Raw genomic sequence first — 43,934 nt, 5'->3', positions numbered from 1 at the left:
GCGATCACACGCGCGCAGTTGCGCGATCAATTGATCTCGGTCTACAAGGCCTTATAGCCCGCCGCTCGCTGCGCCGCAGCACCGCAGCCTGCCATCCGATCCTTTCAGCCGCTGCTATACTCTTGCATTGTCTGCAAGATTTCCACCACCCCAATTATCACGTCAAACCCCCGCCAATTATCGCGTCGCGCTCCACGATGCGCTCGGCCGCCAGTCCGGCGAATTCCTCATAGGGGAAGAAGTCCCCGACATAGCGGCCGGACTCTTCGGCCGAACCCTGTGCCGACGACGACGCGCTGGCCGCAGCAGCCAGGAACCCGGCCAGCGCTCCAAGGAGCCATTCGCGCTTCATGCCCAGGTGCGGTCCGGGTGCGTGGATCGTTACAGCAATCCCAGGGATTGCAGGTCCGAGCGCAGTTGCGCCGGCCCGAGGAAATGCAGGGCGTGCAGACCCGCCCGTCTGCCGCCGGCCACGTTCTCGGCGCTGTCGTCGATGAATACCGTGCGCGGAGGATTGAGACGGCAGCGCTCGATCGCCAGCCGATAGATGCGCGGGTCCGGCTTGACCACCCCGACCTCGCCCGATACGACGATGTCCTCGAACCAGCGCAAGAAGTCGAAGCGGCGAAACGCGATGGGAAAGTTTTCCGCCGACCAGTTGGTCAGCGCGAACAGCCGAGCACCGCGCGCGCGCAGCTCGCCCAGGATATCGACCGTCTCGTCGAGTGCGCCGCGCAGCATGGTCTCCCAGTGGGTTGCCCACAGCGCGATCAGGCCGGCATAGGCGGGATAGCGACGGCTGCGCTCCGCGATCGCCTGTTGCACCGGTTTGCCCGCGTCCATGGACCGGATCCACTCCGGCGAGCACACCTCCGACAGAAACCGCTCCATCGCGGCAACATCGCCGCCGAAATACTCGCGGTAGAGGTACCGCGGATTCCAGTCGACCAGCACCGCTCCCAGGTCGAAGAGCAGCGTGTCGTGCGCGGTTCGCGTCATCGCTTTCGGTCTTCTCGGGCAGCGCGAATTCTATACCCGCTGCGGGATCGGCTCGAACCTCGTGCAATAATGTGGGCCGCCTCGAGTCCGGGCGATCCGCCGGTCATCCGCCTCGCCCGTTGCGAATGGACGGGGTTGTCTCTTGAAATCGACCAAACCGTTTACCCGCGCCGAATTCACGCAGCGACGCGAAGAAGTCCTGAACCGGGGCCGCTGGGCCAACGCCATCCTGTATCTGTTTCGCAAGGACGGCGAAGTCTGGGTCGTCAAGGATTTCCGGCCGCGCCACTTCCTGGTCCGCGAGACGATCGGCCGCCTGCTGACCGCTCGAGAGTTGCGCGGCCTGCGTCGTGTGGCTGGCGTGCGCGGAGTCCCGCAAGGCGCTTTCCGGCTCGACCGGCATGCGCTCGCCTACCGTTATGTCCGGGGAACATCGATCGCACGGCCGGGAGGCGGCGGACTGCCCGCGGAGTTCTACGCCGCGCTCGAACGCCTGTTGCAGGAGGTGCATACCCGCGGGATCGTGCACCTCGACGTGCGCAACGCGCGCAACATCCTGGTCGACCACGAGGGGCGCCCGCTGCTGATCGACTTCCAGTCGCACGTGGGCACCGCCTGGCTGCCGCGCCGCCTGCGCCGGCTCATCGAGCTGTTCGATCTCTCCGGAGTGTACAAGCACTGGGCCGGCAGCCAGCCTGAGTCCCTGGGTGAGGCGCGCGCCGCAGTGCTGGCCCGGATGAACCGCTGGCGCCGTTTCTGGATCCTGCGCGGCTATCTGGGATTGCCGCGCCTGAAGTAAGCTCCGCGCTTGCCGCGGCTGCTCCAACCGTACACCCGCCATGCTCGAAGCCATTCACTCGTTGTTCAATCACCCCGGCCTGCGCAAGCTGCTGGTCAGAGTGCGCGTGCCGATCTTCGTCGCGGTCGGTCTCGCGATCATCCCGCTGATGAAACCGGCGTTCATGCCGGCGGGATTCGCCGTATCGATGCTCGGCGAGATGATCCAGTTGTGGTGTTTCGCCACGCTGGACAAGAACCAGCGCTTGTGCTGCCGGGGTCCCTATGCCGTGGTGCGCAACCCGATGTACCTCGGGCGCTTGCTCATCGTGCTCGGCCCGCTGCTCGCGCTGGGGGCCTGGTGGCTGCTCGCCGCGTTCGCCGTCGTCTATTACCTGTACATGGTGAACAGGGTGAAGCGCGAAGAAGCGCTGCTGCGCGGCGTGCTGGGCGCGGAGTACGAGGCTTACTGCGCCGCGGTCGGCCGCTTTGTGCCCGGCGCGCGCTTCCGCAGCGAGCCGCTGTGGACCTGGGACTGGAATCTGTTCCGCCGCAACCATGGTCCGAAGAACCTGGCGGCGCTGGTCGTCTTCTGGGTGATCGCCTTCGGCTGGCAGGCCTGGGCGCGCCGCTAAAGACCGGCGCCGGAGGGGTGCTGGCCCGGTTTCACGCCATTGAGCAGCAGTTGTATCGCCTGCTCCGCGGGCAGCGGCGCGCTGAAGTAGTAGCCCTGCGCGGTCTCGCAACCGATCGACAGCAGGAAGTCCACCTGTTCTTTCGACTCGACGCCTTCCGCGACCACCTCCAAGCCGAGCGACTTGCCCATCGCCATCACCGCCTGGGTCACCGCGACCGCGTCGGCGTGTTCGGGAATGCCGCTGACGAAAGAACGATCGATCTTCAGCGTGGAGATCGGGAACTTCATGATGTTGGCAAGCGAGGAGTAGCCGGTGCCGAAGTCGTCCATGGCGATGCTCACACCCAGCTCCACCAGCTCGCGCATGACGCTGCGCGAGCGGCTCTCGTTCTCCATGGTGACGTTCTCCGTGACTTCCAGTTGCAGCAGCCGTGGCTCGATGCGCGCTTCGGTGAGGATCTCGCGCACGCGCCGCACCAAGTTGGGGTCGAGAAATTCCCTGGGCGAGAAGTTGATCGCCACCGGCCGGACTTCGACACCCTCGTCCAGCCAGGTGCGCAGCTGGTGGACCGCCTCGCGCAGCGCCCAGTAACCCATCTCGACGATCAGCCCGGTCTCCTCCGCCAGCGCGATGAACTGGGCCGGCGACACCAGTCCGAAACCGGGCCGTTCCCAGCGCAGCAGCGCCTCGAAACCGCTGACGCGCCCGTCGCGCATGCGCACCTTGGGTTGATAGTGCAGACGCAATTCCTGGCGCATGAGCCCGCGGCGCAACTCGCCTTCGAGCCGGACGCGCTCCGTGGTGCGCACCGAGATGCTGGGATCGTAGAACTGATAGTTGTTGCGCCCGGCCTGCTTGGCCAGGTACATCGCCTCGTCGGCCGCACGGATCAGCGCATCCGCATCGCGGCCGTGATGCGGAAAGATCGCGATGCCGATGCTCGCGCGCAGGAAGGTCTCCCGGCCGTCGACCACCAATGTTCCCGCCAGCGCCTGCATGATGCGTCGCGCCACCCGCTCGGCGTCCTCGCGATCGCTCATCTCCTCGACCAGCACGACGAACTCGTCGCCGCCATGGCGCGCCACGGTGTCGGGCGTGCGCACGCACGCACGCAGCAGCTCGCCGACCACCTCCAGCACGCGATCGCCGGTGTAGTGACCCAGCGTGTCGTTGATGTTCTTGAAGCGGTCCAGATCCAGGAACAGGACGCCGACCTGGGTCTTGTAGCGTTCCGCGCGCTCCAGGGCGCGCCGGAAACGCTCGTTGAGCAGCGTCCGATTGGCCAGGCCGGTCAGCGCGTCGTGCGTGGCGAGGTAGCGCAGCTGGCTCTCCTTTTCCTCCAGCGCGCGGCGCGCCATGACCTTGTCGGTGATGTCCACGATGCTGCCGCGGATCAGCCGACGGTCGAACGGAGGCATGCGCACCAGGCGGATCTCGCAATAGATCTCGCGGCCGGACGCATGCAGATGGGTCCACTCGAAGACCGGTTTCGCGCCTTTCAGCGCCTCGCCGAGGTAATCGAACGCGCGCTCGGCCGACAGCGAGCCGTCGGGCTGCCGCTGCGGGCTGAGCTTCACGGGGTCGGTGCGCAGCAACTCCTCGCGCGACATCCCGAACAGTCTCTCGGCATTCGCGTTGGCGTCGACGAAGCGTTTGCGCTCGAGGTCGAACACCACGATCGCATCGGAAGCGACGTCGAACAGCGCGCGATAGCGTTCCTCGCTTTCGCGCAAGCGCCGCTCGGCGAGGTGGCGTTCGGTGGCTTCGCGCGCGACGACCAGGATCATCCGGCGCCCGCCCTGCTGGATCGCGGCGCCGCCGACTTCGGCGACGCGCAGTTCGCCGTTCATCGCCACGATACGCCGCATCGGATAGCCCGGGATTGCGCCGCCGCGCAGGGCGTGGCTGACGCGGCTGCGCACCGTTTCGCGATCCGCTTCGTGGATGAACTCGTAGAAATCGCGCCCGATCAAGTCGGTCGGGTTCGGCGCCGCGAACAACATCGCGGCGGCGCGGTTCGCGTACTCGATCCTGCCGTTGTCGTGCACCAGGATCGCATCGGGCGCCAGTTCGACGACACTGTGAAACCGGGCTTCGGCCTCGGCGAGTGCACGCTCGGCCCTCTTCTTCGCCGAGATGTCGCGCGCGATCACCACCTGGCCGCGGCGCACGCCCTCGCGATCGAGAAAGGGATAAGCCCAGACCTCGACGTCGAGTTCCTCGCCGGTCTTCCTGACAAAGGTGCGCTCGGAGCTGCGCGACGCAGCGGTGCGGATGCGATGCAGGATTTCGGGGAACTCCGGCCGGTCCCGCTCCGGGCTCAGAACCTCGAGCGCGTTCCTGCCGATCATCTCGTCCACCGAGTATCCGAGCAGTTGCTCGGCGCCGCGACTCCAGCTCAGGATCTTTCCCTCCAGATCGTGGGAGAAGATCGCGGCGCCCGCCTGGGCCAGGGCGATCTCGGCTTCCCGCGCCTGCTCCTCGGAAAGCTTCCGGCTGGTAATCTCGCGTGCGATGCCGCGGTAACCGAGAAACCGGCCTTTGGCCGAGAACACCGGTTCCCCGCTCACCGAGATCCAGCGCCAGCGGCCGTATCCGTCGTCAGCTTCGAACTCGAACTCCCGGAACGGCTCGTGACGCTCGAGGATCGCCTCGTGCGCGCGCCACACCTGCTCCGGCGTACGGGCGCCGCCGATCTCGCGGCGCGTCTTGCCCAGCGCGGTGTTCACGACGTGCTGCAGGCCGGACTCGCCGGTGGCCGCGAGAAAGGTGAATCGGTAGTTCCGGTCCTGCTCCCAGTACCAGTCGGAAGTCAGCGCCAGCATGCGCGCGAGCACATCGGTGTCGGCAAAACGGGGGCCGCGACTGGCAGGGCCTCGGCGAGGCGGGCGAGTCGGCGATGGGGCGAGCTTGCTTGCCCTGGATTTTTTCATCGAGAGCGGACGGTCCGGGCGCCTCGCGAGCGACAGCTTACTCCTTCTCGACGCCAAGGGCTTGCCATTCTGTTGCAGGGAACGGCCGCGCGCACCCGCCAAGTCCATTGGCGTACGATTGGCCAAATGGGATCCGGCACGCTGTTTCCACCGCTGAAGAGTTTCGAGTCGCGCCGTGCGGCGGTGTGGGTTGCCAACCGGCCGTGGATCGCGGCCTCGGTGCTGGTGGCCTGTGCCGCGGTGTTGATCTTGAGGTCCGCCGGAGCGGGCGACGAGTTGACTTGGGCGCTTCTGGTCGCGGCCGCCGTGCTGTGCACGTTCACCGCGGTGCGGATCGTGCGCGCACTGAACGGCCTGTACCGATGCCCGGAATGCGGGACCTTGCCCTACCAGACCGTCACCGACTACAAGTGCGGCGGGTTGGGACCCACGCGGGCCGACTTCATGAGCCCGACGGTCTGCCCGAAATGCGGGGCAAGATTGAGGTGACGTGCCAGCACCGGCGACCTGCCGGCGCAGGCAGTGGCGGTCCCGATGCGCCGGCACGCTAAGATTACAAGCGACCAAGTGCCGGCGAGCGCCACGCGTGGCGGGCGTTTTTCCAACCAGGAGACAAGACCGGACGATCCAATGGACAGGGCTGCGCAACAAAACGTTTCGATCTCGGGCCGCAGCGCGTTCCTTCAACTGCTGGCCTCCGAGGGGATCGAGTATCTGTTCGGCAATCCGGGGACGACCGAGCTCGCCATCATGGAGGCGCTCGGCGCGCAGTCCGACATCCGCTACGTGCTGGGACTGCAGGAGGCCGTCGTCGTGGCGATGGCCGACGGCTACGGCCGCGCGTCGGGTCGCCTGGCCGCCGCCAACGTGCATGTCGCCCCGGGGCTGGGCAATGCGATGGGCGCGCTCTACAACGCCCGGTTCTTCGGATCGCCGGTGCTGCTGACCGCGGGGCAGCAGGAGCAGGGCCACGGGTTGATGGAGCCCATGCTGTACGATCCACTGGTTCCGATCGCGCAGCCCTTGGTGAAGTGGGCCGTGGAGTGCACGCGCGTGGAAGATCTGCCGCGCATCGTGCGCCGCGCCGCGAAAGTGGCGCTGACCCCGCCGACTGGCCCGGTGTTTCTGAGCCTGCCGGGCGACGTGCTCGACGCGCAGCGCGCGCTCGATCTCGGCCGCCCGACCCGGGTGGCGGCGGACGTTCGACCCGGCGACGCGACCCTGGAAAAGCTGGCCGGGCGAGTGCTCGCCGCGCGCAATCCGGTCATCATCGCCGGACACGAACTGTCCCGGCGCGACGCGTTCGAGGAGGCGGCACAGCTTGCCGAAATGCTGGGCGCTCCAGTGTGGCAGGAGACGGTGCCCTACGGCGCTTCGTTCCCCTCCGCGCACCGTGCGTTCGCAGGCTGGCTCACGCGCAGCCAGCCGCAAGTGCGCAGCTTGCTGCAACCGCACGACCTGCTGATCTGCCTCGGTGCCGACCTGCTGCGCATGTCGGTGCACAACCCGGTCGACGCGCTGCCCGAAGGGCTGCCGGTCATTCACGTCTCCGAGCGCGACTGGGAACTGGGCAAGAATCACCCGGCGGAGATGGCGATCCGTGCCGACGTGCGCGAAACGTTGCGCGCGCTGCTGCCCGTGCTCGAACGCAGGGCATCCCCGGTGCAGAAGGAACGGGCGGCGCGGCGGCTCGCCGAAGCCGAAAAGACCAATTGGAGCGCAAAGCGCGCGAAAGCCTGCGAAGACGTGCACAGCCTCGCGGGCACCACCCCGATCGATCCACGCTGGCTGATGATGACCGTGTCGGACACGCTGCCCGAGGAAACGGTGCTGGTGGAAGAGGGCCTGTCCTCCGCTTTCTCGCTGCCGACGTATCTGCGCATTGGCGACCCGAAGTGCTACTTCGGCCTCGCATCGGGCGGCATCGGGTTCGCGCTGGCCGGCGCCGTCGGGGTCAGTCTGGCCCTTCCCGAACGTCCGGTCGTCGCCCTGGTCGGCGACGGCAGCGCGATGTACAGCATCCAGGCGCTGTGGACCGCCGCCCACCTCGAGCGCCCGATCACTTATCTCATCCTCAACAACAGCAGTTACCGGATACTCAAGGAGCGGCTGGTCTCGTTTCGCAAGACCGACCGCTTCATCGGCATGGACCTGCGCGATCCCGCGATCGACTTCGTCGCGCTCGCGCAGTCCATGGGCGTTCCCGCCCGAAGACTCGTCGAGCCCGCCGAAGTGGTGCCTGCGCTGCGCTCGGCCATCGCGTCGCGGAAACCGTCGCTGCTCGACGTGCGCGTGGCGGACGGGTTTGGCGCCTGAGCCTCAATGAGCACAGAAGCGCAACCAGGCCGCGCAGGCTCGCGCGACCCGGTGGTCGCCTTCTATGACGCGCACCCGATCAACGAGGAGCAGATCCTCAACACGCTGCGCGGCCGCGGCCTGTCGCTCGAAGGCCTGACGGAAGAGGTGCTGAAGGATCACGATCAGGATCATTTCGGCGGCATCGAAGCCAACGACGTCCTCGCCGCAAGGGCGGGGATCGGGCCGCACCACCTGGTACTGGATGTGTGCAGCGGACTGGGCGGACCGGCGCGCTACCTCGCGCACCGCATCGGCTGCAGAGTCGTGGGGCTGGACTTCACCGAGAGCCGCCATCTCGCGGCGCAGCGCTTGACGAGGATGGTGGGCCTGGACGGTCTCGTGTCGTTCCGGCACGGCGATGCGCAGCACATGCCCTTCGCGGACGAGACCTTCGATGTTGTCGTCGGCCAGGAAGCGTGGTGCCACGTGCCCGACAAGGCGAGGCTCGTCGCCGAGTGCGCGCGGGTGCTGAAACCCGGCGGAGTGGTCGCCTTCACCGACATCCTGCGACGCGACCGGCTCACCGCCACCGAAATGGAACGCCTGAAGCGGGAAATGACCTTCCCGGTCCTCGAGACCCTGGACGGTTACGCCGCGCTGCTGGAAGGCCGCGGCTGCCGGCTCGAACACCGCGAGGACCTGAGCGAACTCTGGACCGAGGTCCTCAAGCAGCGCCTGGCGATGTATCGGGGTCTGCAATCCGAGACCGTGCGCAGGTATGGAGTGGAGCACTACCGCAAATGGGACCGCACCTATGCGTTCTTCGTCGGCCTGTTCTCCGAAGGAAAGCTGGGCGGCGGTCGGTTTGTGGCGAGGAAGGCGCAACGCGCATGAAGCCGATCACCGCGCCAAGCGCCTTCCCGAGACGGCTCGCAGGGACGCGTCCGCCGCCGGGTTCGCTGCGATGCTGAAGAGGGCTGGCTGACAGCCGCGGCGCAGTCAGATGCCGAGCGCCTTGGCCGCCTTGTTGACGTCGGCCGGCTTGACCCAGAACATCGCGCCATAGCGGCCTGCCCCGGCGCTCACCGCGTCGAGCGCGGTGATCCCGATCTTCTTCTCGGCCAGCCTGGCGACCACGTCATGGATCGCGCCCAGCCGGTCGTCGCCCTGCACGAGAAACACCGTCTTGCGCGCCGAGAGGCGCCACTTGTTCTTCTTCGCCGCGGCCTTGAGCGCCGCCGCATCCTCGGGGATGAAATCGATCTGCGCTTTCCTTCCCGCGGGGAACCCGGTGAAGGCGAGCAGGTTCACGCCCGCCTCCTTCAGGGCCTTCAGGCAGCGCGCGCCCTCGCCCGGCTTGTTCGGAACCTCCATCGAGAAGTAATCGGCTTTGCGCACCGTGTCCATGGCATCCTCCGTCGTCTGGGGCTGGTAGTCCTTATTTCTATAGCACGGCCATCACGCCCTTCAAGGACTTCCTTGGCTGCGGCCGCCTTATGCGGCGGAGGCAGGGAAGCATAGAATCCGCAAATTGCGCTTGCCGGGCGGTCCCGGAGGTGCGTCGGGGAGCAAGGGGGGGTGAAATGCCGGCCAGGACGCGGAGCGGGGCAGGCAAGGGCGCGGCTGACGCGCTACGCCGGCAAGGCGCGTGGGCGCCCGCCCCGGACCGGCACGCAACGGCGGCTGCCGGCGGTGCTTTCCCGCCCCACGCGTCACTGACCCGCCCAGGCTGTTCGCGACGCGACCGTAACGCCCTGCACGGACCCACCTCGACGGCGATTTGAACAGCAGCATGAAAGACCTCGCACGCTACGTTGCCTGCACCCTGCTCCTGGTGGCGCCGTGCGCCTTGGGCGCCGAGGAATGGTTCCGCGGCGGTTTCACCGGCAAGGAACTGCTGGCGGCCTGCAAGGCCGCGACCGATGAATCGGTGCACGACTTCGAGCGCGGAATCTGCAGGGGATTCATCGAGGGCTTCGTCGCCGGTCGGCATGTGGGCGACACGTGGCACGCCTTTCACCACCGCGAGGAGAAGCTCGACGAGGTCTATGGCCGCCTCTGCATCCCCAGGGAGATCAAGAAAGTCGCGCTTGCCATCGTCTTCGTCCAATACCTGGAGAAGAACACCGAGAAACTGAACTGGAACGCCGGGACCCTGCTGGAAGCGGCGCTCAAGCAGGCGTTCCCATGTCCCGCCAAGCGGCCATGATCCAACCCGCGAGGCAACAGCGCTGACTTGCGCCGGCTCCCGGAACGATTCCTCCGGAGCACCTGGCAGTGGCGGCACGACGCCCGACCTTCTTTGCCGAAGTGCGCGTTCCGGACTGCGAGCAAGCGGCGTAGGATAGAGCGCGTCCGGAAGTTCAGAGTCGGTGCCGCCATGACCGAGCAGCAGTTCGCCGCGATGCGCCAGCAGATGGTGGTGGAGATCGCGACCCACGTGGTATTGGTGGGAGAGCGCATCGGCAAGTACAACCTCGACCCCAGGGTCATGGAGGCCATGGGGAAGGTGCCGCGGCACCAATTCGTGCCCGTCGAGCTGCAGCCGTACGCCTATCTCAACCGACCGCTGCCGATCGGATTCGAGAAGACGATTTCGCAGCCCTTCATCGTGGCGCTGATGACCGACCTGCTGGCACCGCGCAAGGAAGACCGGGTGCTGGAGATCGGAACCGGTCTGGGCTATCAGGCCGCGATCCTCGCCCAACTGGTCAGCCGGATCTACAGCATCGAGATCATCGAGCCGCTCGCGGAGCAGGCCGCTCGCCGGCTCAGGCGTGCCGGTTACCGCAATATCGAGCTGAAGATCGGCAACGGTTATCACGGCTGGCCCGAGCAGGCGCCGTTCGACAAGATCATCGTCACCGCGGCACCGGACCTGATTCCTCCGATGTTGATTCATCAGCTCAGGCCGGGCGGCCGCATGGTCCTCCCCGCCGGGCTGCCCGAAAGTCAGCAGCTCATGCTGGTGGAAAAGAGCGCCGAGGGAAAGCTCGCCACCCGAGAGATCCTGCCCGTGCGTTTCTCCCAGTTGGAGGGCGAAGGGGCGGAATCGGTCTGAATCACCGCATCAGTCGCCGAGCAACTCGCTCAGGAAATTGCGTTCGGCGAGGATGACCGAGGACCGGCCTGGTCGGGCATGGCGTTCCAGCCGCAGCAGTTGGTTGCGCTGGCGCCAGACCAGCACCGTATTCGACCCGTTCGCAGACTCCGCCAGCGCCGGGCCATACCGGCTTTCGAGCGCGTGCAGAACTGCGTCGAAGTACCCGGTCTCGAAACTGCCCGAAGCCCCGGCTAGACGCTCGCCCGTGAAGTACAGCATGAAATCTTCGAGCGGGATATCCGCGAGCGCACGGGGCCGGTCGCCCCGGTAGACGCAGGCGGCGTAAAGGAAGCAGGCGGAGGCGCTGTCGCAGTCGAAAGCGGGATCGTCGAGCACGCGCTCGAAGCGTTCTCCGAGCAGATGGCCGCCGAGCGCGAACGGTTCGGCGGCATGGGCAACCGCGCTCGCCAGCAGCAGCCCCACCGCCAAGAACAGCCGTCGGCCCGGGCGGGGCGCGCATTCAATCGTCGTAATCCGGTTCATGGTGGTTCTTGGGCTTGTCCAGCTGCGAACGCCGCTGCCTTGCGCTTCCCCCCGCCAAGGCGGCCAGGAATTCTTTCCAGGGTTTCCAGCGCAGCACGCAGCCATCGCGCACATCGTAGCACCGGCTCTGCGATGAGCATCCGTTGCGCAGAGCGCCCATGGCACAATGCGGCCGAAGCGATTGCGCGCCGATGAGGCGGTGGGCGCACCCCGACTCTGCACGGATGCAACCAACTGGAGTAACGCGATGAAGGCAACGGTCCTGGGTTTCGTGGCGCTCGCCGCGCTCGCCAGCGCAACGCTCTGCGGCCGCAGCCTCGCTGCCGAATGGGAGCCGGTCACCGAGACGGAATCGGCGGTCTATCTCATCGACCGCACGAGCCTCGGTCCGGCGCAGGCTGTCCAGTCTGCTTGGGTATTGGTGACCGGCGGGCATGGTCGGGGGCTGGAGCACTATGGGTCACGCACGCAGCTCATGGTCTTCGACTGCGACCGACGGGCTGTTGCCCTCAAGCAGTACGCCTTGCATTCGCTGCCCGGCGGGCAGGGCGTGGTGCTTCGCGCCGAGACCTACGACGACGACAAGCTGGAATTCTCCCAGCAGGGGCCCGGTTCAGTCGGCGATCAGCTTCTGGGCGCGGTATGCGATCGCTGAGCAAGGCGCTCGAATGCGCCGGTGCTGGGCATGGCACGGCGCGGATTTCATTCGACGCACTGTGGGCCGGACTGCCGCTGGTGCGCGGCACGGCGCGGATCTTGCTCAACTTGTCTGCACGAGCCAATGCGATTTGCCGCGCGGGGAAAGCAAACTGACATGAAGCATAAAGCTTTGTTCTTCAGCATATCGGCCGCGCTGGCCGGCCTGCTCTGGCTCGCGCCCGTGGCGGGCGCCAACGACGGCGCGGACGACCTCAAGGTTCGCTTCCTCGAGGCGGTGGATCGGGATCTGGCGCAGCTCGCCGGCACGCTTCCGCAGTTGCGTTACTGGCACACCCGGCGCGAAGGCGGCTGGAACGCGCCGGGCAAGAGCAGGAGCGACTGGCGTCTGGAGTACAGCACTGGCTTGGACACCGGAGGCGGCGCGCGCCACGAGGACCGCCTGGTCGGCGATCACGCCTGCCAGATCTACATCCGGGTCTATGGAATCAAGGAGTTCGACCGGCTCCCGGACGATGGCCCCAACAGCATGATCTACGGAATGGACTTGGGGGCACACAAGGTCGTCGCCACCATCCTCACGGCGCGCCCCGACTCCGAGGAGGTCGTGCTGCGCATCGCGCAAATCATCCGCGACAGAATCGACCAACTCAACAACGAGTAGCAGCGCGCTTCCGCGACGCAGCAAGCGCCGCCCGTTGCCACGAGCCTTCTCAGGCTGGTCAAGCGCGAACCAAAGTGATACTTTGGCTCCACTCGTAAAGGGGTGGAGGCCGCACAGAACGCATCCCGCAATCCGGCATGAAGTACGGGCTGCCAGGCCCGTGCCCTGGAGGAGGACACCCGCCGGAATCTCTCTCGCAGTTGGCAGCGCGAGTTCGGCCCATCTTCTTCGCTTCGCCTTCGTGCCGGTTGCCCGGGTGTTGTCCAAGTCCGCGCGCAGAGCCAATGCGTTGCCGCAGACTGCGCGAGCATCTTGGCGCGCGAAGCTGCAGTCGCTATCTCTCTGACGAAGTGGTATTCGAGGCACGCTGCCGCCGCGATCGCGGCGGCCGGCGTCGTGGCTACATTTGCAGCCCGATGCCGCGCGCCTCTGGGAGGACCGCGGAGCGCATTCGGGTCGCGAAGGTTGCGCACACTTCGTGGGCGGATTCGCGACAGTTCTGTCTTCGCAACGCAAGTAGCCCAATCACAAGAACAAGTGGGCAATGGCATGTGCTCCGCCCGCAGCACGCGGAGTGCGTTTCATCAATAACTCGGGAGAAGCACGATGGCAATCTCGTTGAAGATCAACGGCAGGTCCCACAGCGTGGACGTGCCCCCGGAGATGCCCCTGCTCTGGGTACTCCGGGACACCCTCGGTCTGACCGGCACCAAGTTCGGCTGCGGCATCGCGGCATGCGGCGCCTGTACCGTCCACGTCGGCGGGCAGGCAGTTCGGTCGTGCGTGGTGCCGGTCAGCGCGGTCAAGGAACCGGTGACGACGATCGAGGGGCTGAGCAAGAACGGCGACCACCCGGTGCAGAAGGCCTGGCTCAAGCACAACGTCGCGCAGTGCGGTTACTGCCAGGCCGGGCAGATCATGCAGGCCGCCGCGTTCCTGAAGTCGAATCCGAAGCCGACCGATGCGGAAATCGATGCCGCGATGCAGGGCAACATCTGCCGCTGCGGCACGTACAACCGCATTCGCGCGGCGATCAAAGACGCAGCGGGGGTGTGACCATGAGACACTGGATCGAGAACTACAGCCATAGCGTCACCCGCCGCGACTTCCTGAAGGGAGCGGCCGCCGGCGGTTTCGTGGTCGGACTGCACTTGTCGCCATTGGGCAAGTCGCATCCGTTCTCCGGCATTGGCGCCGCGCAGGCGGCCGAGGGCGTGGAGCTGCCGCAGGGCGCGTTCATGCCCAACGTGTTCGTCGCCATCGACAAGAAAGGCATCGTCACGGTCGTCTGCCACCGCTCGGAAATGGGCCAGGGCATTCGCACCGGCATTCCGCAGATCGTGGCCGACGAGCTGGAAGCCGATTGGAGCCGCGTGCGTGTCGTGCAGGCCGAAGGCGACTCCAAGAAATACGGCAACCAGTACACCGACGGTTCGCGGTCGATCCGTCACAACCTGCAGCGCATGCGCGAGTTCGGCGCGGTCACACGCACCATGCTCGAGCAGGCCGCGGCGATCAAGATGGGCGTGAAGGCGGCCGAGTGCAAGGCGGTGAACCACCGCGTGGTGCACGTGCCCAGCGGCCGGGCCATGGATTACGGCCAGCTGGTCGACACCGCCGCCACCCTGAAGATTCCGAGCGTCAAGGACGTTCAGCTCAAGGATCCGGCGAACTTCCGCTACATCGGCAAGCCCGTCGATACCATCGACGGTCCGGACATCGTGACCGGTCGCGCGATCTTCGGCATCGACAAGCGCCTGCCCGGCATGCTCTACGCTGTGGTCGAACACTGTCCGGTCACGTACGGCAAGGTCAAGTCCTTCGACGCCTCCGAGGCGCTCAAGGTACCGGGCGTGGTCAGGGTGGTCGAGCTGCCGCAGACCCAGCCGCCGATCGTGTTCAACACGCTGGGCGGCATCGCGATCGTGGCCAAGAACACCTGGGCCGCGGAACAGGGCCGCAAGAAGCTCAAGATCGAGTGGGACTACGGCCCGAACGTGGTCTACAACTCGGACAAGTTCAAGGAGGAGATGGCCCAGACCGCGCGCAGCGATGCCAAGGTGGTGCGCCAGGAAGGCGATGCCGTGGCTGCCATGGGCCGCGCGTCGAAGGTCATCGAAGCCGACTTCTATGTGCCGCACTACGCTCATGCGACGATGGAGCCGCCGGCGGCCATCGCCCACTACAAGGACGGCAAGTGCGAAGTCTGGTCGGCCTGCCAGGATGGTCAGGCGGCACGCTCGACCGTGGCCGGTGCGCTGGGCATCGACGAGAAGAACGTCACTTCGTATGTCACCCTGCTGGGCGGCGCGTTCGGGCGCAAGTCCAAGCCGGATTTCGCGGCCGAAGCGGCGTTGCTGTCCAAGCAGATGGGCGCCCCGGTGCGGGTGACTTGGACGCGCGAGGACGATCTGCAGCATGCCTACTACCACACGGTGTGCGCGCAGCACGTCAAGGCCGGTCTGGACGAAAACGGCAGGTGCATCGCCTGGCATCACCGCAACGTGTTCCCGACCATCTGGTCGACGTTCGAGAAGAGCGATCCGGAATACGGGCACAAGATCGAGTTCAGCCTTGGCTACATCGACATGCCCTACGCGATCCCCAACCTGCGCCTGGAGAACGGCAAGGCCAAGGCGCACGTACGCATCGGCTGGCTGCGTTCGGTGAACAACATCCCCAACGCCTTCGTGCAGAACACGGTGGCCAACATGCTGGCCTACGAGGCGGGGCGCGATCCATACGACTACCTGCTCGAGCTCATCGGGCCGGACCGCGTGCTCGACCTCTCGTCGACGGATTACTGGAACTACGACCAGACCTACGACGAGTACCCCATCATGACGTGGCGCCTGAAGAACGTGCTGCGCATGGCCGCGGCGCAGGCCGGCTATGGCCGCAAGCTGCCGGAACGCGAGGCGATCGGGCTGGCGGTGCACCGCAGCTTCACCACTTACGTGGCCACCGCGGTTCACGTCAGGGTGTCCAAGGACGGCAAGGTCAGCATCCCGCGCGTGGACGTGGCCTACGACGCCGGCCTTGTGGTCAACCCGGATCGGGCGAAGGCGCAGATGGAAGGTGCGTGCATCTACGGAATGTCCGCGGCCTGGGCCTGCCAGATCACGGCCAAAAACGGTGTGATCGAGCAGAAGAACTTCCCGGACTACCCGGTAGTTCGCATCATGGATGCGCCGCGCGAGATCCACGTGCACCAGGTGCTGGCCGGCGATTACCCGCCGGGAGGCATCGGGGAGCCGGGTGTGCCGCCGTTCATCCCGGCGCTGACCAACGCCATCTTCGCGGCCACCGGCAAGCGCATCACCGAGCTGCCGATCTCGAAGTACGACCTGTCCGCATAGGCTCTTGACAAACAGGCGTGCCGCGGCGTGGGCCGCCGCATGCTGCCTCGACCTCACGGGCGCGCGGTTTTCGACCGGCGCCCGTTTTTTTTTCGACTGCTCCGGCGCCGGGCGGCAATCGGGTACGATGGTCACCGCCAGCAAGGCACCACTTGCCGAAAGAAACTTGCACGGGAGGCAACATGATCGGTTCGCCGCCGTTTTGCTACTTCGTCTCGCCGAAGGACGTGCCGCCCTATCATCCGGCCAACCATTCGGGGACCACCAATCGGCGCCTGATCGGCGCGCACAACGTCGGCGCGCGCAATTTGGAAGTCGTGCTCGGTGTGATCGAGAAAGGACGCGGCGCAGCGCTGCATGCACATCCCGGAATCGAGCAGGTGTGCTATCTGCTGGAAGGCCGCGCCCGCGCGCAAGTCGCGGGCGAGATCCGCGAGCTGGAACCGGGCGAATGCTGCTTTTTCCCGCCCGGCGTGCCGCACGTGTTCACCGCGGTGAGCGAGGAACCGGTCAAGGTGCTGGTCATCTATTCGCCACCCTACGAAGAAAACCCCGCACGGGTCAGTCGCTGAGCGGCCCATGACGTGGCGTGTCTTCCGACGCCTGTGCGCGCAGGCTGCGCGCGTGCTGCTCTGCGCCTGCATGGTCGCGTCTTGCGGCGGTACCCACGGCGCGCAGCCCTACCCTGCGAAGCCCGTGAAACTGGTGGTTCCCTTCGCTCCGGGCAGCGCCACCGACTCGGCCGGCCGACTGCTCGCATCCGAACTCGGCCAGCGACTGGGGCAAAGCGTCGTTGTGGAGAACAGGGCGGGCGCCAACGGCCAGATTGCCGCCGCGCTGGTCGCCAAGAGCGCGCCCGATGGCTACACCCTGTTCATGACCACCAACACCACGCACTCGGCCAACCCGCACCTGTACCGCACGCTGCCCTATCGTCCGCTCGAGGACTTCGCGCCGATTGCGCGCGTCGGCACATTGCCTTTCATGCTGGTGGTCACGCCCGGCCTGCCCGTCGACAACACTGCCGAGTTCATCGCCTACGCCAGGGCCAACAAGGGCAAGCTCTCCTACGGGACGGCGAGCAGCGCCTCCCTGGTCGGCGCCGAGACGCTGAACGCCATGGCGGACCTGGACCTGATCCGCGTGGGCTACAAGGCAAGCCCGCAGGCGATTCTCGATCTCGCGGCCGGACGCCTGCAGGTGATGGTGGCCGACTTCACCACCGCGATGCCGCAGGTGCGCGCCGGCAAGCTGAAAGTTCTCGGCGTCACGACCGCGCAGCGCTCCGCGCTGCTGCCCGATGTGCCGGCGATCGGCGAAACGCTCAAAGGCTACGACCTCACGTCCTGGAACGGCGTGTTCGCGCCCGCCGGCACGCCGGGGGACATCGTTGCCCGAATCGAGCGCGAGATGCTCTCGATCCTGGCGCAGCCGCAGATCAGACGGCGTTTCGCCGACATCGGCTTCGAGGTCGACGCGCTGGACGCGGCGAGCTTCGCCCGCTTTCTCCACAGCGAGATCGAGCACTGGGGGCGCCTGGTGCGCGCCGCGAAGATCGAGGCGGAGTAGCCCGCGCGCCGGATCAGCGATGGATTTCTCGTTCACCGCTGAGCAGCTCGCGATCAGGGACGCGGTCGCCAGACTGTGCGACCGCTTCGGCGAGCGCTACTGGCTCGAGCATGATCGCAGCGGGGAGTTTCCCGCGGATTTTCACCGCGCGATCGCGCAGGCCGGCTGGCTCGGCATCGCCATGCCGGAGGCCTACGGCGGTGCCGGGCTGGGCATCACGGAAGCCGCGCTGATGATGCAGACCGTCAGCGAGTCGGGCGCGGGTTTCTCGGGTGCATCCGCTGTGCACATGAACATCTTCGGCCTGAACCCGGTGGTGGTGTTCGGCCGCGACGAGCAAAAGCGCCGCTGGCTTCCGCCGCTGATCCGCGGCGAGGAAAAGGCGTGCTTCGCGGTGACAGAACCCAGCGCCGGGCTCGATACGGCCGCCATCGAGACGACGGCGCGGCGCGAAGGCGATCGGTACGTGCTGCGCGGGCGCAAGATCTGGACTTCCACCGCGCAGGTAGCGGATCGCATGCTGATCCTGGCCCGCACCGCGCCGGCCGCGGCCAAGCCCACCGACGGTCTTTCGCTGTTCTACACGGGGCTCGACCGCGGCCGGGTCGAAGTGCGCGAAATCGAGAAGATGGGGCGCAAGGCGGTGGACTCGAACATGCTTTTTATCGAGGAACTGCCGGTGCCCGTGGAAGACCGCATCGGGGAAGAAGGCCGCGGCTTCGAGTACCTGCTGCACGGGCTCAATCCCGAGCGCATCCTGATCGCCGCCGAGGCGGTGGGCCTCGGGCGCGCGGCGCTCAAGCGCGCCGTGTCTTACGCAAACGAGCGAGTCGTTTTCGACCGCCCGATCGGGCAGAATCAGGCGATCCAGCACCCGCTCGCCCGCGGCTGGATGGAACTGGAAGCCGCGAACCTGATGACCTTCAAGGCCGCCGCGCTCTACGATCGCGGAGCACCGTGCGGGGCCGAGGCCAATGCCGCGAAGTACCTTGCGGCGGAGGCATGCTTTCGCACCTGCGAACAGGCCGTGCTCACGCTCGGGGGCATGGGTTACGCGAAGGAGTACCACGTCGAGCGTTACCTGCGCGAAGCGATGATTCCGCGGCTGGCGCCGGTCAGCCCGCACCTCATCCTGTGCTACATCGCGGAGAAGGCGCTCGGCCTGCCGAAGTCGTATTGAAGGGGGAGAAGGAAGACTTCAGACCAGAACGTGCCTCACGCCAGCAGTTTCCAGCCGAAACCCTCGCAGCCCTCGCAGCGCTGGGTGCCGACCTTCCCGCTCGCCCGGCAGGTCTCGCATTCGGCCCAGACGTGGGTGAGCTCGCTCTTGTACTGGCCATAGCAGCGCCGACCGTAGACCACCTTGTTGCAACGTTGATTGACGAATTCGACCTGGTCGGTCAGCGCGCCGCAGACGTTGCACACGCCCAGCGGCTTGGGTTTCTTGACCTGCTTCACGTCGCACCTCCCGCTCTGCGCAGGCCGGGGTCAGCCGCCCTCGATCGGCAGCATTCCGGCTTGCGGGTCCGTCGCCCGCATCGTGCCGACCCGACGGCATTGCAGCGAGCGTACGGCGTGCCGCGACCAACACGGCAGCGGTCCGTAGAATAGCGGCCTTTCCCACGGGAAGGACAGGAAATGCAGATCGTCAATGCGGCAAAGGCGCGGCTGGCCAAGGGAGAGATCGCCATCGGCATGGGCATTCGCGGCGTGCGCGGCGTGGAAGTGGCCAGGCTGATGAAGACCGCGGGATACGACTGGCTGTTCATCGATCTGGAACACGGCGCGACTTCCACCGAAACCGCCTCTGCCATCAGTGTGGCCGCGCTCGACGCGGGCATCGCGCCCTTCGTGCGCGTGCCGCATGGCGAACTGGCGATGGGCACCCGCTGCCTCGACGCCGGGGCGCTGGGGATCGTCGTTCCCCACGTCGATACCGCCGACGTGGCTCGTGCGATGGTCGACGCCTTCAAGTTCCGTCCGCTCGGCCACCGCTCGATCGGTGGCGCCTATCCGCAGTTCGGCTTCGCTTCCCGGCCGGTGAACGAAGTGGTGACCGAGCTGAACGAGGCGACGATGATCGTGGCCATGATCGAGACGCCGCAGGCGGTCGAAAATGCCGAGAAGATCGCGGCGGTGCACGGTATCGACGCACTGTTGATGGGCACCAACGATCTGTGTCTGGAGATGGGCATCCCGGGAAAGATCGACGACGCCCGCATCGTCGCGGCGATGGATACGCTCATCGCCGCCTGCCGCAAACACGGCAAGTATCCGGCGCTGGGCGGGGTATATACGCGCGACTTGATGAAACGATACCTCGCGCGCGGAATGCGCATGGTTCTCGCCGGCAACGACATCGGCCTGCTGCTCAATGCCGCGCAGGACCAGGCGAGCTTCGTTCGCGCCTGCCAGTGAAAGGACAAGAGAAACGCTGCGTTCGGGTTGTCTCGGACGCTCACCATGCACCAACCCGGCGCGGCCTCGAGTTGCGCTTTGGCAGGGCGGTGTAGGGCCATCGAAAGCGCGCGGGATCCGAGACGGCAGGCTCTCAACGTCCTGCCGCGCCGAATATGCTGCTCAGAAGCAGATCGGTGGGCAGGTAAATGGCCAGTGGAATGGCCACCATCAGCAGCGCGACAAACAGCGGCGCGGGCACTCGGCTCTGCGGCTTGCCGCCGAACCCGTACACCCAGTTGACGTTCTCGCGCGGATTGCTCAGGAAATAGGACAGCGGCAGGACCACCGCGGCGACCACGGTCTGCCACACCAGCGCGCGACCATCATAGCCCAGCCGGTCGAGCAGCCAGACCAGCAGCGCTGGCAGGACGACGTGAAACAACGAAAGGCCGCGGATGAATCGGGGAATGCGCTGATCGAACATGTAGTCGGCAAGCCCGATCAGCGATCGACCGGTCGCGAGCCGGAAGAAGTAATCGGCGTTCCACGCGAGTTCCGGAAGCAGCACCGCGAGCGCCATCATGCTGACCAGCAGCGGGCTCTCCAGCCATAACGCCGGCACCAGCATCAGCAGCGCGATATCCGAGAACCAGAGGAAGTTCGACAAGCCGTACTGACGCCAGTAGATCGGCACGAGGAAGCACACGAAGAGCGTGTAGCCGATTTTCAGCCACAGCGGAATCACGGCCGCAGTTCCTCCGGCGCGGATCCGTCCGGTCGGACGATCACGCAATCGGCGGACCGGACGGCCGGTCCGCGATACACGGCCTGCACGTTGTCGCCGTCCGGGCCCAGTACATACGCCGCATGGTAGCCGGCGACGTGCCGATGTACATGGTCGAACGATGCGCTCCGGTGAAACTCCACTTTTCTCGTCCTCCCGCATCCGCCGGATCGGACGAAGAATACCGGAGCTCCTCGGCCGATAAAGTCGCAGCACGCATCCGTGACGCGCCCGCGGCAACAGGGGAAGAGCCCCTGCGGCAGGTCCCGGGCGACTTCTCCCTCCAGCGGGATGCGCATGCCGTCCCGGACGGCGTAGCCCCAGAACCGGCCTCGCCATGAAGGCTGGTTCGAACCTGCTAACCTCCACGCCAAAGGACCCACACGAGGAGATCCCATGCAGCCTGTCGATCTGTTCGAACACCTGCGGCGATTCGACACGCCCACCATCGCCAATGCCCTCGAGATCGCGCGCGGCGGGCGGTTCACCACCGGCTTCACACGCAGCCCGCTGATCGCTGCGAATCCGAAGCTTCCATCCGTCATCGGCTTCGCCCGGACCGCCGCGATCCGCTGCTCGGTACCCTTCGACGCCCCGGTGCGCAGGGAAAAGCTGCTGGCCTACTACGAGTACCTCGCGCGCCCGGCGCAGCCGACGATCGCCGTCGTGCAGGACATCGACAGCCAGCGCGGATTGGGTGCTTTCTGGGGAGAAGTCAACACGCACGTGCACTGGGGCCTGGGGTGCATGGGCGCAATCACCGACGGTTCGATGCGCGACCTGGACGCGATGCATCCGCAATTCCAGTGCCTTGCCGCCAAGCTCTCGCCGAGCCACGGGTGGGTTCAAGTTGTCGAGTTCGGAAGGCCGGTGGACGTGTTGGGGCTGGCCGTGTCCGATGGCGACGTCGTGCACGCCGACCGGCACGGCGCGCTCGTCATCCCGGCGGATGTTCTGGAGAAGCTGCCGGCTGCAATCGACCTGATGGCGCGGCGGGAGAAGGTGGTGCTCGACGCCGCCAGGCAGCCAGGGTTCAACATCCAGAAGCTCAGGCAGGCTTACGCGGACATGGAAAAAGTGCGGTGACGGGTGAAGAGTGGCCGGAAGTCCGGTTCAAGTTCTCCGATCTGCTTCACGAAGCACTGCATCCGGGGTTGGAGAAACAAAAACGGCGCCCGTGCCGCGATTGGCGGCCGACGGGCGCCGGTTTGCACCGCCCCCGATGGGGCGGTTGGAAAGTCAGTGCTGGTAACCGCGCAGGAGGAAGTAGATCTGGTCCTTCAGTCTGAGCCGCCGTTTCTTCATGTTCTCGAACTCAAAGTCCTGAAACGGCTTGTCGTTCTCTTCAATGTCCACGATTTCGGCGTTCACACGCTCGTACTCGTCGATCAGCTCGGCGAGGCGTTGATCACGGTCTCTCATTTCATGGATCAGGTTCTTGAACTCGGGAAACTCGTGCTCAACGTCGTGCGGCATTATTTGCATGGCACGTCACCTCCGTCGTCAGGCCGGTTGGGAAACCCGGCGGGTTGAACAACTTTGCGGTCGCAGCCTCAGCATACGCCCGAAAAATGCCGCTTGCCAACCCCCAAGGGAGACGGGTGGTGAAAAAATGGAAAATCCGCGCGTTTCCAGAAGTTTGCGGCGGGCGGCTGGCCGGAAGCCGAACAAAATCGAGAGGCGGATCATGAAACGCGTCGTCTGGGGCGTGCTGAGCACCGCAAAGATCGGAATGAAGCGGGTCCTGCCGGGCATGAAGAAGAGCCCGTGGTGCGAGATCCGCGCCATCGCGTCACGGTCCGAGGCCGCCGCGCGCAGTGCCGCCGATGCACTGGGAATCCCGAGGGCGTACGGTTCTTACGAGGCGCTGCTTGCCGACCCGGAGATCGAGGCGATCTACAACCCGCTGCCGAATCACTTGCACGTACCGTGGACCTTGAAGGCCGCACGGGCGGGGAAACATGTCCTGTGCGAGAAGCCGATCGCGCTGAGCGCAGGGGAAGCGGCGGCTCTGCGCACGGTGCCCAGGAACATCCTGGTGATGGAAGCCTTCATGGTGCGCTTCCATCCCCAGTGGCTGCGCGCCGCGGAGCTGGTTCACGCAGGGGAACTCGGCGAGCTGCGAGCGGTGCAAGTGTTTTTCTCGTACCACAACACCGACCCGGCCAATATCCGCAACATCGCCGAGGCCGGCGGCGGCGCGCTCTACGACATCGGCTGCTATCCCGTCATGGCCGGGCGGTTTTTCTTCCAGGCGGAGCCCAGGCGCGCGATTGCGCTGATCGATCGCGATCCGGTCTTCAAGACCGACCGCTTGTCGAGCGCGTTGGTCGACTTCGGCGAAGGGCGTCAGCTGGAGTTCACCGTTTCGACCCAGTGCGTGCCCTATCAGCGCATTCAGCTCTGCGGGTCCAGGCGCCGCGTCGAGATCCAGATCCCGTTCAATGCGCCCCAAGGGCGAACGACGCTGATATTCATCGACGACGGATGTTCGCTGTCCGGCGCGGGGATCCGCACCGAGGTCATCCCCGCCGCCGATCAGTACATGCTGCAGGGCGAAGCGTTTGCACGCGCGGTGCGTGGCGAGATCGCCCTGCCCTACGGAATCGAGGACGCCATCTCCAACATGCGCGTCATCGATGCGCTCTTGCGCTCCGAACGCTCCTCCCGCTGGGAGGACATCTAGAGCCGAACCACAAAGGGCGCCGGGAAGAGTCAAACGGGAATTGAACGCTGCTTCGTTCCGGAGCCTCAAGTCGTGGTCGAACTCGATGTCATCGATCAGCTCGACCGTGACCTTCTCGGTGAACCTGCCGGGCTCGGCCGAGACTGCCCTCCCGACGAGAGGACGGGCGCGAGTGCCAATGCAGCACGCATCGATATCGTCATCGGAGCGCCCTTCACGAATGCAAAGACAAGCCGCTTCTCCCGGTGGACGGTAACGGCCCGGTGCCGCATGCGGTCGGATCGACTAGGATTGGCACGGTCGGTGGCGGCAGGAATGACGCGCAGAGCTTGGGACATGCAGAATCGATGAGGCAAGTGACCGGAGATCGAGGTGATTGACGTGCTAGCCATTCCCGGATTAGACGGGCACGGCGTCGCAGTGATCAGCCTGGCGGCGTTGGCGTTTGTGCTGCTGGCCTGGGATCGCTGGCCGATCCAGTCGATTAGCCTTGGCATTCTCGGTGCGCTCGCGACGCTGTTTCTGTTCTTCCCCTACCAGCACCACGGGCGCGCGGTTGAGCCCTTCGAGTTCTTCTACGGCTTCGGACACCAGGCCCTGATCGCCATCTGTGCGCTGATGATTCTGGGTCGCGCCTTGGTCGCGACCGGCGCGCTCGACCCCGTCGCGCGCAGGCTCGCCCACCGCCTGGAGTCGCGGCCGCGAGTGGCTCTGCTCACGGTATTGGTCGGCGCGGCACTCGCGAGCGGCTTCGTCAACGACACGCCGATCGTCGTGGTTCTGATACCGCTACTGATGAGTGCCGCAGACAAGTCCGGGGGCTCCCCTGCACAGATGCTGATGCCCATGAACTTCGCCGTCCTCATCGGCGGTATGGCCACCACCATTGGCACATCCACCAATCTGATCGTGGTATCCATGGTCGCCGGACATGGATTGGGGCAGATCGGGATGTTCGACTTCTACCCGATTGTCGCGATCGCGGCCATCCCTGCGCTCGCCTACCTGTGGCTGGTCGCGCCCCTGCTGCTGCGGAAAGTCGAATCACCCACGCCCAGCCAATCCCAGCTCATCTTCACCGCCGAGCTGCGTGTGACCGAAGGTTCCCCGCTGGATGGGCTGCCGGTTGGTGAAGTGCGCGAGCGCACCAACGGAAAGTTGAGCATCCTGGAAATCAGGCGCGGAGACCACTTGACGCTCAAACACTCGCCCTCGGCCACTCTGCAGGCAGGTGACCGCATCGTGGTCCGCGACACTGCCGAGAACCTGAAAGAGTTCGGCCGGATGCTGGGGGCCGAACTGCATGGTCCGGGCAGCGAGCGAGGCGCAGCAGAGCGCCGCGCGAGCGAAGGACGAGCAGAGGCAGGCCGGGAAGCCGAGCCAGGCTCCGATGAACAGTTCCTTGCGCAGCTGATCATCACCGAGGACTCGACTCTGGAAGGCACGAGTTTGCGTCGCTCCCGCTTCCCCGAGGTCTTCGGACTCAGCGTCGTCGGTCTGCGCCGCTCGGCCGCGACCGGGCAGTGGCGCCGCGAAGACATTTCCGACACGATTCTGCGATCCGGTGACGTCCTGCTGGTTCAGGGCACCGACGAGCAGATCCGCGAGGCCCAGTCCGCGCGTGCCGGGCTGGTGCTCGACTCGCGGGTGAGCCTGCCCAGGAGCAACAAGGCGCCGCTGGTCCTGGGCATCCTTGCGGCAGTGGTGCTGCTGGCCGCCTTCAAGGTGATGCCCATCGCGCTCGCCGCGCTCGCCGGCGTGCTGCTGCTGATTGGTTCAGGCTGCCTGAAATGGGATGACGCAAAGTCGGCGCTCAGCTCGAAAGTCATCCTGCTGATTGCTTCCAGCCTCGCGCTCGGCAAGGCGTTGACAGTCACCGGCGGCACGAGTTTCCTCGCACACCATCTGGTGCAGACTGCCGCGCAGCTGGACACTGCCTGGTTTCTCGCGCTGCTGATGCTGTTGATGGGCGTGCTGACCAACTTCGTTTCGAACACCGCGGCCGCGGCGATCGGCACCCCGCTCGCCTGGGAGACCGCTCTTCAGCTTGGCGCACACTGGGAGCCGTTCGTGCTGGCGGTCCTCTTCGGCTGCAACCTGTGCTATCTGACGCCGATGGGTTATCAGACGAACCTGCTCGTGATGAACGCCGCGGGTTACCGCTTCAGCGACTTCAGCAAGGTCGGCGGCTTTCTGTTCGTCCTGATGTGGGGCGTGCTGACCTGGCTTCTGGTCCACGTGTACGATCTGTGAACTCGCGCGCTGAACCGCCTGGCGCAACGCGGCACAAGGGAGGCTCGAGAATGCACGATCTGGTCATCGACAACGCCATGTTGATCGACGGCACCGGAACGCCGGCGCGCTCCGGAGCCCTGGGCATCAAGGACGGTCGCATCGCCGCGCTGGGCAAACACGTAGGGCCGGGGCGTGAACGGCTCGACGCCGGCGGCCTGGCGCTCGCGCCGGGCATTGTCGATCTGCACACCCACTACGACGCGCAGCTCACCTGGGATCCCTTCGCCACGCCCTCCGTCGCGCTGGGCGTCACCACTGTGGTGATCGGCAACTGCGGCTTCACCATCGCGCCTTGTCGCGAAGCCGACCGCGACCTTACCCTGCGCAACCTCACCCACGTGGAAGGCATGCCGCTCGAAGCCCTGCGCGCCGGGGTCGACTGGAGCTTCGAGAGCTACGCGGACTATCTGAATCTGCTCGAGCGCAAAGGGCCGGTGCCGAACGTCGCTTCCTTCGTCGGCCACTCCTCGGTGCGAACCTACGTGATGGGCGAGGACGCGCCCAGGCGTGCCGCCACGCCGGACGAAGTGGCCCGGATGAAGCGGATCGTGCTGGACGCGCTGCGCGCAGGCGCGGTCGGCTTCTCGACCTCGACTCTGGAACAGCACAACGGCGAGAACGGCGTGCCGATGCCCTCCCGGCTCGCCGACGAGCACGAAATGCTGGAGCTGACCGGTGCGCTGGGCGAAGCCGCCAAGGGGGTATTCCAGATCACCAAGGGCATGATCACCACGGTACCGTGGCTGGAGAAGATCGCCCAGCGCACCGGGCGGCCGGTGATGATCGCGGCGCTGTTCGTGGACCCCAACGATCCCGAGCGCGTGTTCGAGGAGTTCCGCGAAATCGACGCCGCGCGCCGCCGAGGCCGCGAGCTCTGGGGCCACGTCACCTGCTTCCCGCTCGGCATGGAGTTCACGCTGCGCCATCCGTACCCGCTGGAAGCCCTGCTCGCGTGGCGGCCAGCGATCGAAGCGGAAGGCTCGGAGCACTACCAGCGCGTGCTGCGCGACCCGGGCTTTCGCCAGGCAGTGAAGAAAGAAGCGCGCTCCCGGACTGTGCCCAACCGGTTCTCCTATCACAGCCTGGAGCACATGACGATCACGCAGGTCATCCAGGACCGGCACCGTCCGTTCTTGGGAAAGAACGTCGCCGCGCTGGCGCGGGCGCAAAGCAGGGATCCGTTCGACTGGTTCCTCGACTTCGGACTCGACGGCGAGCTGGACGCGATGGTGGACTGCAAGCTCTTCAACACCGACGAAGACGCGCTGCGCGACCTGATCCGCCAGCCGCATGCCCAGATCACCCTGTCGGACGCCGGCGCCCACCTCGCCTTCCTGTGCGACGCCGGGTTTGGTCTGCACCTGTTCGGTCACTGGGTGCGCGAGCGCGGCGACCTCACGCTGGAGCAGGCGGTGCGGCTGGTGACCAGCCGTCCGGCGCAGCTCTACCGCATCAAGGATCGCGGCCGCCTGCAGCCCGGCGCGTGGGCGGACCTGATCCTGTTCGATCCCGCCACGGTCGGTCGCGGCGCAAAACGCAGGGTGTGGGATCTGCCGGGCGGCGCGAGCCGGGTGGACACGCCGCCGGTCGGACTGCACGGTGTCTGGGTAAATGGCGTGCGCGTGGTCGACGAGAAGGGGCCGATTCGCGATGCCGGACGCTCCGGCAGGCTGCTTCGCGAGTTCTCGGACTGACTGCAGGCAAGCTCCCAGCGGAACACTTGGAACCACGGAGGACACGGCGCAAGTACAGGAACCATGAACCGCTCGGTACGCAAACTCGTGCTCCGTGGGCACCGTCCAGGAAGTCGAACCCCATGCGCGGCAGCCAGGGCGCGGCCGGTGCGTCGCGGATGCTATATTACGCGGGCAGAACAAGACACCGATCGGGGAGGACTTCGATGACCTTACAGAGCATCCGCGGCCTCGTCGTCGCGGCAGCGGCTTTGTTCGCGTTCGGCATTCCGGCCGCATGCGCGCAGAGCGATCTGATCCGTTCGCTGCAGTCGGCGAGGATCGTCGAGCTGAATTTCGTGTGGGACCAGAAGTCGCCGCTGCTCAGCTTCAACCCGCCTTACGCAACCGCGCTCGTCAACACGCATCAGCAGACCATCGGGTGGATTCCGCAACTGTCCTTCGCCGCCGACATGATGTACTTCAGCGGCCAGCACGGCGCACCCACCATCGACGCCATCGGGCACATCGGGCACGACGGCAAGCTCTTCGGCGGGATTCCCGCCGCCCAGGCCGAAGCGCCCAATGGGCTCTTGAAGCTGGGCATCGAGAACTACCCGAAAGAGCGGCTGGTGAACCGGGGTGTGCTGCTCGACGTCGCGCGCTTCAAGAACGTGGAGGCGCTCGCAGCGGGCGAAGAGATCACCGCGGCCGACCTGGAAGCCACGGCCAAGGCCCAGGGCGCGCAGATCCGCGCCGGCGACTCGGTGCTGATCCGCACCGGCTACGGCAGGTTCTTCGACACCGACAAGGCGAAGTACATGGGCCCGCGGCCTGGCCCGGGCGAGAGTGCGGCGAACTGGCTGGCGTCGAAGAAGATCTTCCTGACCGGCGCCGACCAGCTGAGCTACGAGGTCTATCCGGAGAAGGGCACGGTCTTTCCGGCGCACCGCATTCTGATTGCGGACAACGGCATCTACATCGTCGAGAACATGAACCTTGAGGAATTGTCCCAGGTGCTCGCCGCTCGCAAGAACTGGGAGTTCGCGCTGGTGCTCAATCCCCCGCGCCTGCGCGGCATGACCGGCGCGCCGGTCAACGCCTTCGCCATCATTCCCCAGTAAGCCTGTCGGCAGAAAAAGCGACAAGCGAAACACGAAGGCACGAAGAACACGAAGAAAACGCAATCAGGGGCTCGATGGGTGAGTTTCCGAGCGACGTGGTTGACTGTCCTGCGTGTTCACCTGATCTTCTGTCGCATTCGATACTCGTTTCTCTTCGTGCCTTCGTGTCTTCGTGTTTGGCTCTTGTGGGTTTATGGATTTTCCCTCTACGGAGAGAATCTTGAGACAGTTCCTAACGGCACTGGCGCTTGCGATGTTGCTCGCACCGCAGGCCGCGACGGCCCAGCAGATCACCCTGAGAATGGTGAGCTCGTTTCCCGAGAACGCGCAATACACGCGCAGGCTGGAAGGTTTCATCCAGAAGTTCAACGCCGAGCACAAAGGCAGCCTGCAGATCGGCTTCCTTGGCGGACCGAAAGCGATCCCGAGTTTCGAGACCGGCAACGCGGTGCGCAGCGGCGTGGTCGACCTCGCGCTCACCACCGGCGCCTTCTACACCAATCTGATGCCCGAAGCCGACGCGCTGAAGCTCGCGCAGATTCCGATGGCGGAACAGCGGCGAAACGGAGCCTACGACTACATCAACCGCCTCTGGCAACAGAAGGCCAACATGGTGTACCTCGCGCGCACGGTTGAAGGCACGCCGTTCCACGTGTATCTGAACAAAAAGATCGACCAGCCGGACCTGAGCGGGCTGAAGCTGCGCATCACGCCGGTGTATCGCGATTTCTTCCAGGCCCTCGGCGCACAGGTCGTGCAGACCGCCCCGGGCGAGCTCTACACCGCCCTCGAGCGGGGCGTGGTGGATGGCTATGGCTGGCCCATCACGGGCATCTTCGATCTGTCCTGGCACGAGAAGACCAGATACCGCGTCGACCCGGGGTTCTACAACGCCGAAGTGTCGATCGTCGCCAATCTGGACACTTGGAAAAGACTCTCGGCCGCACAGCGCGAGATGCTCGACAGCTGGGCGCTATGGATCGAAAGTCAGAATGCCTCCTTCTGGTCTGCGGAGGTGGCGCGCGAGACCCGGCGTCAGGCCGAGGCGGGGATACAGACCATTCAGCTGAACGGCGCGCACGCGAAGGCTTTTTTGGACAAAGCCTACGAAGCCGGCTGGGCGGGCATCATCCGGCAAAGCCCCGAGCACGGCCCTCGCCTGCGTGCTCTACTAAGCAAGCAGTAAGCTTCACCGCGAAGGCACAAAGGGACACGAAGAATTCCGTGGCGAGTGCTTCCCGGCTCCGGTGCGACGGGTGGCGATATCTGCGCCGCGACGGACCATCTCGGCATTTGTCGTCTTCATGTCCGGGTGCCTTCGCGTCTTGGTACGAGCCCCTGTTCCCAGCGTTTTCGGCCGGTGCGGCCCGTGGATGCCGTGAAGCGATTCTATGACCTGCTGATGCAAGGCTGCGGAGTGGCCGCGGCCCTGACCATCGGGGCGATGGCGCTGCTCGTGACCTTCGACATCGTCGCGCGCAATACCGGGCTGGGCAGTTTTCCATGGGTGGTGGAGCTCTCCGAATACAGCCTTCCCCTGGCCACGTTTCTGGCGGCGCCGTGGCTGCTGCGACGCAATGAGCATGTGCGGCTCGACATGCTGTTGACGGCGCTGCCCGGGCCGATCGCCCGCCAGCTCGACCGCGTGGCGGATCTGATCGGTCTGACGGTATGCGCGGTGTTCGTCTGGTATGGCGTGAAGGTCATTGTCGATTCGTCCCGGCTCGGCTCGCTGGTCATCAAGACCCTGGTCTTCCCGGAGTGGTGGCTGTTCGTTCCCGTGCCGCTGTGCTTCGGGCTGCTCGGCATGGAGTTCGCACGGCGCATGTTCGGAGCCGGCGAGCTGAGTTCGCGCGGGCCCGGACTCTAGCTCGACGCGGGCCATGCCTTGGTATCTTGCCGCGGCCGTTCTGTTCGGCTGTCTGGCGACCGGCTACGCCATCGGCCTGCCGGCGGCGTTCTCGTTCTTCGCCGTCAACCTCGCCGGGGCGTATCACTACCTGGGCGGCGAGGCCGGCCTGGCACAACTGGTACGAAACGGTGTCGCGTCGATCACCAACTTCTCGCTGACTCCGATCCCGTTCTTCGTCCTGATGGGTGAAGTGCTGTTCCATACCGGTGTGGCGATGAAAGCGATCGATGCGATCGCGCGGCTGATCCGCCGCGTGCCCGGGCGTCTCGCGGTCATCGCCGTGGTGGCGGGGACCGTGTTCTCGGCCATATCGGGTTCGACGATCGCCACCACCGCCATGCTCGGCAGCCTGCTCTTGCCCGAAATGCTGCGGCGCGGCTATCACGCCGGCATGGCAACCGGGCCGATCATGGCGATCGGTGCCGTGGACATGCTGATCCCGCCTTCGGCGCTTGCCGTGCTGCTCGGCAGCCTGGCGGGCATCTCCATCTCCCATCTCCTGGTGGCGGGAATCGTGCCGGGCGTGGTCCTGGCAGCCGCGTTCGTCATCTACATCGTGGTGCGGGTCAGCGCGAGTCCTGCGCTCGCTCCCACCTTCGAGGACGAAGACCGCTCGAGCGGCTGGGAGCGCTGGCGTCCTCTGGCTGTTTATGTCACGCCGCTGGTGCTGATCTTCGTGGTCGTCATCGCCGCCATGGCCGCGGGCTGGGCTACTCCGACCGAATCGGCGGCAATCGGCGCAATCGCGACGGTGTTGGTCGCTTGGCTGTACCGCTCGATCACGCTGCAGAGCCTGATGAAGGCGCTGCTCGGGACGGCAGCGATTTCCGGCGTGATCCTGTTCATCATCGTGGGTGCGACGACCTTTTCGCAGGTGCTCACCTTTTCCGGTGCGACCGACGGGGTAGTGTCGGCGATCCGCGAAGGCAGTCTCGGTCCCTGGGGCGCGCTGATCGGGATGATGGCGATCCTGCTGGTGCTCGGCTGCTTCATCGATCAGGTGAGCATGATGCTGCTGACGCTGCCTTTCTTCATGCCGCTGGTCCAGCACTACGGGTTCGACGCGGTCTGGTTCGGCGTGCTGTTCCTGATCGCCATGCAGATGGGACTGCTGATGCCGCCTTTCGGGATGCTGCTGTTCGTCATGAAGAGCGTGGCGCCAAAGCGGATTACAATTGCCCATATCTATCGCGCGGTAGTGCCTTACCTCGTATTCGGATTGCTGATGCTGGCGGCGGTGATGCTTTTGCCGGAGCTCGCACTATGGCTGCCGAAAACGTTGTTGAACTGACAGAAGAGCCTTCGCACTCGGGCGCGGACCATCCGTTCGTTCATCACAGTGACGCAGTCACGATAGCTACGTAATCGCGGCATTCGCATGGAACGATCCTTCAGAAGAGAAGTCGGGCTGCTCAAGCTCGGCGACGGCGAGACTTTTCACGGCGAAGGCATTCTCGCGGTCACCAAAGCGCTGCTGCAGTCCGGCGTGGCGTACGTCGGCGGCTACCAGGGCGCGCCGGTCTCGCACATGATGGACGTGCTCAACGACGCGCGCGACATCCTCGACGAGCTGGGTGTGCACGTGGAATCGAACGCTTCGGAGGCGGGCGCGGCCGCCATGCTCGGCGCCTCGATCAACTATCCGTTGCGTGGCGCGGTCACTTTCAAGTCCACCGTTGGCACCAACGTCGCCTCGGACGCGTTGTCCAATCTCGCTTCAGCCGGCGTGCGCGGCGGCACCCTCATCGTGCTGGGCGAAGATTACGGCGAAGGCGCCTCCATCATCCAGGAACGCACGCACGCCTTTGCGATGAAGTCGCAGATGTGGCTGCTCGATCCGCGCCCGAGCCTTCCGACTATCGTGCGCATGGTCGAACAAGGCTTCGAGCTCTCCGAAGCCTCCAGCACGCCGGTCATGCTGGAGCTTCGCATCCGCGCCTGCCACGTGCACGGCTCGTTTGTGACCAAGGCCAATCGGGCGCCGGTCTACTCTCGCAAACGGCTGATCGAGGAGCCGGACTTCGATTACGCCAGAATCTGCCTGCCACCCGCCACCTACGCCCAGGAAAGACACAAGATCGAGGTGCGCTGGCCGGCAGCGGTGAAGTTCATCGGCGAGCATCGCCTCAACGAGTTCTTCGGGGGCGAGCAGCGCGACATCGGGATCGTGTGCCAGGGCGGCCTGTACAACGCGGTGGTGCGGGCGCTGCAGCAGCTTGGGCTGGCCGACGCCTTCGGCGCCACGGCGATTCCGATCTACTGCCTCAACGTCACCTACCCGCTGATCCCGGAAGAGGTGTCTCGCTTCTGCTCGGGCAAGCGCGCGGTGCTGATGGTCGAGGAGGGACAGCCCGCCTATCTCGAAGACGCGCTGCACACCCTGCTGCGCAAGGCCGACCTGCAAACCCGAGTCAACGGCAAGGACTTTCTTCCGATGGCGGGCGAGTACACCGGGGAAGTCGTGCTGACCGGCGTTGCGCGCTGGATTCAGGCGATGGCAGGCGCCGCAGTGGATACGGAGCGTATCGAACAGATCCTGGCGTCGCTCGTCGCGCCGAAGAAGAAGGCCGCACAGATCCTCGGCGCGCCGGTTCCGGTGCGCCCCCCCGGCTTCTGCGTGGGCTGCCCGGAGCGACCGGTGTTCTCGGCCATGAAGCTGGCCGAACGCGAAGTCGGCCGGTTCCATGTTTCCGCGGATATCGGCTGCCATACCTTCTCCACCCTCCCACCGTTCAACATCGGCAACACCGTGCTCGGCTACGGACTGGGGTTGGCCTCGAATTCGGCGGTCAACCCGATGTTCGCGCGGCGCACGGTGACGGTCATGGGCGACGGCGGGTTCTGGCACAACGGGCTCACCACCGGCGTGGCCAACGCCGCGTTCAACCGGGATGACGGCGTGCTGGTCATCATGAAGAACGGCTACACCTCGGCCACCGGAACACAGAACATCCCGTCATCCCCGCACCAGGACGCGCACAGGGCCAAGGACATGTCGATCGAGAAAGCGTTGCAAGGCCTGGGCATCCGCTGGATACGCAACGTCTACACCTATCGCGTCGCGCAGATGAAGAAGGTCCTGCTGGAGGCGATGACCACGTCCTACCGCGGATTGAAAGTGATCGTGGCCGACGCCGAGTGCCAGCTCGAACGCCAGCGCCGCATCCGGCCGCAGATCGCCAAGAGGCTCAAGCGCGGCGAGCGCGTCGTGCGCAGCCGCTTCGGCGTGGACGAGGATGTCTGCACCGGCGACCACTCGTGCATCCGGCTGTCGGGGTGCCCGTCGCTCACCATCAAACCGAGCGCGGACCCGCTCAAGCTCGATCCGGTCGCCCATGTCGACAACGGCTGCGTGGGCTGCGGGCTGTGCGGGGAAGTGGCGCACGCCGCGGTGCTGTGCCCGTCGTTCTTTCGCGCCGAGATCGTGCAGAACCCGACGTGGTGGGACCGGCTGCTCGATCGCATTCGCCGCGCGGTCATCGGCTGGCTCCAGCCTGCGTGAGCCCTGATCGAACCGCGGAGGAGACGGTGGGCACGGAAGAAAGCCCTGGAAACGTGAACACCAGATTCAAAGTTTTCCTTGCCCTTCGTCGGAACGGTTGAGGGCTTAGGGGTGATACAGCGATTGCCGGAAAGGCCGATCACGGTGCTGATCGCCGCGCTGGGCGGCGAGGGTGGCGGCGTGCTTTCGAACTGGATCGTCGAGGCGGCCACGGCGCAAGGCTTCCCGGTACAGAGCACATCGATCCCGGGCGTGGCCCAGCGCACCGGTGCAACCACCTATTACGTCGAGATTTACCCCGTACGCCATGAGCAGCTCGGGGGACGGCGGCCGATTCTCGCGCTCACCCCTTCGCCGGGCAACGTGGACGTCATGGTCGCCTCGGAACTGCTCGAAGCCGCCCGCGCCATGCAGAACGGCTACGTGAGTCCGGATCGCACCACGCTGATTGCCTCGACGCACCGCATCTATGCGATCGGCGAGAAGGCGGCCAAGACCGATGGCCGCTTCGACGACGAAAGAATCCACCGGGCAGCCAGGGCGCTGGCCCGCCGCGCCGTGATGTTCGACATGGCGGCGCTCACCGCGCAGTCGGGCACGGTGATCAGCGCCGTCCTGTTCGGCGCGATCGCCGGCTCGGGCGTACTGCCGCTTTCGCGCGAAGCCTGTGAGCAGGCGATTCGACGTGCAGACAAAGGTGCCGAGGCGAGTCTTCGCGGATTCGCCGCCGGCTGGGCGCGCGCTACTGGACAGTCCGACAGTGCAGCCCCTGAGCAAAGCCGGCGCAGCGTGGAACACTGCGTGGACCGCGTGCGCCGCGATTTCCCTGCGCCGACTCACCGGATCATCCAGGAAGGCGTCGCACGGCTCACCGACTACCTGGATGCGGCCTATGCCGGCGCTTATCTGGACCGCCTGCGGCCGATCGCGGAGCTTGAGCGCGAGAGGGGCGGCGCACCCGACCACGCGCTGACCCGCGAGACCGCACGCTACCTCGCGCTGTGGATGAGTTACGAGGACCTGATCCGCGTGGCGGACCTGAAGACGCGCCGCTCGCGCTTCGAGCGCGTGCGCGCGGAAGCTGGAGCCAAGCCGCACGAGCCGGTGCGCGTCGTCGAGTTCCTCAAGCCCGGTATCGAAGAACTCTGCGACGTGCTGCCGCCGCGGCTGGCGCGACCGTTACTTTCCTGGGCGCAAAGGCGCGGGAAATCGTTCAACGTCGGGCTGCGCCTGCACACGCACAGCGTATCCGGCTTCCTCCTGATGCGCGCAATGGCGTGGCTCAGACCCGTGCGCCGCCGGACTTCGCGCTTTCACGATGAACAGGTCCGGATCGAACGGTGGCTGGCGGCGATCCGGGCTGCGGACGACCTCGGGCTTGCGCTGGAAATCGCGCACTGCGCGAGACTGCTCAAGGGCTACGCGGACACGCACAAGCGGGGCTTGAGCAACTTCCTGCGCATCTTCGACGAGCTGGTGGAAGGCAACCCGCAGCTGTCTGCCGCAGAACGCGCGGCCGCGATCCGCGCAGCGCGCGAGGCTGCGCTGCGCGATCCCGAGGGCGGAAAGCTCACGCAGGCGCTGCCGGGCGGCCCGGCTCCCGGCCCACCCGCCCGGCCGGTCGTCTGGCTCTCGCCCAAACGCGCCGGCATGCTTTCCGACCGTCCGGACAACTGAGGCGCGGGACAAGCCAAATCCCGCCACCCAGGCAGAGAGAGGTCCTGAAAATCGGGGATGATTGCTGGCTCTGACCCGAGCTGAAATGCCGGTCGGCGGCGCAACAGACCGCCTCGCGGTGCATTGCTTCGTGCCCGGTGTTTCGGTGAGCGGGTCCGTCATCAAAGTGACCGACAAGTGAACAAGGTATTCGCTCACGAGCAACTGGTGCGCTTCTCGCACTGCGATCCCGCGGGGATCGTGTACTACCCTTGGTTCTTCGACATGACGCACGCGACCAAGGAGGACTGGTTCCTGCACGGCCTCGGCTATTCGCACGCCGCTCTGATGCGCGAGCGCCGCATCGGCACGCCCACGGTCAGCATCCAGGCCGAGTTCTTCAAGCCGCTGCAGATGGGAGAGACCGTACGCTACGAGCTGCGCGTGCTCAAGGTCGGCAATGCCTCGGTCAGTCTTTCGATCAGCGGCCGCAAGGACGACGTCGAGCACCTGAGGATCACGCAGACCATCGTGTTCATGTCACTGGATTCGAGACGCGCGATCCCGATCCCGGACGATCTGCGGCCGAGGATCGAGGAATATCTGGCGATGGAAGGCGGGAACGTGGGCGGCGCCGCGCTCTGATCACCGGCGCGCCGCCGGTGGCGCTCGCCGCAAACTTTGGTTAGGCTCTGGACGCCAGTCACGCTCCCATCCATGCAACTGTTTCGGAGGCTGAACCATGAATTCCCACAACAAGGTCGCTGTGGTCACCGGCGCGGGCAGCGGCATCGGCAAGGCTGTCGCCCTCGCGTTCCTCGGGAACGGCTACCGGGTAGCGCTCGCCGGCAGGCGTCGGGATGCGCTCGAACAGACGATGAAAGACGCGCTGGAGGCAGCGAAGAACGCGCTTGTGGTTCCGACCGACGTGGCCAATCCGGACTCGGTCAGGGCGCTGTTCGCGAAGACGAAGGAGCAATTCGGGCGGCTCGACGTGCTGTTCAACAACGCCGGCGTCAATGCGCCCGGCATCCCGCTCGAGGACCTGACCGTGGAGCAGTGGAGATACGTCGTGGACGTCAATCTCTCCGGGATGTTCTATTGCATGCAGCAGGCGTTCCGGATCATGAAAGACCAGGAGCCTCGCGGGGGACGCATCATCAACAACGGCTCGATCTCGGCGCACGCGCCGCGTCCGAATTCGGCGCCCTACACCTCGACCAAGCACGCCGTGACGGGTCTGACCAAGTCCGGTTCGCTCGACGGGCGCAAGTACGACATCGCGGTGTGCCAGATCGACATCGGCAATGCGCTCACGGAAATGGCTGCGAGGATGACCAAGGGCGTTCCGCAGGCTGACGGCTCGATCAAGGTCGAGCCGACGATGGACGTGAAGCATGTGGCCGACGCGGTGCTGCACATGGCGAGCCTGCCGCTCGACGTGAACATGCAGTTCGTCACCATCATGGCGACCAAGATGCCCTTCGTCGGGCGCGGCTAAGGGCGCCCAGGTAGCCTTCGTCCCGGCGCTGAGCTGACCGATCGTGGCGAAAGCCGTTGCAAGGCGAAAAAAGACGGGCATGAAATCCAGCGCGCGCCTGCTTCTCAGCGGACCTGCACGAGGTTGCTGGCGAACTGCTCGACCGAAGACTGCCACGAGAACTGCTCCGCGTAGCGCCGCGCCTGGTCGCGGGAGATATCCAGCGCGCCCAGGCAGGCCGCCCGCAGATCCTCATGAAGCACGCCGGCGCCGCTGGCACCGATCACGTCGATCGGACCGGCGACCGGGAAGGCCGCGACCGGGGTGCCACAGGCCAGCGCCTCGAGCATGACCAGTCCGAAAGTGTCGGTCAGGCTGGGAAACACGAACACGTCCGCCGCGCGGTAGTAGCGCGCGAGTTCGGCGGGCGTCTTCAGGCCCTCGAAGCGAACCTCCGGGTACCGGCGCTCGAGATGGGCGCGCATAGGACCTTGGCCCACCACCCATTTCGAACCAGGCAGATCGAGCCTGAGAAAAGCCTCGATGTTCTTCTCCACCGCGACCCGGCCCACATAGAGAAAGATCGGACGGCGGTCTTGCAGGGCTGCGCGCGCGCCCGGAGAGAACGTCTCGGTGTCAACGCCCCGCGTCCAATGTACGGTGTTGGCGAAACCACGCGCTTCCAGGTCGCGCCTCACGCTGGGCGTAGGTACCATTACCGCACGCGAGGGCGCGTGAAAGCTGCGCAACCAGCGATAGGTCAGGTCTACCGGCACGCGAATGCGGGCATGCACGTACTCCGCGAAGCGCGTATGGAAGGCGGTCGTGAAAGCCAGTCCGCGCGCAATGCAGTAACGGCGCGCCGCGATGCCGAGCGGCCCCTCGGTGGCGATGTGGATCGCGTCGGGCGCAAAGGCCTCGATCTCCTGCCTCACACCGGAATACGGCAGCAAGCTCAAGCGGATTTCCGGGTAGGTCGGACAGGGAATCGACCTGAACCGCTGCGGAGTCAGAAAGTGCACTTCGTTTCCCAGATTGCGCAGACCGTCGCCGATCTTGCCCAGCGTGGTGACCACGCCGTTGACCTGCGGCGACCAGGCGTCGGTGACAATCAGTACCTTCATGCGGCCGCCTTCTTGTGGCCTGCGACACCGTGCGTCACGGCAGCCGCCCGGGAGCGGGGACGCCACTCGAGGATCTTGAGTTCGCCCTTATAGGTTTCCACCAGCGCCGAGAGACTCTCCACCCAGTCGCCGTCGTTGCAATAGATGACCCCGTCGATCATCTTGATCAGCGGCTTGTGTATGTGGCCGCAGATCACGCCGTCGAAGCCCCTCGTGCGCGCTTCGCGCGCTAGGGCCTGCTCGAACGCGGTCATGAAGTTCACTGCGTTTTTGGTCTTGTGCTTGAGGTACTGCGACAGCGACCAGTAGGGAAGTCCTAGCCTGGCGCGAAGGTGGTTGAACCAGCGGTTCAGCTTCAGGATCAGTGCGTAGAGATGATCGCCTAACACCGCCAGCCACCTCGCGTGCCGCACCACGACGTCGTACAGATCGCCATGCACCACCAGGAACCTGCGGCCGTCAGCCGTCGTGTGCACCGCTTCGTCGAGAATCTCGATGCCGCCGAACGCCAGCCCCAGGAACTGGCGCATCACCTCGTCGTGGTTGCCGGCGACGTAGCTGACCCGGGTGCCTTTGCGCGCCTTGCGCAGGATCTTCTGCACCACGTCGTTGTGCGCCTGCGTCCAGTACCAGCGCCGCTTCAGCTGCCAGCCGTCGACGATGTCGCCGACCAGGTAGAGATAGTCGGACTCGTTGTCCCGCAAGAAGTCGAGGAGGAATTCGGCTTGGCAACCGGGCGTGCCGAGGTGGATGTCGGAGATCCAGATGGCCCGGTACCGCTGCACCTGGGATGCGGGGCGATCGCTCAGATCCAGGATTGAAGTCGCGCTGTCATGCCGGCGCCCATGAAACCACAGTGGGATGACAGCAATGTTGCAAAACCGCTCTCGGAGCGCCGCTTCAGGGCATGCGCAGGCCCGGGACCGCCTGGCGCGGCCCGTCTCGGATACCAGCGATCAGGTTTTCAGGGACTTGAAGCGAATGCGCTTCGGCCGCGCGCCTTCTTCGCCGAGGCGCCGGATCTTGTCGGCTTCGTATTCCTGGTAGTTGCCGTTGAAGAACACGATTTGGGAGTCGCCCTCGAACGCGAGGATGTGCGACGCGATCCGATCGAGGAACCAGCGGTCGTGGGAAATGACCAGCACGCTGCCGGCGAACTCGAGCAGCGCGTCCTCCAGCGCGCGCAGGGTCTCGACATCGAGGTCGTTCGACGGCTCGTCGAGCAGCAGGACATTGGCGCCGACCGAGAGGGTCTTGGCGAGGTGCAGCCGCCCGCGCTCGCCACCCGATAGATTGCCGACCAGCTTCTGCTGGTCCGCGCCCTTGAAGTTGAAGCGCGCGAGATAAGCGCGCGAGGGCATCTCGAACTTGCCCACCGTGATGACGTCTTGGCCGTTGGAAATCGCCTCCCACGCGGTCTTGTCGTTCGGCAACCGATCGCGCGACTGATCGACGTGGGCGAGCCTCACGGTCGGACCGACCACGATCTCCCCGCGATCCGGCTTCTCCTTGCCGGCGATCATGCGAAACAGCGTGGACTTGCCGGCGCCGTTCGGACCGATGATGCCGACGATCGCACCGGCCGGCACGCTAAAGCTCAGGCGGTCGATCAGCAGCCGGTCTCCGTAGCCCTTCGAGACCTCCTTGAACTCGATGACCTTGTCGCCCAGGCGCTCGGCCACGGGTATGAAGATCTCCTGCGTCTCGTTGCGCTTCTGGTACTCGTAGGAGGACAGTTCCTCGAAACGGGCGATGCGGGCCTTGGCCTTGGCCTGCCGCGCCTTGGGGTTGGCGCGCACCCATTCCAGCTCCTTCTGCATGGTCCTGATGCGCGCGGATTCCTGTTTCGCCTCGATTGCCAGCCGTTTCTCCTTTTGTTCCAGCCAGGATGAGTAGTTGCCCCTCCACGGGATGCCGTGGCCACGATCGAGTTCGAGGATCCACTGCGCGGCGTTGTCGAGAAAATAGCGGTCGTGCGTGACGGCGACCACCGTGCCCGGGAAGCGTTGCAGGAACTGCTCGAGCCACTCGACGCTCTCGGCGTCGAGATGGTTGGTCGGCTCGTCAAGTAACAGCATGTCCGGTTTGGAGAGCAGCAGGCGACACAGCGCCACGCGCCGCCTCTCCCCCCCGGACAGGGTTGCGACCCTTGCATCCCAGGGCGGCAGACGCAGCGCATCTGCGGCGATCTCGAGCTGATGCTCGATATCGGCCCCGGCGGCCGCGATGATCGCTTCGTATCTGGCCTGTTCCTCGGCGAGCTTTTCGAAGTCGGCGTCCGGTTCGGCATACGCGGCGTAGATCGCCTCGAGCGTCTTCTTCGCCTCCATAAGCTCGCCGAGCCCCTCCTCGACCGCCGCGCGCACTGTCTGTTCCGGGTCGAGCTGCGGCTCCTGCGGCAGAAACCCGATGCGGATATTGGGCATCGGTATCGCTTCGCCTTCGAAGTCCTTGTCCACGCCGGCCATGATCCTGAGCAGGGTGGATTTGCCGGCGCCGTTCAGCCCGAGCACGCCGATCTTGGCGCCCGGGAAGAACGAGAGGGAGATGTCCTTGAGAATGACGCGCTTCGGGGGAACGACCTTCCCCACCCGCATCATGGTGTAGACGTACTGAGCCATCGGGTTCGCTACGGGATTCGCAGAGCGCGCAATTATCCGGGAACCGGCGTCGGGATGCACGCCCGGCGCGCAGCACTTATCATCACGCCTTCCACTCGAACCGGAGGAGACCTCGATGCCGTACGCGATCCAGACTCAGGACAAACCGGATTCGGCCGAAATCCGCGCCGCGAACCGCGCGGCGCACCTGGAATATCTCACCCGGAACAAGGACAAGCTGCTCGCTGCGGGGGCATTGATCAACGACGACGGTAGCGGCGGCCACGGCGGCATCCTGATCATCGACACCGATGATCGCCAGGAGGCCGAGCGCTTCGTGGCCGAGGACCCGTTCACCAAGGCCGGGCTGTTCGAAAAGGTCACGATCACGCGCTGGCGCAAGGCATTCTTCAACAAGCAACGCCTGATCTGAACCGGAGGCGGGAAAGACATGCCGCGAAGCGGACCGGAGAAACGAAAGATCGCTGCGCGAACCGGAACGACCTTCTGCGTTTCTCTTCCCGAGATGCGCTAGGCGAGAGGCGCGACAGGTCCCGGAGCGGCGCCCAGCCCGAGGCGGGCACGGGCGGCGAGGTACTCGCGCTGCAGCCGTTCGATGAGTTTCGCGGCGGACGGAACATCGTCGATGTTGCCCACGCCCTGTCCCGCACCCCAGATATCCTTCCAGGCTTTCGGGCGCTCGCGGTTGGCGCCGAAATTCATCTTCGACTTGTCGGCGGCCGGCAGGTTGTCGGGATCCAGCCCGGCTGCGGCGATGCTTTTCCTGAGGTAGTTGCCGTGCACGCCGCTGAAGTAAGGCGTGTAGACGATGTCTGCGGCGCCGCTGTCGACGATCATCTGCTTGTAGGCTTCGCTGGCACGCGCTTCGCGAGTGGCGATGAAGCGGGTACCGATGTAGGCGAAATCAGCGCCGATCGCTTCGGCCGCAAGCACGCCCGCGCCATCGGTGATCGCCCCGGAGAGCGCGATCGGACCGTCGAAGAACCGCCGCACTTCGCGCACCAGCGCGAACGGGCTGAGGGTGCCCGCGTGTCCCCCTGCACCGGCACATACCAGCACCAGCCCGTCCACGCCCGCCTCCAGCGCCTTTTCCGCGTGGCGGAGGCTGATGACGTCGTGGAACACCGCGCCTCCGTACTCGTGCACTTTCTTCACCACGTCGTGCGGGGCGCGCAGGCTGGTAATGACAATCGGCACCTTGCGCCGGACGCACACCTCGAGGTCGCGCTCGAGGCGATCGTTGGACTGGTGGATGATCTGGTTGACCGCGAAGGGCGCAACCGCAGCTTGCGGATCGGCGTGGCGCGCCCGCTCCAACGCGTGCTCGATCTGCGCGATCCACTCTTCGAGAAGCTCGGGCGGCCGGGCATTGAGCGCGGGAAAGGAACCGATGATCCCGTTCGTGCACTGCGCCACGACCAGCTCGGGATTGCTGACGATGAACATCGGTGCCCCGATCACCGGCAACCGCATGCAATTCCTGAGTTTGTCGACGATGGACACGCGCGCTCTCCTCCCTGATGGGCGCCGTAAGTTGCCTCGCCCCGATTCACCGGTCAAGCCCCGCTGCGGACGCACCCCGGAGAAAGGCGCCGGCTCTCATTTCGCGGTCAGCCGACCTGCCCATGCCGGAGCTGGGCTTGGTAGATGGCGCGGACCGTATCGATGGTGTCCGCGTCCCCGGGTCTCTTGTCCGGACGATACTTCTTGACCCGCGCGAAGCGCAGCGCGAGTCCGCCCGGATAATGCGGGCTTGCCTGCAGATCGTTGAACGCGATCTCCACGACCAGTTCCGGGCGCACGTGCACGGTGTACGCATCGCGACCGATCTCGCGCGCGAGCAGCTCGCGCGTCTGCCATTCCAGCAGATCGTCGGTCATGCCCTTGAAGGTCTTGCCGAGCATGACGAACCCCCCGGAGGGATCGCGCGCGCCAAGATGCAGATTCGATAACCAGCCGCGCCGCCGGCCGCTGCCCCACTCTGCGGCGAGCACCACCAGATCGAGGGTATGCACGCGCTTGATCTTGAGCCAGCCCGCGCCACGGCTGCCCGCCTCGTAGCGCGCGTCAAGAGCCTTGGCCATCACGCCTTCGTGACCTTGTGCAAGGGCTGCCTCATAAAACGCCCGAGCCCGCGCAGCCTGCTCCGTCACAAGCCGGGGAACCGCGAGCGAAGGCGGGATCGCATCCGACAGGGCCGCAAATCTTTCGCGTGCAGGCAGATCGACGAGCACCTGACCATCCACCAGCAGGCAGTCGAAGAAGAACACGGACAGCGGGAGTGTCTGCCGCATGGTGGCCACGTCGAGCCGGCGCCCGAAGCGGCGCATCGTGACCTGGAAGGGCTGCGGGCGGCCATCTCCCTGCAAGGCGATACTCTCCCCGTCGAGCACGATGTCGCGTACGGCGAGGCCGGCAACTGCTTCCGCCACTTCAGGGACCGCCGCCGTCACGTCGTTGAGGTTGCGGGTAAAGATGCGCACTTCCGCACCCGACTTGTGGACCTGCACGCGCGCGCCGTCCAGCTTCCACTCGAAGGCGGCCAATCCGAACTGCGTCAATGCTTGGTTCACGTCCTCCGCGCTGTCGGCGAGCATCGGTTGCACGGGCTGCAGCACCCGCAAGCTGAACTCTGCGAGCGCCTGCGCACCGCCGGTCAACACCGCGGCCGCCACGCGACGCATATCCCCGGCGAACATGACGGCGCGTCGCACGTCGGCGGGCGACACGTCGGACGCGCGCGCCACCGCATCGAGCATCACTCCTTCGAGCGCGCCCTGGCGCAATTCGCCGGTGAGGAGCCTGGCGAGGAACTCCTGCTCCGCTTCGGTCGCGTGGCCGAACAGCGTCCGCAGCCTCCGGCTGCGTTCCCCGGACGCGCCCTTGCCGCTCTGGCGGGCGATCGCAACCAATGCCGCGTCGACTCCGGCCAGCGTGAGCGCCGGTTGCGAGGCCGAGCCTTGCCGCAGCTTCGCGAGCGTGGCGTGACCGATCCCGAGCCGTCCCTGCCGGGTTTCGCCGCAGAGGAAGGCGACCGCGATCTCGATTTCCTCCGCGGCGAGGCCGCGCAGCAACGCTGCCAGCGTCTCGACCTTGGCCAGTCGGCTCGGTGTCGACGCGACCTTGCGGGAGGTTTCGACCAGGTTCGCGAAAAGCGTCATGTCACGGGCTTCGTTCACGCCCTTCAGGGCGGATGC

41 protein-coding genes and 1 pseudogene are annotated in these 43,934 nt (G+C 65.7%); 28 read left to right on the top strand and 14 right to left on the bottom strand.

What is annotated here, in order from left to right:
- Window positions 1-157 precede the first annotated feature (157 nt).
- Together VNM24_12195 and VNM24_12190 are read right to left on the bottom strand one after the other, a co-directional pair.
- On the bottom strand, window positions 158-352 hold the full coding sequence (locus tag VNM24_12195; GenBank protein ID HWQ39347.1) for a hypothetical protein: 195 nt from the start codon (window positions 350-352) through the stop codon (window positions 158-160).
- Window positions 353-381: 29 nt separating this feature from the next.
- The gene (locus VNM24_12190; GenBank protein HWQ39346.1) at window positions 382-999 is read right to left on the bottom strand and encodes an HAD family phosphatase; all 618 of its coding nucleotides are present in this window, start codon (window positions 997-999) and stop codon (window positions 382-384) included.
- 142 nt (window positions 1,000-1,141) lie between these two features.
- On the opposite strand from VNM24_12190, the gene VNM24_12185 reads away from it, so the two are divergent.
- Entirely contained in the window at window positions 1,142-1,798 is a 657-nt protein-coding gene (locus VNM24_12185; GenBank protein HWQ39345.1) for a hypothetical protein, read from the top strand.
- A gap of 40 nt (window positions 1,799-1,838) precedes the next feature.
- Window positions 1,839-2,411 (top strand): isoprenylcysteine carboxylmethyltransferase family protein, encoded by a 573-nt coding sequence (locus tag VNM24_12180; protein HWQ39344.1) that lies wholly within the window; start codon window positions 1,839-1,841, stop codon window positions 2,409-2,411.
- On the opposite strand, the gene VNM24_12175 is transcribed toward VNM24_12180, so the two are convergent.
- On the bottom strand, window positions 2,408-5,239 hold the full coding sequence (locus VNM24_12175) for an EAL domain-containing protein (protein HWQ39343.1): 2,832 nt from the start codon (window positions 5,237-5,239) through the stop codon (window positions 2,408-2,410). The two genes, VNM24_12180 and VNM24_12175, sit on opposite strands and share 4 nt — an antisense overlap.
- A 234-nt stretch (window positions 5,240-5,473) precedes the next feature.
- Between VNM24_12175 and VNM24_12170 the strand changes: the two genes are divergently transcribed.
- From VNM24_12170 to VNM24_12160, 3 genes are all read left to right on the top strand, one after another.
- Window positions 5,474-5,836: a hypothetical protein gene (locus VNM24_12170; protein ID HWQ39342.1), complete on the top strand. Its 363-nt coding sequence runs from the start codon at window positions 5,474-5,476 to the stop codon at window positions 5,834-5,836.
- Window positions 5,837-5,977: 141 nt separating this feature from the next.
- Complete coding sequence (locus VNM24_12165; GenBank protein HWQ39341.1) at window positions 5,978-7,663, top strand: thiamine pyrophosphate-dependent enzyme; 1,686 nt, start codon at window positions 5,978-5,980, stop codon at window positions 7,661-7,663.
- A gap of 6 nt (window positions 7,664-7,669) precedes the next feature.
- Window positions 7,670-8,539 carry a methyltransferase domain-containing protein gene (locus VNM24_12160; protein HWQ39340.1) on the top strand — a complete coding sequence of 290 codons (870 nt, stop codon included), beginning with the start codon at window positions 7,670-7,672 and terminating at the stop codon, window positions 8,537-8,539.
- A 105-nt stretch (window positions 8,540-8,644) separates the two neighbouring features.
- On the opposite strand, the gene VNM24_12155 is transcribed toward VNM24_12160, so the two are convergent.
- Window positions 8,645-9,052, bottom strand: coding sequence for a hypothetical protein (locus VNM24_12155; protein HWQ39339.1), 408 nt, complete (start codon window positions 9,050-9,052; stop codon window positions 8,645-8,647).
- Window positions 9,053-9,437: 385 nt separating this feature from the next.
- On the opposite strand from VNM24_12155, the gene VNM24_12150 reads away from it, so the two are divergent.
- Complete coding sequence (locus VNM24_12150; protein ID HWQ39338.1) at window positions 9,438-9,854, top strand: Rap1a/Tai family immunity protein; 417 nt, start codon at window positions 9,438-9,440, stop codon at window positions 9,852-9,854.
- A 171-nt stretch (window positions 9,855-10,025) separates the two neighbouring features.
- Window positions 10,026-10,706 (top strand): protein-L-isoaspartate(D-aspartate) O-methyltransferase, encoded by a 681-nt coding sequence (locus VNM24_12145; GenBank protein HWQ39337.1) that lies wholly within the window; start codon window positions 10,026-10,028, stop codon window positions 10,704-10,706.
- Between the two features lie 9 nt (window positions 10,707-10,715).
- Here VNM24_12145 and VNM24_12140 read toward each other — a convergent pair whose 3' ends face one another.
- Both VNM24_12140 and VNM24_12135 read right to left on the bottom strand, forming a co-directional pair.
- Window positions 10,716-11,231 (bottom strand): hypothetical protein, encoded by a 516-nt coding sequence (locus tag VNM24_12140; protein HWQ39336.1) that lies wholly within the window; start codon window positions 11,229-11,231, stop codon window positions 10,716-10,718.
- Window positions 11,209-11,391 (bottom strand): hypothetical protein, encoded by a 183-nt coding sequence (locus VNM24_12135; GenBank protein ID HWQ39335.1) that lies wholly within the window; start codon window positions 11,389-11,391, stop codon window positions 11,209-11,211. Before VNM24_12135 ends, VNM24_12140 begins: the two co-directional genes overlap by 23 nt.
- An 87-nt stretch (window positions 11,392-11,478) precedes the next feature.
- On the opposite strand from VNM24_12135, the gene VNM24_12130 reads away from it, so the two are divergent.
- The 7 genes from VNM24_12130 to VNM24_12100 all read left to right on the top strand — a co-directional run bounded on the left by VNM24_12130 (window position 11,479) and on the right by VNM24_12100 (window position 18,660).
- The gene (locus VNM24_12130; protein HWQ39334.1) at window positions 11,479-11,886 is read left to right on the top strand and encodes a surface-adhesin E family protein; all 408 of its coding nucleotides are present in this window, start codon (window positions 11,479-11,481) and stop codon (window positions 11,884-11,886) included.
- Between the two features lie 159 nt (window positions 11,887-12,045).
- Complete coding sequence (locus VNM24_12125) at window positions 12,046-12,552, top strand: hypothetical protein (protein HWQ39333.1); 507 nt, start codon at window positions 12,046-12,048, stop codon at window positions 12,550-12,552.
- A gap of 606 nt (window positions 12,553-13,158) precedes the next feature.
- Entirely contained in the window at window positions 13,159-13,608 is a 450-nt protein-coding gene (locus VNM24_12120) for a (2Fe-2S)-binding protein (GenBank protein HWQ39332.1), read from the top strand.
- A 2-nt stretch (window positions 13,609-13,610) separates the two neighbouring features.
- Window positions 13,611-15,911 (top strand): molybdopterin cofactor-binding domain-containing protein, encoded by a 2,301-nt coding sequence (locus VNM24_12115; GenBank protein ID HWQ39331.1) that lies wholly within the window; start codon window positions 13,611-13,613, stop codon window positions 15,909-15,911.
- A gap of 182 nt (window positions 15,912-16,093) precedes the next feature.
- Window positions 16,094-16,483: a cupin domain-containing protein gene (locus VNM24_12110; protein ID HWQ39330.1), complete on the top strand. Its 390-nt coding sequence runs from the start codon at window positions 16,094-16,096 to the stop codon at window positions 16,481-16,483.
- A 7-nt stretch (window positions 16,484-16,490) separates the two neighbouring features.
- Window positions 16,491-17,480 (top strand): tripartite tricarboxylate transporter substrate binding protein, encoded by a 990-nt coding sequence (locus VNM24_12105; GenBank protein HWQ39329.1) that lies wholly within the window; start codon window positions 16,491-16,493, stop codon window positions 17,478-17,480.
- A 19-nt stretch (window positions 17,481-17,499) separates the two neighbouring features.
- Window positions 17,500-18,660 (top strand): acyl-CoA dehydrogenase family protein, encoded by a 1,161-nt coding sequence (locus VNM24_12100; protein ID HWQ39328.1) that lies wholly within the window; start codon window positions 17,500-17,502, stop codon window positions 18,658-18,660.
- 35 nt (window positions 18,661-18,695) lie between these two features.
- On the opposite strand, the gene VNM24_12095 is transcribed toward VNM24_12100, so the two are convergent.
- Entirely contained in the window at window positions 18,696-18,938 is a 243-nt protein-coding gene (locus tag VNM24_12095) for a hypothetical protein (GenBank protein ID HWQ39327.1), read from the bottom strand.
- Window positions 18,939-19,118: 180 nt separating this feature from the next.
- Here VNM24_12095 and VNM24_12090 point away from each other — a divergent pair, with 180 nt between their 5' ends.
- On the top strand, window positions 19,119-19,898 hold the full coding sequence (locus VNM24_12090) for an aldolase/citrate lyase family protein (protein HWQ39326.1): 780 nt from the start codon (window positions 19,119-19,121) through the stop codon (window positions 19,896-19,898).
- Between the two features lie 133 nt (window positions 19,899-20,031).
- On the opposite strand, the gene VNM24_12085 is transcribed toward VNM24_12090, so the two are convergent.
- Window positions 20,032-20,625, bottom strand: a complete 594-nt coding sequence (locus tag VNM24_12085) for a hypothetical protein (protein HWQ39325.1) — start codon at window positions 20,623-20,625, stop codon at window positions 20,032-20,034.
- Between the two features lie 435 nt (window positions 20,626-21,060).
- Here VNM24_12085 and VNM24_12080 point away from each other — a divergent pair, with 435 nt between their 5' ends.
- Complete coding sequence (locus VNM24_12080; GenBank protein ID HWQ39324.1) at window positions 21,061-21,750, top strand: RraA family protein; 690 nt, start codon at window positions 21,061-21,063, stop codon at window positions 21,748-21,750.
- Between the two features lie 153 nt (window positions 21,751-21,903).
- Here the strand turns inward: VNM24_12080 and VNM24_12075 are convergent, their stop codons facing one another.
- Complete coding sequence (locus tag VNM24_12075; GenBank protein HWQ39323.1) at window positions 21,904-22,149, bottom strand: DUF465 domain-containing protein; 246 nt, start codon at window positions 22,147-22,149, stop codon at window positions 21,904-21,906.
- A 202-nt stretch (window positions 22,150-22,351) separates the two neighbouring features.
- Here VNM24_12075 and VNM24_12070 point away from each other — a divergent pair, with 202 nt between their 5' ends.
- The 11 genes from VNM24_12070 (at window position 22,352) to VNM24_12020 (ending at window position 37,013) form a co-directional block, all read left to right on the top strand.
- Window positions 22,352-23,350: a Gfo/Idh/MocA family oxidoreductase gene (locus VNM24_12070; GenBank protein HWQ39322.1), complete on the top strand. Its 999-nt coding sequence runs from the start codon at window positions 22,352-22,354 to the stop codon at window positions 23,348-23,350.
- A 372-nt stretch (window positions 23,351-23,722) separates the two neighbouring features.
- Window positions 23,723-25,603: an SLC13 family permease gene (locus VNM24_12065; protein ID HWQ39321.1), complete on the top strand. Its 1,881-nt coding sequence runs from the start codon at window positions 23,723-23,725 to the stop codon at window positions 25,601-25,603.
- Between the two features lie 50 nt (window positions 25,604-25,653).
- Window positions 25,654-27,339: an amidohydrolase family protein gene (locus tag VNM24_12060; protein HWQ39320.1), complete on the top strand. Its 1,686-nt coding sequence runs from the start codon at window positions 25,654-25,656 to the stop codon at window positions 27,337-27,339.
- Window positions 27,340-27,545: 206 nt separating this feature from the next.
- Window positions 27,546-28,442: a cyclase family protein gene (locus tag VNM24_12055; protein ID HWQ39319.1), complete on the top strand. Its 897-nt coding sequence runs from the start codon at window positions 27,546-27,548 to the stop codon at window positions 28,440-28,442.
- Between the two features lie 220 nt (window positions 28,443-28,662).
- Window positions 28,663-29,628: a TRAP transporter substrate-binding protein DctP gene (gene dctP / locus VNM24_12050; protein ID HWQ39318.1), complete on the top strand. Its 966-nt coding sequence runs from the start codon at window positions 28,663-28,665 to the stop codon at window positions 29,626-29,628.
- A gap of 192 nt (window positions 29,629-29,820) precedes the next feature.
- Window positions 29,821-30,312: a TRAP transporter small permease gene (locus tag VNM24_12045; GenBank protein ID HWQ39317.1), complete on the top strand. Its 492-nt coding sequence runs from the start codon at window positions 29,821-29,823 to the stop codon at window positions 30,310-30,312.
- A 13-nt stretch (window positions 30,313-30,325) separates the two neighbouring features.
- On the top strand, window positions 30,326-31,645 hold the full coding sequence (locus VNM24_12040; protein HWQ39316.1) for a TRAP transporter large permease: 1,320 nt from the start codon (window positions 30,326-30,328) through the stop codon (window positions 31,643-31,645).
- A gap of 87 nt (window positions 31,646-31,732) precedes the next feature.
- On the top strand, window positions 31,733-33,856 hold the full coding sequence (locus VNM24_12035; GenBank protein ID HWQ39315.1) for an indolepyruvate ferredoxin oxidoreductase subunit alpha: 2,124 nt from the start codon (window positions 31,733-31,735) through the stop codon (window positions 33,854-33,856).
- Window positions 33,857-33,967: 111 nt separating this feature from the next.
- Window positions 33,968-35,533: an indolepyruvate oxidoreductase subunit beta family protein gene (locus tag VNM24_12030; protein ID HWQ39314.1), complete on the top strand. Its 1,566-nt coding sequence runs from the start codon at window positions 33,968-33,970 to the stop codon at window positions 35,531-35,533.
- 177 nt (window positions 35,534-35,710) lie between these two features.
- Entirely contained in the window at window positions 35,711-36,157 is a 447-nt protein-coding gene (locus VNM24_12025; protein ID HWQ39313.1) for a thioesterase family protein, read from the top strand.
- A 97-nt stretch (window positions 36,158-36,254) separates the two neighbouring features.
- Window positions 36,255-37,013, top strand: a complete 759-nt coding sequence (locus VNM24_12020) for an SDR family oxidoreductase (GenBank protein ID HWQ39312.1) — start codon at window positions 36,255-36,257, stop codon at window positions 37,011-37,013.
- 104 nt (window positions 37,014-37,117) lie between these two features.
- On the opposite strand, the gene VNM24_12015 is transcribed toward VNM24_12020, so the two are convergent.
- The 3 genes and pseudogenes from VNM24_12015 to ettA form a co-directional block, all read right to left on the bottom strand.
- Window positions 37,118-38,116, bottom strand: coding sequence for a glycosyltransferase family 1 protein (locus VNM24_12015; protein ID HWQ39311.1), 999 nt, complete (start codon window positions 38,114-38,116; stop codon window positions 37,118-37,120).
- Window positions 38,113-38,895, bottom strand: a pseudogene (locus VNM24_12010) (UDP-2,3-diacylglucosamine diphosphatase). The gene VNM24_12015 and the pseudogene VNM24_12010 overlap by 4 nt, the downstream one beginning before the upstream one ends.
- 177 nt (window positions 38,896-39,072) lie before the next feature.
- Entirely contained in the window at window positions 39,073-40,737 is a 1,665-nt protein-coding gene (gene ettA, locus VNM24_12005) for an energy-dependent translational throttle protein EttA (protein ID HWQ39310.1), read from the bottom strand.
- 115 nt (window positions 40,738-40,852) lie between these two features.
- Here ettA and VNM24_12000 point away from each other — a divergent pair, with 115 nt between their 5' ends.
- A complete protein-coding gene (locus tag VNM24_12000; protein HWQ39309.1) occupies window positions 40,853-41,149 on the top strand; it encodes a YciI family protein in 297 nt (98 codons plus the stop codon).
- Window positions 41,150-41,247: 98 nt separating this feature from the next.
- Here VNM24_12000 and VNM24_11995 read toward each other — a convergent pair whose 3' ends face one another.
- Both VNM24_11995 and VNM24_11990 read right to left on the bottom strand, forming a co-directional pair.
- The gene (locus VNM24_11995; GenBank protein HWQ39308.1) at window positions 41,248-42,210 is read right to left on the bottom strand and encodes a nitronate monooxygenase family protein; all 963 of its coding nucleotides are present in this window, start codon (window positions 42,208-42,210) and stop codon (window positions 41,248-41,250) included.
- Between the two features lie 137 nt (window positions 42,211-42,347).
- The coding region (locus tag VNM24_11990; GenBank protein HWQ39307.1) for an ATP-dependent DNA ligase at window positions 42,348-43,934 on the bottom strand (1,587 nt) is incomplete at its 5' end.

This window comes from Burkholderiales bacterium (assembly GCA_035560005.1).
GTDB lineage: Bacteria > Pseudomonadota > Gammaproteobacteria > Burkholderiales > Eutrophovitaceae > DASRFY01.
This window is presented reverse-complemented; position numbering and strand designations above follow the sequence as displayed.

Bases quoted from the DNA above. Each gene is read 5' to 3' on its own strand.
- VNM24_12195 (HWQ39347.1), bottom strand. From the start codon at position 352: ATGAAGCGCGAATGGCTCCTTGGAGCGCTGGCCGGGTTCCTGGCTGCT.
- VNM24_12190 (HWQ39346.1), bottom strand. From the start codon at position 999: ATGACGCGAACCGCGCACGACACGCTGCTCTTCGACCTGGGAGCGGTG.
- VNM24_12180 (HWQ39344.1), top strand. From the start codon at position 1,839: ATGCTCGAAGCCATTCACTCGTTGTTCAATCACCCCGGCCTGCGCAAG.
- VNM24_12175 (HWQ39343.1), bottom strand. From the start codon at position 5,239: ATGCTGGCGCTGACTTCCGACTGGTACTGGGAGCAGGACCGGAACTAC.
- VNM24_12170 (HWQ39342.1), top strand. From the start codon at position 5,474: ATGGGATCCGGCACGCTGTTTCCACCGCTGAAGAGTTTCGAGTCGCGC.
- VNM24_12165 (HWQ39341.1), top strand. From the start codon at position 5,978: ATGGACAGGGCTGCGCAACAAAACGTTTCGATCTCGGGCCGCAGCGCG.
- VNM24_12160 (HWQ39340.1), top strand. From the start codon at position 7,670: ATGAGCACAGAAGCGCAACCAGGCCGCGCAGGCTCGCGCGACCCGGTG.
- VNM24_12155 (HWQ39339.1), bottom strand. From the start codon at position 9,052: ATGGACACGGTGCGCAAAGCCGATTACTTCTCGATGGAGGTTCCGAAC.
- VNM24_12150 (HWQ39338.1), top strand. From the start codon at position 9,438: ATGAAAGACCTCGCACGCTACGTTGCCTGCACCCTGCTCCTGGTGGCG.
- VNM24_12145 (HWQ39337.1), top strand. From the start codon at position 10,026: ATGACCGAGCAGCAGTTCGCCGCGATGCGCCAGCAGATGGTGGTGGAG.
- VNM24_12140 (HWQ39336.1), bottom strand. From the start codon at position 11,231: ATGAACCGGATTACGACGATTGAATGCGCGCCCCGCCCGGGCCGACGG.
- VNM24_12135 (HWQ39335.1), bottom strand. From the start codon at position 11,391: ATGGGCGCTCTGCGCAACGGATGCTCATCGCAGAGCCGGTGCTACGAT.
- VNM24_12130 (HWQ39334.1), top strand. From the start codon at position 11,479: ATGAAGGCAACGGTCCTGGGTTTCGTGGCGCTCGCCGCGCTCGCCAGC.
- VNM24_12125 (HWQ39333.1), top strand. From the start codon at position 12,046: ATGAAGCATAAAGCTTTGTTCTTCAGCATATCGGCCGCGCTGGCCGGC.
- VNM24_12120 (HWQ39332.1), top strand. From the start codon at position 13,159: ATGGCAATCTCGTTGAAGATCAACGGCAGGTCCCACAGCGTGGACGTG.
- VNM24_12115 (HWQ39331.1), top strand. From the start codon at position 13,611: ATGAGACACTGGATCGAGAACTACAGCCATAGCGTCACCCGCCGCGAC.
- VNM24_12110 (HWQ39330.1), top strand. From the start codon at position 16,094: ATGATCGGTTCGCCGCCGTTTTGCTACTTCGTCTCGCCGAAGGACGTG.
- VNM24_12105 (HWQ39329.1), top strand. From the start codon at position 16,491: ATGACGTGGCGTGTCTTCCGACGCCTGTGCGCGCAGGCTGCGCGCGTG.
- VNM24_12100 (HWQ39328.1), top strand. From the start codon at position 17,500: ATGGATTTCTCGTTCACCGCTGAGCAGCTCGCGATCAGGGACGCGGTC.
- VNM24_12090 (HWQ39326.1), top strand. From the start codon at position 19,119: ATGCAGATCGTCAATGCGGCAAAGGCGCGGCTGGCCAAGGGAGAGATC.
- VNM24_12080 (HWQ39324.1), top strand. From the start codon at position 21,061: ATGCAGCCTGTCGATCTGTTCGAACACCTGCGGCGATTCGACACGCCC.
- VNM24_12075 (HWQ39323.1), bottom strand. From the start codon at position 22,149: ATGCAAATAATGCCGCACGACGTTGAGCACGAGTTTCCCGAGTTCAAG.
- VNM24_12070 (HWQ39322.1), top strand. From the start codon at position 22,352: ATGAAACGCGTCGTCTGGGGCGTGCTGAGCACCGCAAAGATCGGAATG.
- VNM24_12060 (HWQ39320.1), top strand. From the start codon at position 25,654: ATGCACGATCTGGTCATCGACAACGCCATGTTGATCGACGGCACCGGA.
- VNM24_12055 (HWQ39319.1), top strand. From the start codon at position 27,546: ATGACCTTACAGAGCATCCGCGGCCTCGTCGTCGCGGCAGCGGCTTTG.
- VNM24_12040 (HWQ39316.1), top strand. From the start codon at position 30,326: ATGCCTTGGTATCTTGCCGCGGCCGTTCTGTTCGGCTGTCTGGCGACC.
- VNM24_12035 (HWQ39315.1), top strand. From the start codon at position 31,733: ATGGAACGATCCTTCAGAAGAGAAGTCGGGCTGCTCAAGCTCGGCGAC.
- VNM24_12020 (HWQ39312.1), top strand. From the start codon at position 36,255: ATGAATTCCCACAACAAGGTCGCTGTGGTCACCGGCGCGGGCAGCGGC.
- VNM24_12015 (HWQ39311.1), bottom strand. From the start codon at position 38,116: ATGAAGGTACTGATTGTCACCGACGCCTGGTCGCCGCAGGTCAACGGC.
- ettA (HWQ39310.1), bottom strand. From the start codon at position 40,737: ATGGCTCAGTACGTCTACACCATGATGCGGGTGGGGAAGGTCGTTCCC.
- VNM24_12000 (HWQ39309.1), top strand. From the start codon at position 40,853: ATGCCGTACGCGATCCAGACTCAGGACAAACCGGATTCGGCCGAAATC.
- VNM24_11995 (HWQ39308.1), bottom strand. From the start codon at position 42,210: ATGCGGTTGCCGGTGATCGGGGCACCGATGTTCATCGTCAGCAATCCC.